Consider the following 56,810-nt stretch of genomic DNA (forward strand, 5'->3'; position numbering starts at 1 on the left):
CCCACCGTTTTCGCGAGCAGGCTCGCTCCCACAAAGGGATCAGTGTCGAGCATAAAATTTGTGTTCACTGAAGATCCAGTGTGGGAGCGAGCCTGCTCGCGATGGCGTCAGCACATTCACCATCGATGCAAGCTGACCCACCGATTTCGCGAGCAGGCTCGCTCCCACACTGGAGCTCCAGTGATCACACAATATTTTGCTCGACACTGATCCCTTTGTGGGTGCGAGCCTGCTCGCGAAATCGGTGGGTCAGCTTGCATCGATGGTGAATGTGCTGACGCCATCGCGAGCAGGCTCGCTCCCACACTGGAGCTCCAGTGATCACACAATATTTTGCTCGACACTGATCCCTTTGTGGGAGCGAGCCTGCTCGCGATGGCGTCATCACATTCACCATCGATGCAAACTGACCCACCGCTTTCGCGAGCAAGCTCGCTCCCACAGGGGGATCAGTGTCGTGCAATAACTTTTGTGATCACTGTAGATCCAGTGTGGGAGCGAGCCAGCTCGCGATGGCGTCATCACATTCAACAGCGATGCAAGCTGACCCACCGCTATCGCGAGCAAGCTCGCTCCCACAGGGGGATCAGTGTCGTGCAATAACTTTTGTGATCACTGTAGATCCAGTGTGGGAGCGAGCCAGCTCGCGATGGCGTCATCACATTCAACATCGATGCAAGCTGACCCACCGCTTTCGCGAGCAAGCTCGCTCCCACAGGGGGATCAGTGTCGAGCAAAAAATTTTGTGATCACTGAAGATCCAGTGTGGGAGCGAGCCTGCTCGCGATGGCGTCATCACATTCAACATCGATGCAAGCTGACCCACCGCTTTCGCGAGCAAGCTCGCTCCCACAGGGTTGGGGTGATGCTTAAGTCCGGGACTCGACGCCCAGTTCATCCCACACCGACTCGGCCAGGTGGAAGGTGGCGTTGGCCGCGGGGATGCCGCAATAGATAGCACTCTGCATGATCACTTCCTTGATCTCGCTGCGGCTCACACCATTATTGGCAGCAGCGCGCAAGTGCAGTTTGAGTTCTTCGCTGCGGTTCATGCCGATCAGCATGGCGATGGTGATCAGGCTGCGGGTGTGGCGCGGCAGGCCCGGGCGGGTCCATATGTCGCCCCAGGCATGACGGGTGATCATCTCCTGGAATTCGCTGTTGAACTCGGTCAAGGCATTCAGGCTGCGGTCGACGTGGGCATCGCCCAGAACCGCGCGGCGTACTTGCATGCCTTCGTCGTAACGTTGTTTCTCGTCCACAGAATACTCCCTCAAGAACGACTGGAATCCAGCAGGAAAGCCAGCACCCATTCGCTGAACGCAGCGCCGGCCTGGACGTTGGACAGATGCGCGGCATGGAATTCGGCGTATTCGGCGCCGTTGACCCGCTCCTGGATAAAGTGCCCGCCCGACGGTGGGGTCACGGCATCTTCGGTGCCGGCGACCACCAGCAGCGGCACGCGAATCGACGACAACTGCTCGCGGAAATCGGCATCGCGCACCGCCGCGCAGTTAGCCGCGTAGCCCTGGGGCGAAGTGGCAGCAAGCATGTCGGTGATTCTCCTGACCTTCTCTGGATGAGCCTGGGCAAAGTCCGGCGTGAACCAACGAGCAATCGAGGCATCCCGCAGCGCGACCATCGCCGCCTTGCCATCACGCAGTACGGTTTCGATCCGCGGGTCCCATACGGATGGGTCGCCGATCTTGGCGGCGGTGTTGCACACCACCAGTTTGTGCAGCCGCTCACCGGCATTGATCCCCAGCCATTGGCCGATCAATCCGCCCATGGACAACCCACAGAAATGCACCTTGTCGATGTTCAGCTGATCGAGCATCGCCAGCACGTCGCGGCCCAGTTGTTCGATGCTGTACGGCCCTTCAGTCACCAATGATTGACCGTGCCCGCGCGTGTCGAAACGCAGCACGCGAAAGTGTTCACTGAAGGCGGCGATCTGCTCGTCCCACATGTGCAGGTCGGTGCCCAGGGAGTTGGAGAGCACCAGCACCGGGGCATCTTGCGGCCCATCGAAGCAATAGTTCAGTTCGCCTTCGGCGAGTTTGACGAATCCCACAACAGTCTCCTTTCAGGCGTTCAAGGCAAGGTGTTCAGCCACCGCGCGCGCGACCCAGGTCTGGGCTTGGCCGAGGTAGTGGGCGGGGTCGAGCAAATGATCCAGCTCAGCGGCAGACAACTGCGCAGTGACTTGGGGCTCGTCCCCCAACACGTCCCGCAAATGACGTTGTTCAGCCACGGCGCGTTTGCAACATTGCTCCAACAGATGATGCGCGGTGTCGCGCCCGACCCGCTGGGCCAGGACGATGCTCACCGCCTCGGCCAGCACCAGCCCTTGGGTCAGTTCCAGATTGCGAGCCATGCGCGCCGCGTCCACTTCCAGACCTTCGGCCAGCAGCCGCGCCTGTTGCAGGGCGCCGGACACCAGGCAGCAGATCTCCGGCAAGGTTTCCCATTCGGCGTGCCACAGGCCCAGGCTGCGTTCGTGCTCCTGGGGCATGGCGCTGAACAGCGTCGACAACAGGCCAGGGACTCGGGTCGCCGCACCGATCAGCACCGCCGCGCCCACCGGGTTACGTTTGTGCGGCATGGTGGACGAACCGCCCTTGCCCGGCGCCGAGGGTTCGAACGCTTCACCGGCCTCGGTCTGCATCAACAAGCTGATGTCGCGGCCCAGTTTGCCCAGGCTGCCGGCGATCAACCCCAGTACCGAACCGAACTCAACCAGGCGATCGCGTTGGGTGTGCCACGGCTGCTCCGGCAAGCTCAGTTGCAGCTCGGCGGCCAGGGCTTCGGCGATGGGCAAGGCCTGCTCACCCAGTGCGGCAAGCGTTCCGGAGGCACCACCGAACTGCAACACCAGCAAGCGCGGCTTGAGCTCATTCAGGCGCTGGCGGCTACGGGTGATGGCTCCCAGCCAACCGGCGATTTTCATGCCCAGGGTCACCGGTGTTGCGTGTTGCAACCAAGTGCGCCCGGCCAATGGCGTGGCGGCGTAGCGTTCGGCTTGGCGGGCGAGAATCGTGGCCAGTTGCACCAGTTCGCCTTCAATCAAACCCAATGCCTGGCGCAGTTGCAGCACCAACCCACTGTCCATCACGTCCTGACTGGTAGCCCCCAGGTGCACGTAGCGCTCAGCCTCGGCGTCTTGCGCGGCAATGCGCTTGCCGAGGGCCTTGACCAGTGGAATCGCCGAATTACCCGCCGTGGCAATCGCCTCGCTCAACGCCGAAAAATCGTACAACTGCGCGTCACAGGCCTTCTCGATCGGAGCCACTGCACTGACAGGGATCAAGCCTACCTTCGCTTCCGCCCGGGCCAGCGCCGCCTCGACATCGAGCATGGCCTGCACCCGGCCCGCATCACAAAACACCTCGCGCATGTGGCGGGTGGTGAAGTAGGCATCAAAGAGCTGATTACCCGGTCGTTCGCTCATAAAAAGTCCTTGGGTGTGCAGGTCTGCCGGCCTGACGCGGTTGGGTCAAAAGCTGCAACGTAAATACGTGGGTTGTCGCACATCCTATTCATCACCCGCGCAGGCCAACCCTACGCCTTCGGGTGGAACAGGGTCATCAGTATTTTGTACAACCCACGCCCCACCGTTGTTGCGGGGCTGGGCCAAGAGCCTTCGCCACACGGGTTTCAATCAGTAGTCGAAGAACACCGTCTCGGCATCCGTCCCCTGCAAAACCACGTTCCACTGATACACGCCCGAAGCATCGGGCTTGCTCACGATAGTGGCGCGACGTTCCTCGGGCACGCAGGCCAGCAGCGGGTCGGTTTCGTTGGCCTGCTCGCCATCGAAGTAGATTCGCGTCAGCAAATGCTTGACCAGACCGCGGGCGAACACCAGCACGACAAGATGCGGCGCCTGGGTCGTGCCGCCAAGGCCCGGCACGGAGCCCGGCTTGATGGTGGTGAAACGAAAACGCCCTTCGGCATCCACCGGCACCCGGCCAAAGCCTTCGAAATTCGGGTCCAGGGGCTTGTCCTGGTCGTCTTCCGGGTGTGCGTATTTGCCGGCGGCGTTGGCCTGCCAGACTTCCAGCATCGCGTCATTGACGAACTCGCCGTTGCCGTCGATCACCTGCCCGGTGATCGCCACGCGCTGGCCTAGGGTTTGGGCGACGGTCAGGTCTTCGCGGTTCAGCCAGGTCAGGCCGATGTGGTAGTAAGGACCAACGGTGTGGGAGGTGGTGGCAGTGAGCGTCATCTTATTTCTCCATCGGCGTGGCATCGCGGCCGCGTAATACGATGTCCCAGCGATAACCGAGGGCGTAGTGAGGAATGGTTTTTTCCAGGTCGAAACGGGCGATCAGACGTTCCTTGGCACTGGTGTCCGGCACGCAGTTGTAGATCGGATCGTAGGCCAGCAGCGGGTCGCCGGGGAAATACATCTGCGTCACCAGGCGCGTCAGGATGCTCGGGCCGAACAGTGAGAAATGGATGTGCGCCGGGCGCCAGGCATTGTGATGGTTGCCCCACGGGTAGGCGCCGGGCTTGATAGTCTGGAACTGGTACCAGCCATCGGCGTCGGTGACGGTGCGACCAGTGCCGGTGAAGTTCGGGTCCAGCGGTGCGTCGTGCAGGTCGCGGTCATGGTTGTAACGACCGGCGGCGTTGGCCTGCCAGATCTCCACCAGGATGCCAGGCACGGGTTGGCCATGCTCATCCAGCACGCGCCCGTGAATGATGATTCGCTCCCCCAGTGGCTCGCCGGCATGCTGGGCAGTCAGGTCGTTGTTCTTCTCCTGCAGGCGATCGGCACCTACGGTCGGACCGGTAATTTCCGACAGCGAATGAGGCAGGTACACCAACGGCTTTGAAGGCGAGCGCAGGTTGGTGGACTGGTACGGCGGGTGCAGGTACTCCGGTTGGGTGCCCGCTTGGGGGCGACGATAACCAGGCTTGTCAGTCATGAAGCATTCCTCGGTTTCTTATTAGTGGAACGACGTGTCAGACGCGTTCGATTGCCAACGCCAGACCCTGGCCGACGCCGACACACATGGTCGCCAGGCCTTTCTTGCCGCCGGTCTTTTCCAGATGATGCAGCGCCGTCAGCACCAGCCGTGCTCCGCTCATACCCAGCGGGTGGCCGAGGGCGATGGCGCCGCCATTGGGGTTCACCTGCGGCGCGTCGTCCGCCAGACCCAGATCGCGCAGCACCGCCAGGCCCTGGCTGGCGAAGGCTTCGTTGAGTTCGATCACATCAAAGTCTGCGACCGCCAGGCCCAGGCGCTCAGTGAGTTTGCGCACCGCGGGCACCGGGCCGATGCCCATCACCCGTGGAGCCACGCCGGCACTGGCCATGCCCAACACTTTACCCCGAGGCGTCAGCCCGTGTTTCTTCACCGCTTCGGCCGAAGCCAGGATCATAGCCGCCGCGCCATCATTCACGCCCGAGGCGTTGCCGGCCGTGACGGTTTTGTCTGGACCGTTGACCGGCTTGAGTTTGCTCAAGGTCTCCAGCGTGGTGTCGGCGCGAGGATGCTCGTCCTGCTCGACCACGGTTTCGCCTTTCTTGTGGGCTACGCGCACCGGGACGATTTCCTCGGCGAAATACCCTGCGGCCTGGGCTGCTGCCGTGCGCTGCTGGCTGCGCAAGGCGAAAGCATCCTGGTCAGCGCGGGACACCGCGTAATCATCGGCCACGTTATCGGCGGTCTGGGGCATCGCGTCCACACCGTACTGGGCTTTCATCAACGGGTTGATGAAGCGCCAGCCGATGGTGGTGTCTTCCAGTTTCATGTTGCGGGAGAACGCGGCATCGGCCTTGCCCATCACGAACGGTGCGCGGGACATCGACTCCACGCCGCCGGCGATGGCCAATTCCATTTCGCCGCTGGCGATGGCGCGGAACGCCGTGCCGACGGCGTCCATGCCCGAGGCGCAGAGGCGGTTGAGGGTTACGCCGGGAATGCTCTGCGGCAGGCCAGCCAGCAGCAGCGCCATGCGCGCCACGTTGCGGTTGTCTTCCCCGGCCTGGTTGGCGCAACCGAGAAACACTTCGTCCACGGCAGTCCAGTCCACCGATGGGTTGCGTTCCATCAGCGCCTTGATCGGCACGGCGGCCAGGTCATCGGCGCGCACCGCGGACAAACCGCCCCCGAAGCGACCGATGGGGGTTCGAATCGCATCACAGATATAAACGTCGCGCATCACGCTTCTCCCGGTGCCTGGCCGTGGGCCGCGGCAGTGCGAGCTTCCAGGTCGCGCAGTGCACGCAGCTCTGTTTCGGTCGGCTCGGCGGTGGTTTGCACCTGGTCGGCAAAACGAATCGCCCAACCGGTGGCGGCAACGACTTGCTCGCGGGTCACGCCGGGGTGCAGCGCAGTGACCACGAACTCATGGCTGCCGGCTTCCGGCTCCATGATGCACAAGTCGGTGATGATACCGACCGGACCTGCGCCCGGCAGGCCCAGGCGTTTACGCGAATCCCCGCCCTCACCGTGACCGACCGAGGTGATGAAATCCAGCTTGTCGACGAACGAGCGCGCCGACTGCTTGAGGATGATCAGCACGCTCTTGGCCGAACCGGCGATTTCCGGTGCACCACCGGCGCCCGGCAAGCGGACTTTCGGTTGATGGTAGTCGCCCACCACCGTGGTGTTGATGTTGCCGAACCGGTCGACCTGAGCTGCACCGAGAAAGCCGACGTCGATGCGTCCACCCTGCAACCAGTAGCGAAAAATCTCACCGGTGGGTACGACAGTGTCCGCGGTTTCAGCCAGCTCACCATCACCGATAGACAGTGGCAATACGCTGGGTTTGGCCCCGATCGGACCGGACTCGTAGATCAGCACGACATCCGGCGACGAGGTCAGCCGCGCCAGGTTGGCTGCCTTCGATGGCAGGCCGATGCCCACGAAGCACACAGCGTTGTTCTGCAATCGACGGGCTGCGGCGACGGTCATCATTTCATTGGTGGAGTACGTCATTATTTCACCTGCGAAGTGGCAGCCAGTCGGGCCTGGAATTCACTGAAATCTTTCGTAGCGTGGATGTATTCATTGATCCATGCGGTAAAGGTCTCACGGTCCCGGGCGATCGGATCCCACGCCTGATAGAAACGGTTGTCACGTTCGGTGTAGCCGTGCGCGTAGGAAGGATGAGCGCCGCCCGGTACATGGCACACCGCGCTCAGCGCCCAGGTCGGCAGCACGCAGGCGTTCATCGGTGCGTTGAGGTCATCGACGATTTCTTCCACGGTGACGATGCAGCGCTTGGCGGCCAGGGCGGCTTCTTTCTGCACGCCGAGAATGCCCCACAACAGGACGTTGCCCTTGCGGTCGGCTTTTTGAGCGTGGATCACTGTAATGTCCGGGCGCACGGATGGCACGGCGGCCAGCACTTCCCCGGTGAAGGGGCAGGTCACGGTTTTGATCAACGGATTGACCTTTGGCAGGTCGGAGCCGGCGTAGGCCCGCAGCACCGCGAATGGCAGGCCCGAGGCCCCGGCGACGTAGGCATTGGCCAGGTCGGCGTGGCTGTGCTCTTCGATCTCCAGCGGCTGCGGCCATTGTTTTTCCACGGCATCGCGCAGCCGGTGCAGGGAGCCCACCCCAGGATTGCCGCCCCAGGAGAAAATCAGCTTGCGAGCACAACCGGCGCCGATCAACTGGTCGTAGATCAGGTCGGGCGTCATCCGCACCAGGGTCAGGTCTTTCTTGCCCTGGCGAATGATTTCATGACCCGCCGCCGTCGGAATCAGGTGAGTGAAGCCTTCGAGCGCGACGGTATCGCCGTCATTGACGAATTGCTTCACTGCGTCGTGCAGCGAAAGGATTTCAGCCATGGGGCAGGCTCCCGTTTTTCAGTAGACCAAGATGAAGAAAAAGGCGCGAGGTTAAGCGCCGGAGTGACTGAAGATTAAGCTCGGGGTGACAGCCAAACAATCCGATAATCGACTGAGTGTTCGTTTATCGAACAGATTGTTGTTTGGCTATCGATTTCCCAGACACCCTGATCCTGTGGGAGCGAGCTCTGCTCGCGATTGAGGTGGGTCAGTCAACACTTATGCAAGTTGACCCACCGCTATCGCGAGCAGGCTCGCTCCCACCGGTCTGCCGCAAGGTTCAGATCATTGCCTCACGTCGCATCCGCATGACTGACCATGCCCTTGATCACCACCGCCGCAGTCGCCAGGGCCGCTGGAATGACCAGGGCGGTCAGGACCTGTTCGAAGTTCCAGCCCAGGCCCAACAATGTCGCGCCCATCCAGGCGCCGAGGATCGCGCCGAACCGGCCGATACCCAGCATCCACGAGACACCGGTGGCCCGGCCTTGGGTCGGATAGAACCGCGCCGCCAGCGACGGCATCGCCGATTGCGCGCCGTTGACGCACATGCCGGCCACCAGCACCAACGTGGCAAGCAAGGTAATGTTGCCCAGACTCTGCCCTACCGCGTAGGCGAATATCCCGGCCATCAAGTAGAAAATGCCGATGACCTTGTGCGGATTGAACCGATCCATCGCCCAACCCACCCCAACCGCGCTCAATACGCCGCCGAACTGGAACAACGCCCCGATAAACGCCGCCTGCTCCATGCTCGCGCCGCTGTCGCGCATCAGCGTCGGCAACCAACTGGTCAGCAGGTAAACAATTACCAGCCCCATGAAATAGGTCAGCCACAACAAGAGCGTCCCGGCGCTGTAGGTGCCGGAGAAAATCACCGCCAGCACGTTGCGGGCTTTAACGATTTTTTGTTCCGGCACACTGAAACTCGCCGCCTGGGCGACGGTGTGCGGATCGATCGGGGCCAGGGTCTTGCGCACCTTGTCCGTGCCGCGATTGCGCACCACCAGATAACGTGCCGACTCCGGCAACCAGAACACCAGCACCACCGCCAGGATCAACGGCAGGATCCCGCCGATCAGCAGCAGACTGTGCCAACCGAACGCCGGTATCAACTTGGCCGAGATAAACCCGCCACCGGCCATTCCCAGGTTGAAGCCGCAGAACATGCTGGTCACCAGCAACGACTTTTTACGCTCCGGGGTGTATTCCGACAGCAAGGTAGTGGCGTTCGGCATACCGGCGCCCAACCCCAGGCCGGTTAGAAAGCGCAGCACCAGCAATTGATCGATGTTGGTGCTGTAAGCCGATGCCAGGCTGAACGCGCCGAACAGCACGACCGCGCCTACCAGCACAACTTTTCGGCCGAAACGGTCTGCCAACGGACCGGAGCCGAGAGCTCCGAAGACCATGCCGATCAGCGCCGCACTCATGACCGGACCCAGGCTGGCCCGATCAATGCCCCAGTCCTGAGAGAGCGCCGGAGCGATGAAGCCCATGGCCGCGGTGTCGAGGCCGTCGAGAAAAACAATCAGAAAGCACAGAATCACTACCCGCCACTGATAGCGCGAGATAGGTTGAGCGTTGATGAAGGACTGCACGTCGAGGCAATTGCCTACGGAGGTCTGGGGTTGGTTCATCTTGTTTTTATTCCACGCAAGAAAACGCAGGCGAACAGAGGCCCGGCAAATAAACCGCAAGGCTGCAAAAAAGGTGTTGGTTAGCGGGCGATCCGGGACAGACAGGTCGGTCGATCGTCAAGGTGAAGGCCGAGGAAGGTATACATGGCAGGTGTGCCTCTCATTATTATTGGGCCGCCATCCATCGGTCGAGCCAGGCTCGATCACGTCGGATGACGCTGCCGCGACATTAATGATCCGAGGCAAATACCGTCAATTCGTCAGAGGCGACTCTGTGCGTTTATCGAACAGCTTAAGTGAACAGTTGCGCGCTCAAGTCGCGGCTGGCTCCCAACAGCCCCGGCAGGAAGCGCTGTTCCAGTTCATTGCGGCTGACCCGCCCGGCATGGGTACTGACATTCAGCGCCGCCACCACCTGGCCGGAGGCGTCGTAGACTGGCACGGCAATCGAGCGCAGCCCCTGCTCCAGTTCCTGATCGACGATGCACCATCCCTGCTGCCGCACCTCTTGCAAACACTCCAGCAAAGCCTGGGGAGTGTGCAGGGTCCGGCTGGTCTTGGCCTGCAGGTCGGCATGGTCGAGGTAATCACGCAGGGAAGCGTCGTCCAGTGCCGCCAGAAGAATCCTGCCCATCGAGGTGCAATAGGCCGGCAGACGTCCACCGACGGACAGGTCCACGGATATCAGCCGCTGGGTGGTGGCCGAACGGGCGATATAAAGAATGTCGTCGCCTTCAAGCGTCGCCATATTACAGGCCTCATGCAGCTGTTCGCTCATGCGATCCAGATACGGCTGCGCGGACACGGCCAGAGGCGTCGATGACAGATAGGCATGGCCCAGGGTCAATACTTTGGGCAGCAGCGAATAGGTTCGTCCGTCGGTGGTGGCGTAGCCGAGTTTGATCAAGGTATGCAAGCAACGTCTGACGGCGGCGCGGGGAATTTCCGTGCGGTGGCTGATCTGAGCGATGGTCAAGTGCCGCTTGCGCTCCTGGAACGCCTGGACCACGGCCAACCCTCGGGCCAGGGACGTCATGAAGTCCGGGTCACCGGTCAGGGCCTGGATGCGCTTGGCCGGCGAAGCAACGATGGGTGGCGCTACAGAAGCAAAGGCGTTGCGCAATTGGTCGTTCATATCTGGTCCTTCCCGGGGAATGGCGGCTATTACAAGCGGCTGCCCGCTGAGCAGACAAGGGCTGGCTGTCAGCACCGTTCGATTATCGAACCATCAACCGATAATCGCAATCAAGGCACCCTACCCCCTCTTGCTTCTGTGTGAAGGGTTGATAAATAAGTAAGACGACACGAGTATTGAACGTAGTTCGCGCCAGCAGAGTGGATAGCGACATTGTCTGGCATTGCCTGAAACCTAATTGCCACAAGTTGCACATACAAATATTGATTCACACAACAACAGATTCTTTTAACTTTTCCCGATAGTGTTCTTCGGGCAGCCCGCTATAATGCACCACAGTGACGGTGCGGCAATCGACCGCTCCCGTCCGCAGGCATTGCAGGTTTCTATCCTGCGTGGTGCCGGCAGCCGGTGCCCGAAGCACCCGGATGGCGCTTCCCCGTATCGGCGGTATACGAAACTCCTGATGCTACGTCAGCTGTCAGCTCTGGTGCCGTGGCCGTCTGCATGTCTACATGCAGTGCGTATCACCAGATCCAATTCAATCCATTAGGTAATACTGTGACGAAAGACGAACTGCGCGCGGAACTTGAGCGCCAGGAACAACGTTACAAGGAAGTTTACGGCGGGGAAATCACCACCTACGCCGCGCAACCTGAACCGGAACGCAAACCCTGGCGTAAACGCGCCACCGTTCAGGACCAGGCCTTTACCCAGGAACTTCAGAAAATGGAACAGGAACTCAAAGCGGAAGAGCGGTAATGCTCAGCGCTTGATGTTCTTGTGAAGCGGTATCCGGCCGACACCCTGGCCGGCCCCGTACCGGACGCCCGCCATGAGCGGGCCGCCATTTCCCCGACAACGGTCGAGGAATGGCCTTGGCTTACCTTCTTTTCGGATTTTTCGCACAACCGCTTAAGGCTCTTGCAACGACGAGCGGCCCCTTGCCTGGCGCGTTTTCCGTTCCCGAATCAATGGCTTGCGCAACCCGCTAAAAGCCAGGGTTCGAAGGGGTGCCTGCAAATTATTTCGTTGAAGAATGTTACCGATGAGCAGGCAATGCATCGATTACCGAGGTTTTCTGGCATAATCGCGCCCCCTTACGACCGGGTCAGAAAACCTTCATGATCGATTTATTTAGCGGACTGGATGCTTGGGTGCTTGTGAGCCTCTTGCTCGCCCTGGCCTTTGTCCTCGCCTTCGAGTTCATCAACGGCTTTCATGACACCGCAAACGCGGTGGCCACTGTTATCTACACCAAAGCCATGCCGCCTCATCTGGCGGTGTTCTTTTCCGGTGTGTTCAACTTCCTCGGCGTGCTGCTGGGCGGTGTGGGCGTGGCGTATGCCATCGTTCACCTACTGCCGGTAGAGCTGCTGATCAATGTGAACACCGGACACGGGCTGGCCATGGTGTTTTCGCTGCTCGCAGCGGCCATCACCTGGAACCTGGGCACCTGGTATTTCGGTATCCCAGCCTCCAGCTCCCACACGCTGATTGGTTCGATCCTCGGCGTGGGCCTGGCCAACGCGCTGATCAACGATATCCCGTTGGCCGACGGAGTGAACTGGCAAAAGGCAATCGATATCGGTGCCTCCCTGGTGTTCTCGCCCATGGCGGGCTTCCTGATTGCCGCACTGGTATTGATCAGTCTGAAGTGGTGGCGTCCGCTGTCGAAGATGCACAAGACGCCGGAACAGCGCCGCAAGATCGATGACAAGAAACACCCCCCGTTCTGGAATCGCCTGGTGCTGGTCATTTCAGCCATGGCCGTCAGCTTCGTCCACGGCTCCAACGATGGCCAGAAAGGTATCGGCCTGATCATGCTGGTGCTGATCGGTATCGTACCGGCGCAGTTCGTGCTTGACCTGAACAGCACCACCTACCAGATCGAGCGTACCCGCGACGCGACGTTGCACCTGAGCCAGTTCTACCAGCGCAACAGCGAATCGCTGGGTGAATACCTGGCGCTGGGCAAAAGCGTGAAGGGCGATCTGCCAGAGAAATTCCGCTGCAACCCGCAGCAGACCGAGCCCACCATTGCGGCGCTGCTCGATACCCTCAAAGGCGTGGCGGATTACCAATCGCTGCCGTCGGAAAGCCGCATCGAGGTTCGCCGCTACCTGCTCTGCCTGGATGACACGGCGAAGAAGGTTGGCAAGCTGCCAGGCCTGGCAGCTCGGGAAAAAGACGACCTGAACAAGCTGCGCAAGGACCTGACCGCCACCACCGAATACGCCCCGTTCTGGGTGATTCTGGCAGTCGCCCTGGCCCTGGGCCTGGGCACCATGGTCGGCTGGAAGCGTGTGGTGCTGACCATCGGTGAGAAGATCGGCAAGCAAGGCATGACCTACGCTCAAGGTATGTCGGCGCAAATCACCACGGCGTGCATGATCGGTGCGGCGAACATCTTCAGCCTGCCGGTTTCCACCACCCACGTACTGTCGTCCGGCGTGGCGGGCACCATGGTCGCCAACAAAAGCGGTCTGCAAGGTGGCACGGTACGGACCATCCTGCTGGCCTGGGTACTGACCCTGCCGGCGACAGTGGCCCTCTCGGCGGCGCTGTTCTGGCTGGCGTCCAAGGCCATCGGCAGCTGATATCAGCGGCTAATAAAAAAGGTGCGGTCCTGGCGGATCGCACCTTTTTTTATGCCCGGACACCTGACTACTGTGGGAGCGAGCTTGCTCGCGATGGCGCCGGGTCAGTCAACACATGTATCTACAGACATACCGCTATCGCGAGCAAGCTCGCTCCCACAATGGGCTTGTGTGGAACAGGGGAAATCCGCTCAAAAAAAAGGGCGACCGAAGTCGCCCAAAATGCCTTGCGTGCTCGTTGTAGCTGGAAAGACCTACGGCTTTTTGCGCTTGTGTGCATCTTTCCAGATGAATAATCCGAAGCCGGCGAAAAACACGAACATGAGGCCGACGGTCAACACTCCGGCAAACACCACATTATCGAAAAACATGACTGGCCTCCTGGTCTTGCCCCTGTTGCGATGGGTGCAAGTTAACCAATCAGGCCTGGATGAAAATTGACCGGGGTCAATAACGCTCGCGACGCGGCGAAAAGGAAGGGAAATAACTGATCTGTATCAATGGATAGAGGGGGGAGTCAGCGCTTTTTGGGTTTTTTCTTCGGTTTTTTCTGGGCTTTGCCCAATGGCATGGCTTGCTCGAAAGCCTGGCGGACTTCGTTAAGGCGTTTTTCGTTGAGGTCGTGAACGCGCTTGGCGCGCTCAGCACTGAGGTCGATCAGTTTGTCGTCTTGGCTCATGGCGTGTCGGCATCGTACGGTGAACTGCGGATGCTCTCATGATGAAGGCTGTCGAGCGGGTTGACCAGCCTGCATGCGTCGACAAAAGCCTGGATCAGACCTGGATATCGACCCACAAGCCCTGACGCTCTTCCCCTTCCACCAACGGCACCACTGGCACGGTGTTGTCGGCGTTCAGTTCAGTGCCCGGTACGGCCAGGTGCGCTTCGGGATCTTCGTCGGCTTCACGGCGGCGCTTGTTGCGTTCCTGCTGGCGCTGTTGCTCCTCGCGCAGCAACAGCGCAGCCTCCTCCGGGTCGCGATTCTTCAGGTCGATGGTGCTTTCGTTGGAGCTTTGCTGCACCGGGACCACGGGCGGTATGTCCGGTCGCTGGCGGACCGGATCCTGTTGAGCGGTGATGGGTACGGCGCTCAAAGGGAGCATGGGTGGCAACATAAAGGTCTCCTGTCTTCAGGTTGTCGGCTGAGCGAAGGACAGCTTGAACCGCTGGTCTGAAACTTGTGACCCGGTTGGCATTATCACAATAGGCCGGGCCGAGCTTGTTTGATCACTCAGCACACTTAAGTTCCGCACCGCCGGTAAGTAATCAATGCCCATGGCGACCCGATGTCTACGTAAATCCTTTGGTCTGAGGGATCATTCCGTTAAGATAACCGGCTTTTTCAAGGCGGGAGTCAGGCAGCATGGCGCAGCAGTATCAACCGGGGCAACGCTGGATCAGTGACAGCGAAGCCGAGCTGGGTTTAGGCACCGTTCTGGCACAGGACGGCCGCTTGTTGACCGTGCTCTATCCGGCCACTGGCGACACTCGCCAGTACGCGCTACGGAATGCGCCCCTCACCCGCGTGCGGTTTTCGCCGGGCGATGTGATCACTCACTTCGAAGGCTGGAAAATGACCGTGCGCGAAGTCGACGATGTCGATGGGCTGCTGGTCTACCACGGCCTCAATGGGCAGAACGAGGTTGTCACTCTGCCGGAAACCCAGCTGTCGAACTTTATCCAGTTCCGCCTGGCCAGTGACCGTCTGTTCGCCGGCCAGATTGACCCGCTGGCATGGTTTTCCCTGCGCTACCACACCCTGGAACACACCAGCCGCCAGTTGCAGTCGCCGCTCTGGGGCCTGGGTGGCGTACGTGCCCAGCCCATCGCCCACCAATTGCACATCGCCCGTGAAGTGGCCGACCGCATCGCGCCACGGGTATTGCTGGCAGACGAAGTGGGCCTGGGCAAGACCATCGAAGCCGGCCTGATCATCCACCGCCAACTGCTCTCCGGCCGCGCCAGCCGCGTGCTGATCCTGGTACCGGAAAACCTTCAGCACCAGTGGCTGGTGGAAATGCGTCGGCGTTTCAACCTGCAGGTCGCCTTGTTCGACGAAGAACGCTTCATCGAAAGCGATGCCAGCAACCCGTTCGAAGACACCCAACTGGCCCTGGTGGCGCTGGAGTGGCTGGTGGACGATGAGAAGGCCCAGGACGCGCTGTTTGCCGCCGGCTGGGACCTGATGGTGGTCGACGAAGCCCACCACCTGGTCTGGCACGAAGATCAGGTCAGCCCGCATTACGCCCTGGTCGAACAGCTTGCCGAAACGATTCCCGGCGTACTGCTGCTGACCGCGACCCCGGAACAGCTGGGCCAGGACAGCCACTTCGCCCGCCTGCGCCTGCTGGACCCGAACCGCTTCCATGACCTCAAGGCCTTCCGCGCCGAGAGCGAAAATTATCGCCCGGTGGCCGAAGCCGTGCAGGAGCTGCTGGACAAGGGCCGTCTCTCACCCGAGGCGCACAAGACCATTCACGGCTTCCTGGGTAACGAGGGCGAAGCGCTGCTGACCGCCGTCAATGATGGCGATGTTGAAGCCAGCGCCCGCCTGGTCCGCGAACTGCTGGACCGCCACGGCACCGGCCGCGTGCTGTTTCGCAATACGCGCGCCGCCGTACAGGGTTTCCCGGAGCGCAAGCTGCACGCCTACCCGCTGCCGTGCCCGGACGAATACCTCGAGCTGCCGTTGGGTGATCACGCCGAGCTGTACCCGGAAGTCAGCTTCCAGGCTCAGCCGGACGCCAACGAAGAACAGCGCTGGTGGCGTTTCGACCCACGGGTCGAGTGGCTGATCGACACCCTGAAGATGCTCAAGCGCACCAAAGTGCTGGTGATCTGCGCCCACGCCGAGACCGCCATGGATCTGGAAGACGCTCTGCGCGTACGTTCCGGCATCCCGGCCACGGTGTTCCACGAAGGCATGAACATCCTGGAGCGCGACCGCGCGGCGGCTTATTTCGCCGACGAAGAGTTCGGCGCCCAGGTGCTGATCTGCTCGGAAATCGGCAGCGAAGGCCGTAACTTCCAGTTCGCCCACCATTTGGTGCTGTTCGACCTGCCCTCGCACCCGGACCTGCTGGAACAGCGTATTGGCCGTCTGGACCGGATCGGCCAGAAACACACCATCGAGCTGCATGCGCCGTACCTGGAAACCAGCCCGCAAGCGCGGCTGTTCCAGTGGTATCACGAGGCCCTGAACGCGTTCCTCAATACCTGTCCGACCGGCAACGCCTTGCAGCATCAGTTCGGCCCGCGCCTGCTGCCATTGCTGGAAGAAGCCGATGACGGCCAGTGGCAAGCCTTGATAGACGAAGCCCGCACCGAACGCGAACGCTTGGAGGCCGAGCTGCACACCGGTCGCGACCGTCTGCTGGAGCTCAACTCCGGCGGCGCGGGTGAAGGCGATGCCTTGGTAGAGGCCATTCTCGAACAAGACGACCAGTTCGCCCTGCCGATCTACATGGAAACCCTGTTCGATGCGTTCGGCATCGACAGCGAGGACCATTCGGACAACGCGCTGATCCTCAAGCCGAGCGAAAAAATGCTCGACGCCAGCTTCCCGCTGGGCGACGACGAAGGCGTGACCATCACCTACGACCGCAACCAGGCGCTGTCTCGCGAAGACATGCAGTTCATTACCTGGGAGCACCCGATGGTGCAAGGCGGCATGGACCTGGTGCTGTCCGGCTCCATGGGCAATACCGCCGTAGCGCTGATCAAGAACAAGGCTCTCAAGCCCGGCACCGTGTTGCTGGAACTGCTCTATGTCAGTGAGGTGGTTGCCCCGCGCTCACTGCAACTGGGCCGTTACCTGCCGCCGGCCGCCCTGCGCTGCCTGCTGGACGCCAATGGCAACGACCTCGCCGCCCGAGTCTCGTTCGAGACTTTGAACGATCAGTTGGAAAGCGTGCCTCGGGCCAGCGCCAACAAGTTCATCCAGGCCCAGCGTGACCAGCTCTCGCCACGGATCAACGCCGGTGAAGAGAAGATCGCCCCGCGTCACGCCGAACGCGTGGCCGAAGCCCAGCGTCGCCTGGCAGCCGATACCGACGAAGAACTGGCGCGCCTGACTGCCCTGCAAGCGGTCAACCCGACGGTACGCGACAGCGAACTGGTGGCTCTGCGCCAACAGCGTGAGCAAGGTCTGGCGATGCTTGAGAAGGCGGCGCTGCGCCTGGAGGCCATACGGGTGTTGGTGGCGGGCTGAATTGCCGCCGTTACTCAACAAAAGGCCCGCAGCGATGCGGGCCTTTTTTTGTGCATTTGTCTGGTCCCACTTGCCGATCAGCGCAAGGATCGGCAAGCCCACCGGTTTGCAGCGGCTGAACACTTTGCAAGCGCACGACTCACGATGTGGGAGCGAGCCTGCTCGCGATGGCGGTGGCACATCAGCCATTGATGCAAACTGACTGACCCACCGCTCGCGACTACAGCCTCGTCACTGAGCTCGGCTGCCAAGTTGCTGCTGCAGGTTGCGGATCTGCGCTTGCAGCGTGTTGATATTGCGGGTGACCTGGCCGCGGAAGGCGTCGAACTCGGCGGTGTTGTTGCCCCCGTTGTCCTGCTGGCTCTTGAGCACGATCACGTCCTGCTCCAGACGCTCGATGGCAGAATTGGAAGTGGCGCGTTTCAGGGCGGTGATGTCGGCACCGATGCTCTTGAGCCGGGCATCGAGAGCACCATCCTCGCCCTGGTTTTTCAGGGCGGAAACTTCAGCCGCCAGCGCCTTGACCTGGTCCTGGAGTTCCTTGTTGGAAGCTTGCAACTGAGTGCTGGCGTTCTGCTGCTCAGTGGTCTGGGCAATGATCTGGGCCAGCTCCTTGTCCAGGTCGGCGGACGGACCGAACGCGACCATCTGTTGTTTGTACTGCTCCTGCAGCTTGCTTTCGAATTGCTTGCCCTGCTCCTGAAGCTTGCCTTCCAGCTGTTTGATCTGCAACTTCAAGGCTTCACTGTCGCTCATGACATTGGACTGACCGGCTACCACCTTGCCGGAAATGTCCTGCAAGCGTCCCGCCGCATCTTCACTGATACGGGCGAAACTTTCCTGGGTGGCCACCAGTTGCTGTTCCATCAAGGAAATCTGCTGGAAGCTCCACCACGCCAGGAAGGCAAGCGCACACAACAGCGCACCGACCAGTGCCCACAGTGGCCCGGTACTGGCCCCCTTGACCTTGGCCGCCGCAACGGGTGCCGGGCGCGCTTGCACGTGGGGCGGGCGTTCGCGCTCAGGCAGAAAGTCATCGTCATCGGGAATGTCGGCCCGCATCCGCAAGCTCGGTATATCATCGAAGTCGTCGTTGGAATCGTTACGCATGGGCATTGGGTTCAACCTTTGGGAAACCGGTGTTGGCTTGATGCAGCGAGTATAACCCCCTCGCCCGCCGCACCGATTGACCCCGAACCTGGCACTCGGTTCATGACGGGGCGATCAGCGGGCATCCTGGGCTTTCCACCAGGCGCAGAACTCATCAAGAGCGGTCCACAGGCTGACCTGTGGATCGTAATCCAGATAATGCCGGGCCCGGCTGATGTCCAGGGTGAAATTCTTGTTCATGACCTGCATGCCCAGGCGCGACAACGTCGGTTCGGGACGGCCCGGCCATAACGTGCAAAAACCTTCATTCAGGGCGGCGACGCTGTAGGCCAGCCGGTAGGAACGATAACGCCGGACCTGTGGGACTTCCATCTGTCGCATCACATAATTGACCACATCCCACAACGGCACCGGCGTGCCGTTGCTGATGTTGTAAGCCTTGCCAAGGGCCGATTCGCCGGCCAAAAGACTGCTGAGCAGCGCTTCGTTGAGATTCTGCACGCTGGTGAAATCCACCTTGTTCAACCCGTTGCCGACAATGGCCAAGCGGCCCTTGCGTTGCATTTTCAACAGCCGGGGAAAAATGCTCATGTCGCCGGCGCCGGTGACAAAGCGCGGGCGCAGAGCCAGTACTTCGAGACCGAACTCCTGGGCCCCGAAGACTTTCTGTTCAGCCAGGTATTTGGTGGCGGCGTAGGGATGTTTGAAGCGTTTGGGCACCTGTTCTTCGGTCAGGTCCAGATGGTCCCGGCCGTCGAAGTAAATAGACGGCGATGACAGATGAACCAGACGCCGGACCTTCTGCTTGAGGCAGGCCTCGACAATATTTTCCGTGACCTGGACGTTGCCCTGGTGAAAATCCTGATAGCGGCCCCAAAGCCCCACGGAACCGGCGCAATGCACGACGCTGTCAACATCAAGGCACAGGTCGCGAGCCAGCAACGGGTCACTCAGATCCCCCTGAATGAACTGCGCCCCGCGACGCACCAGGTGCTCAACGCTCTCGGCCCGGCGACCGTTGACCCGTACATCCAGGCCCTGCTCCAGAGCGAAACGCGCAAAGCGCCCGCCAATGAAGCCACTTGCGCCGGTAACCAGAATTTTCATGAAGACTCCTAAAATCAGATTCGAGCTTCAAGCTACAAGCTTCAAGCCAATCGCTTTCAACTTACCGCTTGGAGCTTGCTGCTTGCCGCCTTGATCAATCGTTCAGTCAACAAACCCAGTAACTGCCCACCATTGCGCCAATGATGCCAGTACAACGGCACATCAATCGGTTTATCTGCCAGCAATTCCACCAACTCGCCCCGCTCCAGTTGCTCACGCATTTGCAACTCAGGCACCAGTCCCCAGCCAAGCCCCGCTTCGGCGAGCCGAATGAAACCTTCGGACGACGGGCAGAGATGATGTTCGAAACCGCCTTCGACCCCCAGGGAAGCAAGGTAGCGATGCTGCAGGAAATCATCCGGGCCGAACACCAGCGCCGGCGTGCGCGCCAGTTGATCGGCGCGCACCCCATCGGGGAAATGCCTGGCGATGAACGCCGGACTGGCCAACGCCCGGTAGCGCATGGCCCCCAACAACACACTACGGGCACCAGCCACCGGACGTTCACTGGCGCAGACGCACGCCGCCACCTCACCGGCACGCATGCGTTTGAGGCCGACGGTCTGGTCTTCCACCACCAAGTCGAGCAACAGATGATGTTCGGCGCAGAAATCCCCAACGGCTACCGCCCACCAAGTGGCCAGGCTGTCGGCATTCAAGGCGATCCGCAGGCGCTCAGGCAGCCCCTCCTCATCCAGCGCTGGCACCAGGCTTTGCAGGTCGCGCTCCAACAGCCGCACCTGCTGCACATGGTTGAGCAAGCGGCGACCGATTTCGGTCGGTGCCGGCGGCGTGACGCGCACCAGCACCGGCTGGCCGACCCGCGCCTCCAGCAGTTTGATCCGCTGGGAAATCGCCGACTGCGACAAACCCAGCACTTGGGCGGCACGCTCGAATCCGGCCTGCTCGACAACCGCCGCCAGAGCGGAAAGCAATTTGTAATCGAACATCAGTTTTCCTAATGAGCAATCAGCAATATTGGTTTTTCTTATACCGCTTTGCACCAGAGAATGACACCCGCATTCATACCTACTCGGGGAGTAATTTATGTGGCAAAGCTACATGAACGGACTACTGGTGGCCCTCGGGCTGATCATGGCCATCGGCGCTCAGAACGCCTTCGTGCTGGCGCAAAGCCTGCGCCGCGAACATCACTTGCCGGTCGCCGCCCTGTGTGTAACTTGCGATGCGTTGCTGGTGGCCGCCGGGGTGTTCGGGCTGGCGACACTGCTGGCCCAAAGCCCGTTGCTGCTTTCAATAGCCCGCTGGGGCGGCGCCGGGTTCCTGCTCTGGTATGGCAGCCTGGCGTTGCGTCGGGCCTGTTCGAAACAAAGCCTGCAACAAGATGAAAAACAGGTCGTGCGCTCGTTACGGGCGGTGCTGCTCAGTGCGTTGGCGGTGACCCTGCTCAACCCCCACGTCTATCTCGACACCGTGTTGCTGATCGGTTCCCTCGGGGCCCAGCAAAGCGTGCCTGGCGCCTATGTCGTGGGAGCGGCCAGTGCCTCGTTGCTGTGGTTCTTCACACTGGCAATCGGTGCGGCATGGCTGGCACCGTGGCTGGCCCGGCCGAGTACCTGGCGGATACTGGACGTGCTGGTGGCAACGATGATGTTCAGCGTGGCCATACAGTTGATCGTCTCTGGCTGATTATTCCAAACCGCTCTGGAACCTCTATCCCACACAGTTGTTGCGTGGTTATGCCGTTCCCCCGGTGCTATGATCCGACTCCTGCGCCGCAATGAGTACAAACTCCCCGGCGCTAGTCTGGCCGCCCGTGATCGGCCTTGCGCTCACCGCAACTGACCTGATTAGGAGAATCACCATGGCTTTCGAATTGCCGCCGCTGCCTTATCCACACGATGCACTGCAGCCGCACATCTCCAAAGAGACTCTGGAATTCCACCACGACAAGCACCACAACACCTACGTCGTGAACCTGAACAACCTGGTACCTGGCACCGAGTTCGAAGGCAAGACCCTGGAAGAAATCGTCAAGACTTCCTCGGGCGGTATCTTCAACAACGCCGCTCAGGTCTGGAACCACACCTTCTACTGGAACTGCCTGGCGCCAAACGCCGGTGGTCAACCTACCGGCGCGCTGGCCGACGCCATCAACAGTGCGTTCGGCTCGTTCGACAAGTTCAAGGAAGAATTCACCAAGACTTCCGTCGGCACCTTCGGTTCCGGTTGGGGCTGGCTGGTGAAAAAGGCTGACGGTTCCCTGGCCCTGGCCAGCACCATCGGCGCCGGCAACCCGCTGACCAGCGGCGACACCCCGCTGCTGACCTGCGACGTTTGGGAACACGCCTACTACATCGACTACCGCAACCTTCGTCCGAAATACGTCGAAGCGTTCTGGAACCTGGTCAACTGGAAGTTCGTGGCCGAGCAGTTCGAAGGCAAGACCTTCACCGCTTGATCCGTAATGCCAGACAAAAGAACCCGGCGCTTTGCCGGGTTTTTTTTAGCTGGCACAAAGCCCTCGGATCTTGTCCGGCCCCCTACCTCGTGTCTGAAATCCAACAAAAATCAAACCCAGGCCTCAAGTTGGGGGCCCTTCCATCCGACACAATGGTCGTAGAGCAATAACTCTGGAAACACCGTATAACGGCCAGGTTTCAGGCGAAGACCCTTGTGTTTGATTGTCCCTTTGACTGACATCACAGGATTGCCAATACTCATGGCAACTTGACGCTACTCGCACGGAACAAGGAACCCCCTCTTTGAAGCTGGAACTCAAGAACAGCTTGTCTGTGAAGTTGCTCCGGGTCGTGCTCCTTTCGGCATTGATCGTCGGCGTGGTATTGAGCTGCGCCCAGATCGTTTTCGATGCCTACAAAACCGACCATGCCGTCGCCAGCGATGCCCAACGAATTCTTGATATGTTCCGCGACCCTTCGACCCAGGCCGTCTATAGCCTTGACCGGGAGATGGGCATGCAAGTGATCGAGGGGCTGTTTCAGGACCAAGCGGTGCGCATGGCTTCTATCGGTCACCCTCACGAGACTATGCTCGCCGAAAAAACCCGGCCTTTGCAGCACTCTGGAAGTCGCTGGCTGACCGACCTGATCCTTGGCAAGGAACGCACATTCACCACGCAACTGGTGGGTCGCGGGCCTTACAGTGAATATTACGGTGACCTGAGCATTACTCTCGACACCGCCACCTACGGCCAGAGTTTCATCGTCAACTCCGTAATCATTTTCATATCGGGCATGTTGCGAGCCCTGGCGATGGGCCTGGTGTTGTACCTGGTCTATCACTGGCTGCTGACCAAACCACTGTCGCGGATCATCGAACACCTGACCGAAATCAACCCCGACCGGCCGAGTGAACACAAGATCCCGCAGCTACGCGGCCACGAACAAAATGAGTTGGGGCTCTGGATCAACACCGCCAACCAATTGCTCGCCTCCATCGAGCGCAATACACACCTGCGCCACGAGGCGGAAAACAGCCTGCTGCGCATGGCCCAGTATGACTTCCTCACCGGCCTGCCCAATCGTCAACAGCTTCAACAGCAACTGGACAAGATCCTGGTGGATGCCGGGCGCTTGCAACGCCGGGTGGCCGTACTGTGTGTGGGGCTGGATGACTTCAAGGGCATCAACGAACAGTTCAGCTATCAAACCGGTGACCAGTTGCTGTTGGCCCTGGCAGATAGGCTGCGAGCCCACAGCGGACGCCTTGGCGCGCTGGCGCGACTGGGGGGCGACCAGTTCGCCCTGGTCCAGGCCGATATCGAACAACCTTACGAAGCCGCCGAGTTGGCCCAGAGCATCCTCGATGACCTGGAGGCGCCGTTCATCCTCGATGATCAGCAAATCCGCCTACGGGCGACCATTGGCATCACCCTCTTTCCCGAGGACGGGGACAGCACCGAGAAGCTATTGCAGAAAGCCGAGCAGACCATGACCCTGGCCAAGGCCCGCTCGCGCAATCGCTACCAGTTCTACATCGCCAGCGTCGACAGTGAAATGCGCCGCCGGCGCGAACTGGAAAAAGACCTGCGCGAGGCTCTGCTCCTCGAGCAGTTCAGCCTGGTGTACCAGCCGCAGGTCAGCTATCGCGACCTGCGAGTGGTGGGTACCGAGGCGCTGATTCGCTGGCATCACCCCGAACACGGCCTCGTGCCGCCGGACCTGTTCATTCCCTTGGCCGAACAGAACGGCACCATTATCGCCATCGGTGAATGGGTCCTGGATCAGGCTTGCAAACAGTTGCGCGAATGGCATGACCAGGGCTTCGTTGACCTGCGCATGGCGGTCAACCTGTCCACCGTACAATTGCACCATGCCGAACTGCCGCGGGTGGTGAACAACTTGCTGCAGATGTACCGCCTGCCGCCGCGCAGCCTGGAGCTGGAGGTCACGGAAACCGGCCTGATGGAAGACATCACGACAGCCGCCCAGCATTTGCTCAGCCTGCGCCGCTCCGGCGCGCTGATTGCCATCGATGACTTCGGGACCGGTTATTCGTCCCTGAGTTATCTCAAGAGCCTGCCGCTGGACAAGATCAAGATCGACAAGAGCTTCGTCCAGGACCTGCTCGATGACGAGGATGACGCGACCATCGTCCGGGCCATCATCCAGTTGGGCAAGAGCCTGGGGATGCAGGTAATCGCCGAGGGGGTGGAGACGGTCGAGCAGGAAGCCTACATCATCTCCGAGGGCTGCCATGAAGGTCAGGGGTACTACTACAGCAAACCGCTGCCGGCACGGGAGTTGGGCATCTATCTCAAGCAGGCGCAGCGCAGCAAAGTCTCCATCATCTGATTCTTTCTCCCTGGGTGGTCATGCTTCTGCAGGCGCTGGCGAAGCCTGCGCTCTTTGGTTTGTTCACTTGAGCTTCAAGTGTCTGGGGGAAGATCGCAGCCTCGCTTAGCTCGGCGGCGCCTACGGAAGGCTGCCCGCGCCGCATCACAAATAAGAAATATTTACAGCTACAACCCTTTACACATAATGCAAATCTTTCGCATTATGTCGCAGCTTTGCGCACCTCGCGCCTGTCCCATCCATCACCGAAGCAGGATGTTCGCCATGATTCGTATGCCTCTGGCTACCGCCAGTTTGCTGGCCATCGCTATTTCCCTCGCCGGTTGCGGCGAAGGCAAAGACAAGGCCGCCGCGCCGCAAGCGCCCACGCCTGCAGCCAGCACCGCCGCCCCAGCCGCAGCCGGCAAAATCGACGAAGCCGCTGCCAAGGCCGTTGTCGCGCACTACGCCGACATCGTCCATGCGGTCTACAGCGATGCCGAATCCACCGCGAAAACCCTGCAAACCGCGATCGATGCGTTCCTGGCCAAACCGAACGACGAGACCCTCAACGCCGCCAAGGCCGCCTGGGTCGCTGCGCGCGTCCCTTACCTGCAAAGCGAAGTGTTCCGCTTCGGCAACACCATCATCGACGACTGGGAAGGCCAATTGAACGCCTGGCCGCTGGATGAAGGCCTGATCGACTACGTCGACACCTCCTACGCGCACGCATTGGGTAACCCGGGCGCCACCGCCAATATCATCGCCAATACCGAGGTCCAGGTAGGCGAAGACAAGGTCGACGTGAAAGACATCACCCCGGAGAAACTCGCCAGCCTGAACGAGCTGGGCGGTTCCGAGGCCAACGTCGCCACCGGCTACCACGCCATCGAATTTTTGCTGTGGGGCCAAGACCTCAACGGCACCGGCCCTGGTGCCGGCAAGCGTCCGGCCTCCGATTACCTGGAAGGTGCCGGGGCTACTGGCGGTCACAACGACCGTCGTCGCGCCTACCTCAAGGCCGTGACCCAACTGCTGGTCAGCGATCTGGAAGAAATGGTCGGCAACTGGAAGCCAAACGTGGCTGACAACTACCGCGCCACCCTGGAAGCCGAGCCTGCCGAAACCGGCCTGCGCAAGATGCTGTTCGGCATGGGCAGCCTGTCCCTGGGTGAACTGGCGGGCGAACGCATGAAGGTGTCCCTGGAAGCCAACTCGCCAGAAGACGAGCAGGACTGCTTCAGCGACAACACCCACAACTCGCACTTCTACGACGCCAAAGGCGTACGCAACGTTTACCTGGGCGAATACACCCGCGTCGACGGCACCAAGATGACCGGCGCCAGCCTGTCGTCCCTGGTGGCCAAGGCTGACCCGGCCGCTGACAACGCCCTCAAGGCCGACCTGGCCGACACCGAAGCCAAGATCCAGGTCATGGTCGATCACGCCAACAAGGGTGAGCACTACGACCAACTGATCGCTGCGGGCAACACCGCTGGCAACCAGGTCGTGCGCGACGCCATTGCCGCACTGGTCAAGCAAACCGGCGCGATCGAACAGGCCGCGGGCAAACTGGGCATCAGCGACCTGAACCCGGACAGCGCTGATCACGAGTTCTGATCAAGGCTGGTTGACTGACGGGTTATGCCCGTCAGCCAAGCCATAAAACCCTGTGGGAGCGAGCCTGCTCGCGATAGCGATGTTTCAGCCAACAGCAATGTGACTGACATGACGCTATCGCGAGCAGGCTCGCTCCCACAGTGGTTTCAGCTGTTCCTAAATACGATGCACACCACAACGCCCGCTCCCACAGGATTTCATCGCTTGTGGTGATCACCGCAACCCCGCAAGCCGCCCCTCGATAAACCGCCTCTCCGGCAATTGCTGAGTCAATTCAAGCGCGCGTCGATATGCCGCCCTCGCCTCCTCCACGCGTCCCAACTGCCGGCAGAGTTCTGCCCGCGCCGAGTGGGCCAGGTGATAATCGAGCAACTCGCCCCGGTCCAGAATCGCGTCGATCCGCTGCAAGCCCGCTTGCGGTCCATCGCGTTTGGCCAGGGCCGCGGCGCGGTTGAGTTCGATCACCGGTGAAGGCACCGCACGCAGCAACACGTCATAGAGGCCGACGATCTGCGGCCAGTCGGTCTCCTGCGCCGTGGGGGCTTCGGCATGCACTGCCGCAATCGCAGCTTGCAGGCAATAAGGCCCGAACCTTCGGGTATTGAGCGCGGCTTCCACCAGGGCGCAGCCTTCGGCGATCATGTCGGCGTCCCACAAGGACCGGTCCTGCTCATCCAGCAGGATCAGTTCACCGCCGGGAGAAGTTCGTGCTCGCCGCCGCGACTCGTGCAGCAGCATCAACGCCAACAGCCCCATGACCTCGGCTTCAGGCAACAGCTCCATCAACAGGCGGGCCAGGCGGATGGCTTCGCGGGTCAAATCTTCACGCGTCACCTCAGCCCCCATCGAGGCCGAATAGCCTTCGTTGAATACCAGGTAGATCACTCGCAACACACTGTCCAGCCGCTCGGGCAGTTCCGAGCGGGACGGCACCTGATAGGGGATCTTCGCATCGCGAATTTTTGCCTTGGCCCGCACGATGCGCTGGGCGATGGCCGCCGGGGCGGCGAGAAAAGCCCGGGCGATCTCTTCGGTGGTCAGGTCGCACACTTCCCGCAACGTCAGCGGCACCTGGGCATCAGCGGCCAGGGCCGGGTGGCAACAGGTGAAGATCAGCCGCAGGCGATCGTCTTCCACGTCCTCATCACTCCAGTCGCTCTGCTCCAGTTCTTCGAGCTGGGCAATCAGCATCGGCCGGCTCGCCGCGAAGCGAGCGCGCCGGCGCAAACTGTCGATGGCCTTGAAGCGCCCGGCCGATACCAGCCAGGCCCGAGGATTGTCCGGCACACCGTCGCGCTGCCAGCGCTCGACCGCGATGAAGAAGGCCTCGTGCAAGGCCTCTTCAGCAAGGTCGAAATCCCCCAGCAGGCGAATCAGCGTCGCCAGGATGCGCCGCGAGTCTTGCCGATAAACCTGCTCGACCCGTGCACTGACTTCTTCGGCCGACATCAGTCGGGCATGCCCTGGGTCACCAGCGCTTCGAGCCGATCCAGGCTCTGGCCCCAGCCGTCATGAAAGCCCATGGCTTCGTGGGCCTGGCGGTCTTCTTCGTTCCAGTGCAGGGCGCGGGCGGTGTAAAGGGTTTTATCGCCCATCTCCTCAAGCAACACTTCGCCGGTCATGAAGGCTTTGCCGGAGGGGATCCAGCCGGGCACAAACGCATCGGTGAAGACCAGCCGCTGCGGGGCGACGATTTCCAGGAACACGCCCATGGTCGGATATTCACTGCCGTCCGGGGCACGCATCAGGGTGCGAAACTGACCACCGACCCACAGCTCCATTTCGCACTCCGGCGTAGTCATGCCGTGGGGTCCCCACCATTGGACAAGCAGCGCCGGCTCGGTCCAGGCGCGGAAAATCTTCTGGCGCGAGGCGTCGATCACTCGGCTGATGGATAACTCGAACGCGGCAGGTTTGAGGTTCATGAATGAAATCCTGTTTGTGATTGTTGTTCAGGGATTCAGTTGACGTACCGGTCGGACCTCGACGCAGCCGACCCGGGCCGCCGGAATGTTGCCGGCGACCTGGAGGGCTTCGTTCAGGTCCTTGGCGTCGATCAGGTAGAAGCCCGCCAGTTGCTCCTTGGTTTCGGCAAACGGACCGTCCGTGATCGACAACTTGCCGCCGCGCATGCGCACCGTGGTAGCGGTCTGCACCGACTCCAGGGCCTCGGCGGCAATCATACGACCGCTGCCCTGGATCGACTCGGCGTAGGCCATGCATTCAGCGTCCTGCGGGCTGTCGGGTGAGTTGTGCAGCGCATGCTCGTTGCTATAGACCAGGCATAAGTACTTCATGGAAAGCTCCGTGATCGAACTGATCAACTATGGACCGCAGAAAAGCGCTCAGCGAAAAAACCGACGATCAGGGCTGCAGGTCGAACATCACCGTACCGGCCATCGGATCAAACGGCGCGGACCAGTGTTCGTGGACAATCTTCCATTGCCCGGCCACCCGTTGATAGCAGGCGGTCGTGCGCATCCAGCAAGCCTGCTCCTCACCTTTGTCGTTGGTACCGCCGCAATAGGCCAGCCAGTGAGCGAAGGCGATCGTGTCGGCCGAGGTAATCTCGACTTGATGGAAGTCGAACTTGTGCGGTCCGGGGCACATCTCCATGCACGCCTGCCAATGGGCCCGGTAAGCGACCTTGCCCTTGAATTGCAGGGCCTGGATGGCATCGAACGAAACGATGTTGTCGTCATAGAGCGCCATGACTTTTTCAACATTTTTTTCCATGACAGCCTGGCGATAAGTCTCGATCAAGGCCTTGATTTCGGTTTCGGTGGTTTGGGTATTCATGGTGATTCTCCGCAGGTTTTTGTTGAAGACACCCTTTGTCGTTTAGAGAAACTGCGAATCGACAACCCAAACAAAAATAATTCAAAGAAAAAATTCGCTAGAATCCCAGGCCCATTCTGTCGGCAAACAACGGATGCTTTTGTGACCGCTCAGCTCGTACCCTACGAAGACCTCACCGAGCTGCAGCGCACGCAGGTCGAAGCCATCGAAATCCACCCCGAACAGATCAAGTTCGCCGGCGATATCCACGGCGCACTGCACACGCTGCTGTCCAGACCCGGCCCTGGCGTCAAAGGGTTTGCGTTGCTGGCTGGCGAGGTGCCAGTGGCGTTCCTGTTACTCAAGCGCCCGCCAGTACTGCCCGCCTGGGCCAACGAACACAGCGCCACCCTGCACGCTCTGCAAGTCGATTATCGGGCCCAGGGCAAGGGTTACGGCAAGGCCTGCCTGCTAGCGCTTCCTGCGGTGGCTCGGGCGGCATGGCCGCAAATCAGAGGACTGGAGCTTTCGGTCGACGCCGATAATGTCTCGGCCATCGGCCTGTACACCCGGCTGGGCTGGGTCGACAGTGGCGAAGCGTACAAGGGCCGCATCGGTTATGAGCGGCGGATGGGGCTGGTGTTTTGACCAGGACATAACCTGTCTGTGAGCGCGAGCCTGTTCGCGATTGTGGTGGGCCAGCTTGCATTGATGTTGGATATGGCACCGCTATCGCGAGCAGGCTCGCTCCCACCGGTTTGCATTGCCGAAAGAATGGCAATCAGCTCGGTTTGAGAGGAATCCAGATCTCCAGAGAGCCTTCGCCGGTCCTGGGGTTGAAGTCTTCGCTGTAGCGTTCGAACTCCGGGGCCTCGGCAGCTGTGTGGCCGGATCGCGGCAGCCACTCTTTCCAGATGTAGTGGAACGTCTGCGGCAGGGCTTTCAACGGACCTTTGTGTTCGAACACTGCGTAGTGCGCAGGCTGTATTTCGATCCAGCGCAACTGTTCAGGCAAATCATCGAGCCGGCTGACTTCCACGCCGGCAATGTATTCAAACCCACCCTTTCCGTCCGGATTGCAACACACGCCATAGGTGACCTCATCTTTCTGCCCTGGCACTTTACCGAGCCAGGGCAAAAACTTTTCCCAGAGCAGCGGGATATCCTCGGCGGTGTCCGGGGTAAAACAGCCACCAAAACCGGCGATTATCTGAAAACGTCCGTGTTCGAAGCGTGGTTCGGCTGCGTTATCGGGTTCGTGCTTTTCCATGCGTCAACACTCCAGAAACGTGAGGTCGGGTGTTGCAGTATAGAAGCCTGATGAAGATTGCCAGGCCCGTTTCGCTTATCCGAGTCCAGGCACAACGGCCGGCGCCACTTTCCCGATAAACTCGTTGTAGCCAGAAACAATCACGTACACCGCGAAATAGCAGAAGATGGCGGCCGATGCCCAATAGCAATAGCGCAACAGTTTATCCCCCAGCAGCCTGCCGCCCTGGGTTGCTGCCAGGCACAGGCCTGCACACCAGAGAAGTCCGGCACAGAGAAATCCACTCAGGAACAGCGCCGAGCTGAGGATCGTTCCGCCGCCCGAGCGAGCGATCAATGTGCCGCCCACCGCCGCGAACCAGAGAATGGCACTGGGCGACGACATCGCCAGGAAAATCCCGCGAAAAAACTCCTGCCCGGATGAATGACTCCGCACCTCGCCAGCCTCGGCCAACGCCGTATGGTGGTAGATCGCCGAATGAATCATCTTCGCTGCGAAATACAGCAGCACCACCGAGCCGCCGATCCACAGCACCCAGCGCACCGTTTCGTATTGCAGCAGCACCGTCATGCCGGCCAAGGCCAGGACCGCGTAGACCAGGTCCCCCACACATGTGCCCAGGCCCAGGGCGAAACCCTGGAAATAGCCACGTTGCATGGCCAGGGTAATCATCGCGATATTGGCCACGCCAATGTCCAGGCACAAAGAAAGGCTCAGCAGGAAACCGCTGGAAAATTCCATCATTCAGTCCATTCGTTTTTTGAACAGGGCGAGTCGTGCAGTGCGCAGGTGTTACTGAAAGTCCCCTGAGCGGATCGACAGTGTCGTCGAAAATAGTTGCGCGCCGCTACTGGACAATTGGCCATCAGCCCCTTTATCTTGCGCCGCAGGCCACCGCAGTGGCCAACGTCGCTCGGACGGTTCCGGGCGCTCACGTATCTCGAGGCAATAATGGCCAACCAAGGTTCGCCGCGCCGCTTTGCGCGCATCGATCGACTCCCCCCGTATGTATTCAATATCACTGCCGAGCTGAAGATGGCTGCGCGTCGGCGCGGCGAAGACATCATTGACTTGAGCATGGGTAACCCCGACGGCGCCACACCGCCACATATCGTGGAAAAGCTGGTCACAGTCGCCCAGCGTGAAGACACCCACGGTTACTCCACCTCCAAAGGCATACCGCGCCTGCGCCGCGCCATTTCGCGCTGGTACAAGGACCGCTACGAGGTGGACATCGACCCGGAAACCGAAGCCATCGTCACCATCGGTTCCAAAGAAGGCCTGGCGCATCTGATGCTGGCGACCCTGGACCAGGGCGACACCGTGCTGGTGCCCAATCCCAGCTATCCGATCCACATCTACGGCGCAGTGATCGCCGGCGCCCAGGTGCGTTCGGTGCCACTGGTGCCGGGGGTGGATTTCTTCGACGAGCTGGAGCGCGCCATTCGCGGCTCGATTCCCAAGCCGAAAATGATGATCCTGGGCTTTCCGTCCAACCCTACCGCGCAATGCGTGGAGCTGGATTTCTTCGAACGGGTCATCGCCTTGGCCAAACAGTACGACGTGCTGGTGATCCACGACCTGGCCTACGCCGATATCGTCTACGACGGCTGGAAAGCCCCGTCGATCATGCAGGTGCCGGGTGCAAAAGACATTGCCGTGGAATTCTTCACCCTGTCCAAAAGCTACAACATGGCCGGCTGGCGTATCGGCTTCATGGTGGGCAACCCGGAACTGGTCAACGCCCTGGCGCGGATCAAGAGCTACCACGACTACGGCACCTTCACACCGCTGCAAGTGGCGGCCATCGCCGCGCTTGAAGGCGATCAGCAGTGCGTGCGGGATATCGCCGAACAGTACCGCCAGCGCCGCAATGTGCTGGTCAAGGGCCTGCATGAACTGGGCTGGATGGTGGAAAACCCCAAGGCGTCGATGTACGTCTGGGCCAAGATCCCCGAGGCTTATGCACACTTGGGTTCGCTGGAGTTTGCCAAGAAACTGTTGGCCGAAGCCAAGGTCTGCGTCTCGCCGGGGGTGGGGTTCGGTGAATATGGCGATGATCACGTGCGCTTTGCACTGATCGAAAACCAGGACCGGATTCGCCAGGCCGTTCGCGGCATTCGCGGGATGTTCCGGGCGGATGGGTTGGTCAGCAAACCGAACGCCTGATACCAAAATCAATGTGGGAGTTTGCTCCCACTCTGGATCTTCAGATCACCAGAAGCCAATGTGGGAGCGAGCCTGCTCGCGATAGCGGCATGTCGTTGCTGACGGTCAGTGCGCTATCGCGAGCAGGCTCGCTCCCACAATGGGTGATGCGTCGTCGCTTAGATCACCAGCGACAGCAACAGGATGAAGATCAGCGCTACCACGGACAGGATGGTTTCCATCGCGGTCCAGGTCTTGAAGGTTTCGGCCACGGTCATGTTGAAGTACTGCTTGACCAGCCAGAAGCCGGCATCGTTGACGTGAGACAGGATCAGCGAACCGGCACCGGTCGCCAGCACCAGCAGCTCACGGTTCACACCCGGAATCATCCCGACCACCGGTACCACGATCCCGGCACCCGTAATGGTTGCCACGGTCGCCGAGCCTGTGGCGATGCGAATCACCGCCGCCACCAGCCAGGCCAACAGGATCGGTGAAATCTGCGCACTCACCGCCATGTGACCGATCACATCACCCACACCGCTGGTGACCAGCATCTGCTTGAAGCCACCGCCTGCACCGATGATCAGAATGATCGCCGCAGTCGGTGCCAGACTCGCGTCCAGCCACTTGAGTATCTGGCTCGAACCGATGCCCTGCTTGTAGCCGAAGGTGTACAGCGACAGCAGTAATGCCAACAGAAGTGCAGAAATCGGATGCCCGATCAGGTCCATGAACGTGCGGAAGAAATTGCCTTCAGGCAACACCACATCGGCAAAGGTCTTGAGCAGCATCAGGAACACCGGCGACAGCACGGTGATCAGCGTGATGTTGAAGCTCGGCAGATCGGCAGAATCGGTCTCACGTGCCAGTTGGTCCACCAGCTCCTGATTCGGATGGCCGGGGATATGCTTGGCAATGAATGTACCGAAAATCGGCCCGGCAATAATGGCCGTCGGCAGCGCCACGATCAGGCCATAGAGAATGGTTTTACCGATGTCGGCACCGAATACGCCAATCGCCAGCAGCGGGCCCGGGTGCGGTGGCACCAGGCCGTGGACCGCGGAAAGACCGGCCAGCAGCGGGATACCGATCTTGATGATCGAGACACCGGTGCGACGCGCCACGATGAACACCAGCGGGATCAGCAGCACGAAACCGATTTCGAAGAACAGCGGAATGCCCACCAGGAAGGCGGCGAACATCATGGCCCACTGCACTTTATCCTTGCCGAAGGCGCGGATCAGGGTTTGGGCGATCTGATCGGCCCCGCCCGATTCGGCCATCATTTTACCGAGCATCGTACCCAACGCCAGAATGATGCCGACAAAGCCCAGCACGCCACCGAAGCCGTCCTGGAACGCCTTGATGATGGTGCCGATCGGCATGCCCGAGGTCAGGCCCAGAAAAGCGGCCGCGATGGTCAGTGCAATGAACGGGTGGAGTTTGAACTTGGTGATAAGGACGATAAGTCCGATCACCGTAACCACTGCATCAAGCAGCAGAAACGTCTCGTGGGACATGCCGAACATGGGAGGTGTCTCCTGATTTGTTGTTGTTATTGAAGCGGTTATTTGTAAGCCGTCGGGACAGCGCTATCTTTCTGACGCAAAATTTTTGCAACTCAACTGGCCAGCTTCAAACCGTGATCCACCCACCAGACGTAAGCCTGATGAGCCAGTTCATCGACGCTGTGGCTGGATGCGTCCAGAGCCAGGGTCAGGGGCTCGCCAACAGGGGATTGAAGGGTGGCAAACTGGCTGTCGATCAGGGTCGACGGCATGAAATGCCCCGGACGATGGGACACGCGGTCGGCGGCCACTTCAGGGGTCAACTCAAGAAATACGAAGCCAAGGCCTGGCAAGGCACTGCGCAGACGCTCGCGATAACTGTGCTTGAGGGCCGAACAGGTCAGCACCGGACGCTCGCCCATCGCATCGACACGGCGCAACTCGTCGCACAGGCTGTCAAGCCAGCCGGCACGGTCGTCGTCGTTCAAGGGGATACCGGCGCTCATCTTCTGGATGTTGGCCGCAGGGTGGAAAGTGTCGCCTTCAATGGCGGTGGCGCCGCTCAACTGGCACAGGGCCTGGCTGACGCAAGTCTTGCCGCAACCGGCAACGCCCATGATGACCAGGGCGGTGATGGGATTATTCATGTAACACCTCAGCGCGCAGACAGCGCTACCTTTGCAAGTTGTGACACCAGAGCAAAAGCAGAAGTTGCCGACGCCTTCTTGTCATTTTTGTGGTTGCAGCATGTTCGTTCACAACGCTAACGGTCAGGGCTCAGGCAAACCCCGCTCACGCATTTGCAGCCGCGTCGAGACAGCGCTACCTTAGTGCCTTGATTTTTGTTTGGCAAGCCGCCCTGATGACCGTCACTAAAAACGATAAGAATACCCGCACCACCGGTCGCCCTACGCTCAACGAAGTCGCACGCCTGGCCGGTGTCAGTCCTATCACCGCCTCCCGTGCCCTGCGCGGCGTCAGCACCGTTGCCGAAAGCCTGGTGGAAAAAGTCCGCCAGGCCGCCCGCGACCTGAACTACGTGGTCAACCCCGCCGCCCGCGCCCTGGCTTCGGCCCAGAGCCATTCGGTGGTGGTGCTGGTGCCGTCGTTGTCCAACCTGTTGTTCATCGACACCCTGGAAGCCATTCATCGTGTGCTCAGGCCCAAGGGCTTCGAAGTGGTCATCGGCAACTATCACTATTCCCGGGACGAAGAAGAAGACCTGCTGCGCAACTACATGGCCTATCAGCCACGCGGTCTGTTGCTGACCGGCTTCGACCGTACCGAAAGCGCCCGGCGCATGATCGAGGCCAGCAACATTCCCTGCGTGTACATGATGGAACTGGACCCCGGTGCGGGCCTTAACTGCGTCGGCTTTTCGCAACTCAAGGCCGGCGAGACGGCGGCCGAGCACTTGATCTCCCGGGGTCGCAAGCGCCTGGCCTATGTCGGCGCGCAACTGGACCAGCGCACGTTGCTGCGTGGCGAAGGTTTTCGCCGTGCTTTGCAGAAAGCCGGCCTGTACGACCCGGATCTGGAACTGCTGACCCCACGGCCATCCTCGGTGGGCCTGGGCGGCGAACTGTTCCTGCAGTTACTCGCCAGCCATCCGGACGTCGATGCAATCTTCTTCGGCAACGACGACCTGGCCCACGGCGCGCTGTTCGAAGCCCTGCGCTGTGGCATCAAGATTCCCGAACAGGTTGCAGTCCTGGGCTTCAACGATTTGCCCGCCTCGGCCCACATGGTGCCGCGCCTGAGCAGCATCAGCACGCCACGGGAAGCCATCGGCCAGCGCGCCGCCGAACAGATACTCACGTTGATGGCCGGCAACCGCATCGCTCAGCCGGTGGTGGACATGGGATTTGAACTCAAGGTTCGCGAAAGTACCTGAGCCCGACGGTCACGTGCGGTCGATCCATGCCGTCCGACGGCAAGGATTGGCCGCCATGATCGCCGGCAGATGCTACACAGGCCTTTGGATCCAGGGCTCGCGACGGCGGCATGGGATTTGCTCCTGCACATGGCTCAGCCATAACCGCAGGTATCCATCATGTTGGTCAGTGCACAACAGCAAGCGATGATTTTGCTGCCCAAGCGTCCGGGCGAGGATCCCACCGCAGAAGCCGCCAGCGGCCTGCAAAGCGCCGCGCTGCAGGCATTGCGCGATAACGTCCAGGCTCAGGCCAGCCAGGGCAGCACGCAGGTGCAGGCTTCGATCGCGCGACAAGCCACACAGCAGGTCAATGCCGCCACCGCCATCAGCGACAAGGTTGATGAAGCGTTTGCCAAGACCCGGGTTCAGTTGCAGACCGTTGCTTCATCAGCCTCCGATGAGGCCAAGGCACAGGGCAGCTCTGCTCTGGACGCATTCAAGGACTACATGAGCAAGACGCCTGAAGAGCGTCTGCGCGACAGCATTCTTGAAGAGATGGGCATCACCCAGGAAGAGTTCGAGGCGATGCCGCCCGAGAAGCAATTGGCGGTCAGTCAGGAGATTGCCCAGCGCATGCAGGACAAGACGGCGATGGCGCAGGTCGAGAAGGACCAGGAAAGTCGCACTTCCGGCAAAGACCCGGCTACGGACATGTTCCTCGCCTCGCTTTGATAGGCTGCTGGGGTCAGCGGGCCGATGGCCGGGATGCATCCCTGGCCCATCGCCCGCTGGCGTCGATTCAATGACCGAACAGATTCACCTTCTTGGCCTTTTTGTCGGCGCGCTTTTCATCGGCGGTCTTCGCCGGTTTTTTCTTTGCCGCTTTTTTTGAATCCATGCCTTTGGCCATGATACGTACTCCACTCATACGGGATGTGAAGTCAGGTATACACCTATCGCCGCAGACATGTTCTTTTATAATCACCCTCCCCTTCACCGCCCCTGACTTTGCCATGTCCCAGATCCACTACACGCGGCTCGATGAACCCTTGTGGCCGCTGATGAACAAGTTTTATCGCGCCCACCAATCTTCAATGAAAGCGGTGCGTGAAGCGCAGTTGTGGGTGGCGCGGCAGGATGAAATCATCGCGGCCCTGTGCTTGCGAGCGGTATCGGGTGGGCATTGGCTGACGGGGTTGTTTGTCGACCCGACGTATCGCATGCAGGGGATCGCGGCGCGCTTGATCGACGAAGCGGTGAAAGGCGTGGAAGGACCGGTCTGGTTGTTCTGCCACCCGGATTTGCGCGGTTTCTATGAGCGGCAGGGGTTCAGCTTCGACCCCGTGCTGCCTTATGCGATGGCCGAGCGCCTGAGTCGTTATGCACGCAGCAAGCCGATGATTGCGATGGGGATGGAACCTAAAACACAATCCTGAAGCGCATCACAATCCAATGTGGGAGCGAGCCTACTCGCGATAGCGGCGTGTCAGTCAACAGCTTCATAGCTGACTCACCGCTATCGCGAGCAGGCTCGCTCCCACAGAGGGTTTGCGTAGGCTAGTCGTCCACCGCAGGGTCCAGGTCCGGAAACATGACCTCGGTAAAGCCGAACTTACTGAAATCGGTGATGCGCGAGGGGTACAGCCGCCCGATCAGGTGGTCGCACTCATGCTGCACCACCCGCGCATGAAAGCCCGAGGCCGTGCGCACAATGGCTTCGCCTTTGGGGTCAAAGCCTTCGTAGCGAATGTGTTGATAGCGATCGACCGCACCGCGCAGGCCCGGCACCGACAAGCAGCCCTCGAACCCCTCCTCCATCAGTGGGCCCAACGGCGTAATCAGCGGGTTGATCAGGATCGTCTGGGGCACCGCCTCGGCGTCCGGGTAACGCTCGCTGTGCTCGAAGCCAAAGATCACCAGTTGCAGGTCGACACCGATCTGCGGCGCGGCCAGGCCGACGCCGCCCACACTTTCCATGGTCTGGAACATGTCGTCGATCAACTGCCACAACTCTGGGCTGTCGAACATTTCCGGCGGCACCGGCGGGGCAATACGCAGTAGGCGCTCGTCGCCCATTTTCAGGATTTCACGAATCATGGTCAGGTTTCGTCAGTGTGGGGGTGAGGAATGGAATGGTCACGGCCCAGGCCCGACACATGCTGTTTTTCGTGCTCGCCCGGGCTCTTTTCACCACGGTCCTTGCCCTCGGCGGACATGTGCTCGATCACCGCGTTCATCTCCGCACCGAGCAACAGCACCGCCGAAGAAATGTAGAAGTACAGCAACAGCACGATGATCGCGCCGATACTGCCATACATGGCGTTGTAGTTGGCGAAGGTCTTGACGTAAAACGCAAAGCCCAGGGACGCGATGATCCACACCACCACCGCCAGCACCGACCCCGGTGTAATAAAGCGAAACTCCTGTTTGACGTCAGGCATCACGTAATAGATCAACGCCACGGCCACCATCAGCAAAAACACGATCACCGGCCAGCGCACGATGGTCCAGAGTGTGACGATGAACTCCTCCAGCCCGACCTGGGCCGCGATCCAGCCCATCACCTGCGGCCCGAGCACCATCAGCGCCGCGGCGGCCAACAACATGCCGGCGATGCCGATGGTGTAGAAAATCGACAGCGGAAAGCGCTTCCAGATCGGACGGCCCTCTACCACATCGTAGGCGGCGTTCATCGCGCTCATCATCAATCGGACACCGGCCGAGGCAGTCCACAACGCAATGACGATACCCACTGACAACAACCCCCCCTTGGATTGCTGAAGCTGGTCGATCACCGGGTTGACCTGCTCCAGGGCCTGGGGCGGCAACACCAGTTCCGATTGCAGGCGCAGCCAGGAGAAGAAGTCCGGCAAATGCAGGAAACCGATCAGTGCGATCAGGAACAGAATGAAGGGGAACAGCGAAAACAGCATCTGGTAGGCCAATGCCGAGGCGTAGGTCGACATCTCGTCGTCGAGAAACTCAGTCACGGTACGCATCATCACACGATGCAAGGGTAAGCCTTTCAAGGCCGGGAACATCATGTGCGTCTCCTTTCGCCGCAAAAAAGGAAGGTCGCCTGGCGACTCTCGGGGTTGCTATCCAAGACAAAAGTAACCTGTTTGGCGACTTTGGAACAATTTCCCCGGTGCAAGTTCGAGCAGACATGACAACGGCCACCCGCGGATGGCCGTTCCAATCGGTTATTCAGCAGGCCGGTTATGCCTCGTCAACGCCTTTCTTGACTGCGTCCTTGGCCTTGCCCACGTTTTGCTGAACCTCACCTTTTTTCTCCTGGACCACGCCCTCAGCGCGCATGCGGTCATTGTCGGTGGCCTTGCCGACGCCTTGCTTGATGTTGCCGACGGCTTCGTTGGCAACGCCCTTCACTTTATCGCTCGTGCTACCCATGATGTCTCTCCTGTGAACAACTGTACGAAAAGTCATTACATAAGGGTTGACCGAGGCCGTTTGCGGGGAGTTTCATTTTTTCAGCAGCGCATTTCATCGTCAGATGCAGGTTGCGCTTTATGTTTGCCGATCCACCCCCGAGAATGCCCCACGTATTCAGGCTGCGACCTGAAGCTCCAATCTCGTAGGAACGTTATGAAACTCGATAAAAAGCAGGCCATCGCCCGCAGAAACCAGGAACTGGGCGGCGCCGTACTGGGCGTCAATAACTGCCACTTCAGCGAATTGAACCGCAACCGCAACATCTTCTGGTTCGATATCCCGGTGGCACGCCTGGCCATCGGTCAGTACGAATGGATTCACCTGCTGCTGCACACGCCGGCCACCGATGAGCTGCTGCACCTGAAGGTGCCGACCGTGTTCCTGCGCGAAAAAATGGAAGGCCTGGAAGTGCGCAACCAGGGCAAGCGCAAGGCGGCCCTGAGCCTGGAGCTGAGCGCCGACAAGGATTCGTACCTGCAGGACATGCGCCCGGGTGGCACTAACCTGGATTTTGCGCAGTTTCGGTTGTAACGCTCTACACAGGTGGGTGGCGCAGAGGCGCTATTGTGGCGAGGGAGCTTGCTCCCGCTGGACGCGTAGCGGCCCCTTGCAGTGGATCAGTTGGATCGGAGGGGCTGCTGCGCAGCCCAGCGGGAGCAAGCTCCCTCGCCACAACAGCTGCCACGCCCCAGAATTGCCGCGTAATAAAAAGCCCCGCACTGGCGGGGCTTTTTATTGGCAGCGGTTTTACTTCTTCAGACCCAACTTCTTCAGTTCTTCATCACGCAACTCGCGTCGCAGGATCTTGCCCACGTTGGTGGTCGGCAGCGCGTCGCGGAATTCCACCGCCTTGGGCACTTTGTAGCCCGTGACGTTGGCGCGCATGTGTTCCATCACCTGCTCTTTGGTCAGCGTGACACCCGGGCGGGGCACAATGAAAATCTTGATTGCCTCGCCGGATTTTTCGTCCGGTACACCGATGGCCGCGCACTGCAGGACGCCCGGCAGGGTCGCCAGCACGTCTTCCAGCTCGTTGGGGTATACGTTGAAACCGGAGATCAGGATCATGTCTTTCTTGCGATCGACGATGCGCATGTAGCCGTCCGGCTGGATCAGCGCGATATCGCCGGTCTTGAGCCAGCCTTCGCTGTCGAGGATCTCGTCGGTGGCGTCCTGGCGCTGCCAGTAGCCCTTCATGACCTGTGGACCTTTCACACACAGTTCACCGATTTCGCCCAATGGCAGTTCTTCGCCGGCGTCATTGATAATCTTGCACAGCGTCGACGGCACCGGAATGCCGATGGTGCCAATCTGGATTTTCTGGATCGGATTGACCGTGGCGACCGGACTGGTTTCGGTCATGCCGTAACCTTCGCAGATCGGGCAGCCGGTAACCTCTTTCCAGCGCTCGGCCGCCGCCAGTTGCAGGGCCATGCCACCGGACAACGTCACCTTCATTGCCGAGAAATCCAGGTTGCGGAAGGCTTCGTTGTTGCACAGGGCCACGAACAACGTGTTGAGGCCGACAAAACCGCTGAACTTCCACTTCGACAGTTCCTTGACCATCGCCGGGAGGTCGCGCGGGTTGCTGATCAGGATATTGTGGTTGCCGATCAGCATCATCGCCATGCAATGGAAGGTGAAAGCGTAGATGTGATACAGCGGCAGAGGCGTGATCAGGACCTCGCAACCTTCGTTGAGGTTGGACCCCATCAGCGCCTTGCACTGCAACATGTTCGCCACCAGGTTGCGATGGGTCAGCATCGCGCCCTTGGCCACGCCAGTGGTGCCGCCGGTGTACTGCAACACGGCCACGTCGTCACTGGTGGGGTTGGCTTCGGTCACTGGCTGGCCGTGGCCCTTGCTCAGCACATCGTTGAACTTGATGGCCTTGGGCAAGTGATAAGCGGGGACCATCTTCTTGACGTACTTGATCACGCTGTTGATCAGCAGACGCTTGAGTGGCGGCAGCAGATCGGCAACTTCGGTGACGATCACATGCTTGACGCCCGTCTTGGGCACCACAGCCTCGGCCAGGTGCGCCATGTTCGCCAGGCACACCAGCGCCTTGGCGCCGGAGTCGTTGAACTGGTGTTCCATTTCCCGCGCGGTGTACAGCGGGTTGGTGTTGACCACGATCAGGCCGGCGCGAATCGCACCGAACACGGCAACCGGGTACTGGAGAACGTTGGGCAGTTGCACGGCGATTCGATCGCCAGGCTGCAAGTCGGTATGCTGTTGCAGATACGCAGCAAAGGCACCGGACAATTCATACAGTTCCCCGTAGGTAATTGTCTTGCCCAGGTTGCTGAATGCCGGCTTGTCGGCGAAGCGTTGGCAGGACTGCTTCAACACCGCCTGAATATTCGGATACTCGTCTGGATTGATGTCGGCAGCAATCCCAGCTGGGTACTTATCCTTCCAAAAGTCTTCGATCATGGAAGCCCACTCCTCAGCAACGCGAATTCTCACCGCATTTGATGCGATTATTATTGGTGTGTGTTTATTGGTGAATCTGGCCTAATTCAACGCCGAGAAGTCACAAAAGCGCGCCGAGAGTAGCAGCTTTGCCAAGGGTCGCCTAGAGCCAAAAGTGGCCCCTACAGTCATAAATATGACTCAAGAATATTCAGTGGTCATTTTTAGAGTAAAAATACTAGGCACTGGTTAATCACTGCGAATACATAAAAACCGTGGGAGCGAGCCTGCTCGCGATGGCGGCGCCTCAGTCGACATCTCTGTCACTGATACACCGCCATCGCGAGCAGGCTCGCTCCCACAGGGTTTATTCCAAAGGATGGCTGGCCTCAGGCGATATCCCGCAACTCCCGCCGCAATATCTTGCCCACTGGCGTCATCGGCAACGACTCTCGCAGCACGATGTGCTTGGGTATCTTGTAGCCGGTGAAGTTCTCCTTGCAGTAAGCCTTGAGCTCTTCAAGGCTGACGCCCGTCTCGCGTGGCACCACGAACAGTTTCACCGCCTCCCCCGAACGTTCGTCCGGCACACCGATCACCGCGCAGTTGGCAACTTTCGGATGGGCCATCACCACGTCTTCGATTTCGTTGGGGTATACGTTGAAACCCGAGACGATGATCATGTCTTTCTTGCGATCGACGATGCGCACGAAACCGTCCGGGTCGATCACCGCGATGTCACCGGATTTGAACCAGCCTTCGCTGTCCAGCACCTCGGCGGTGGCTTCGGGTTTGTTCCAGTAGCCTTTCATGATTTGCGGGCCCTTGATGCACAACTCACCGCGCTCACCCAATGGCTGTTCGGCGCCGTCGTCGCTGACCACTTTCATGAGCGTGCCCGGCACCGGCAGCCCCACCGTGCCCAGCCGGGACTTGGTGCCGTAGGGGTTGGTGCAGGCCACCGGCGAGGTTTCGGTCAGGCCATAGCCTTCGGTGATCCGGCAGCCGGTGAGCTGTTCCCAACGCTCGGCGGTGGCCTTGACCAGCGCAGTGCCACCGGAGTTGGTGAGCTTGAGGCTGGAGAAATCCAGGGTCTTGAAATCCGGATGGTCCATCAGCGCCACGAACAGCGTGTTGAGCCCCAGCAGCGCCGAAAAACGCCAATTCTTCAGCTCCTTGATAAAGCCACCGATGTCCCGCGGGTTGGTGATCAGCACGTTGTGGTTGCCGGTGACCATCATGCACATGCAATTCGCCGTGAAGGCATAGATGTGGTACAGCGGCAGCGGCGCGATCATCACCTCCTGGCCTTCGCGCAGCAACGGCTGGCCGTCGTCGCCGAACTGGCCCAGGCATGCCCGGGCCTGCTGCATGTTCGCTACCAGGTTGCCATGGGTCAGCATCGCTCCCTTGGCAAGGCCGGTGGTGCCGCCGGTGTATTGCAGCACCGCGATGTCCTCGAGGCTGACTTTCAGCGGTTTGATGCCATGGCCCCGCCCCAGGCGCAACGTGCTCTTGAAGGAAACGGCCTGGGGCAGCGAATAGTCAGGGACCATCTTCTTGACCTTGCTCACCAGCGTATTGACCAGCCAGCCCTTGGCAGTGGGCATCAGGTCGCCCATCTTCGCCTCGATGAGATACTGCAGATCGGTGTCAGGCAGCACCTCCTGGACTTTCTGTCCGAACAGGTTCATGTACACCAGTGCCCGGGCGCCGGAGTCCTTGAACTGGTGGCGCATTTCCCGCGGGGTATACAACGGGTTGGTGTTGACCACGATCAGCCCGGCGCGCAAGGCACCGAACACGGCGATGGGGTATTGCAGGACATTGGGCATCTGCACCGCGATACGATCGCCAGGCGCCAGGTCGGTATGGGCTTGCAGGTAGCCGGCGAAGGCAGCGCTGTAGCGCTCGAGTTCGGCATAGGTCAGGGTAACCCCCATGTTGCTGAACGCCGGACGGTCGGCGAATTTCTTGCAGGAACGCTCGAACACCTCGATCACCGATTTGTAGGCCCCCACGTCAATGTCCAGGGGCACGCCGGCCGGGCGTTTGTCATTCCAGAAATCAGGCTGCATTGTTTTTATCCTCTTTACCTGAACGTGTCCGGGCCGCTTCTGTGGCTCTTGCACAGGCGGTGCTCTTGGGACACTAGCAGCTATGGCCAATCAGGCAAATATGGCAACCTGCTTCATAGATTGTGTGAATCTACCTGCCACGACGTAACGTAACGTGACTTGATCAGGCGAGACGCAACGGATGCGCTATACAATGCAGCGACGCTGTGTTTGCCCTTGTGTATGCCCGTGAGTAAAGGAATGACCATGATCCACCAAACGTTCATGCTCACCGCCACCGACCACACCCGCCTGTTCGTCAATCAGTGGCTGCCTGAAACCGCCCCTGAAGCGGTGATCATGCTGGCCCACGGCATGGCCGAACACAGCGGCCGCTACGCGCGTCTGGCCCGGGCGCTGTGCGATGCAGGCTACGGTGTCTACGCGCCGGACCTGCGCGGCCATGGCAAAACCGGCGAAGCAGCGATGCTCGGCCATTTTGCCGACGAGGATGGCTGGGCCAAGGTGGTCGGCGACCTGGCCAGCCTCAATCAACACATCGGCCAGCAACACCCCGATGTTCCCATTGTGTTGCTGGGTCACAGCATGGGCAGCTACATCGCCCAGGGTTACCTGTTACATCACAGCGCCAGTCTGCACGGGGCGATTCTCAGCGGTTCGAATTTCCAGCCCGTGGCGCTCTATCGTGCCGCGCGCCTGATCGCCTGTTTCGAGCGCATGCGCCAGGGCCCAAAGGGCCGCAGCGCCCTGATCGAGTGGCTGTCCTTCGGCAGTTTCAATAAGAAATTCAAACCCACGCGTACCCCCTTCGATTGGCTCAGCCGCGACCCGGCCGAGGTCGACAAGTACCGCCTCGACCCGCTGTGCGGCTTTCGTTGCACCAATCAGTTGTGGGTCGACCTGCTCGGCGGGTTGCAGCAGATCAGCAAAGCGTCCAATCTCGCCCAGATCGATCCGGGCCTGCCCCTGCTGGTGATCGGCGGTGAATGTGATCCGGTGAGTGAAGGCAAACGTCTCAAGGATCTGGCCGACGCCCTGCGCGGCGCCGGCAGCCAGCACTTGCAATTGACGATTTACCCGCAAGCCCGGCACGAACTGTTCAATGAAACCAACCGCGATGAAGTGACGGCCGACGTGCTGGCCTGGATTGCCCAGGCCCTGAGTCACAAGCGACCGCCACGCAGCGAATAGGTTTGCAGCGTTTTCCTTTACTCGTCACAGGATTTGATAGATGACCCAGGTTACCAACATCCCCTACGAAGCCCTCGAAGTCGGTCAGACCGCCAGCTACAGCAAGACCGTCGAAGAGCGCGACATTCAGCTGTTCGCCGCCATGTCGGGCGATCACAACCCGGTGCACCTGGATGCCGAATTCGCTGCGGCGAGCATGTTCAAGGAGCGCATCGCCCATGGCATGTTCAGCGGTGCGCTGATCAGCGCGGCGGTGGCCTGCGAGCTGCCTGGGCCGGGCACCATCTATATCGGCCAGCAGATGAGCTTCCAGAAGCCGGTGAAGATTGGCGACACCCTGACCGTGCGCTTGGAGATCCTTGAGAAACTGCCGAAATTTCGCGTACGCATTGCCACTCGCGTGTTCAATCAGCGCGACGAGCTGGTGGTGGACGGCGAAGCGGAAATCCTCGCGCCACGCAAGCAGCAGACCGTGACCTTGCCGACGCTGCCGGCGATCACCGTCGGCTGATTACCACTATCTAAAGTGAATGACCTGTGGCGAGGGGATTTATCCCCGCTGGGCTGCGAAGCAGCCCCCTGCACTCGGGCAGACACACCTCAGAGGTCTTGAGATATTGGGGCCGCTTCGCGCCCCAGCGGGGCGGTGCGACGTTTCGATAAATCCCCTCGCCACAAAGTTATTGCAAGTCTTCACGCACCTGCACGCTCGCCGTCATCCCCGCGCTCAGGTTTACCCCTTCAGGCACCTTGTCCAGCTTGATCCGCACCGGAATCCGCTGGGCCAGGCGCACCCAATTGAAGGTCGGCTCGACCTCCGCCAGCAACTGCGCGTCGGGATTGGTATTGCGGTCGGTAATGCCGCGGCTGATGCTTTCGACGTGGCCTTGCAGGGCATGACCGGCGCTCATCAACCAGACCTTGACCGGATCGCCCACGCGGATCCTGGGCAGTTTGGTTTCTTCGAAATAGGCCTGCACATAAAACGTTGAATCGTCGATCAGCGCCATGACCGGTTGCCCGGCATTCACGTAGTTGCCCTCGGCCAGGCGCAGGTTGGTGATATGGCCACCCCGTGGGGCCAGGACCTGGCTGCGGGCCAGGTTGAGTTCGGCGACCTTGGCCTCGGCCTGGGCCTCGCGCAGTTCGCCCCGGGCGATGCCGGCGTTGATCTGGGCGTTTTCCCGCAACTCGGCGCTGATAGCCTGGGGCCCCAGAGCGGCGCGTCGACTGGCTTCGTGTTCACGCAAACTCAGTTGCTGCTGCCGGGTCTGGACCACCGCCCGAGCTTTCTCCAGCGCGGCCTCGAAACGTTCGCGGTCGATGCTCAGCAATACATCGCCGGCCTTGACCTGCTGGTTATCCACCGCCTTGAGCTCGCGCACCCAACCTGACACGTCGGGGGCGATCACCACCACATCGGCGCGAATCCGCGCATCCCGGGTCCAGGGCGTGAGCATGTAGTACTGCCACAGATGAAACCCGGCGAAGATCGCCACGGCCACCACGCTCAGCGTGACGGCAACACGTACGGAAGTACGCATGTTCAACTCCTTATAGCGGTCCGAGGACCACGGTAATAACAGTCAGGACACAGACATACAGGGCGCAGTCGAACAAGGCTTCATGCCAGATCCAGCGCCCGGCCGGCACGAGGCTGAGCAACAGGCGAAGCCCACCGGTCACCAGCAAGGCCAGCACCACATAAATCAAGAACGGGCTGAGCAATACCCCGCCTATCGACCACTCACGCAAGCCCATGGCTCTGCTCCCGTTGTTCAGGTTCGTGCTGACGGCACCAGGCGCGCCAGCTGTTCTGCAATTGCACCACCGCACCCTGGGCCAGTTTCAGCGCATCGCCGGGCGGTTGCGTCGACAACACCTTCAGGAACTCGTCGCTCGCCGGGGCCAGTGCTTCGGCCTGATCAACTGCCGGACCGCGCTCAAGCACCTGCTCCAGCGCATCGAAGTAACGGCGCTGGGCCCGGTTGTCGGGCATTTGGGCGACGGCCAGACTCAAACGCAGGTGCAGCAACTCGTCACCCATGTCCAGGCCAAGCAATCCGTCATCCCAACGGCTACGCGCCGGCACCGGCAGTTCGGGATAATGCCGCGCCAGTTGCAACAGCCGATCAGCCATGCGTCCGCCGAACCAGCTCTCGGCGCCCCGCAGGCTACGGCGCGTCAGGCGAACCAGATCATCCAGCGTGGCGGCCAGCAGGCGCCGGCTATGCCAGGCCGGATCGCGCAGAATCAGCAGGTTGAATGCCAACACCGCCGCACCCACACCGATCATCATCGCTTGAGCATTGTTGAAGAACGCCGCCACGTCATATTTCATGGCATTGAGCGGCGATATCAGCACCACGAAATGCAGACAGAACGAGGTGGCCGTGGCGAAAATCTGCGGCTTGGCCATACCCAGCGCTCCCAGGAACAGCGGCACGCCCATGGCCATGCACAACATCGCAAAACTGCTCCACTGCGGCAGCAAAATCTCACCGATGACAAACGCCGTCGGCACCGCCAACAGAATTCCCCGAAGAAAACTCATGCCGATCTGCGCGCCGTTTTCGCGACTGGCGAACAGACTGCACACCACGCAGGTGAGCACCAGCGCGCCTGAGGCGGCGGGCCAGGCAGTCGCCAGCCAGAAACAGGCGACCGCCAGAAACGCCAGGGCGCTACGCGCACCAAAGACCATGGCCAGGGGCAGGTCACGATGGGGCGCCAGGGTGCGCGGCGGATCCACCGCCTCCCTGCCCTCTTGCACCGCCTTCAAGGCTGCGCAGGCAGCCAGGGCGGTATCGAGCAACAAGGCGAAGCGGGCCAGGCAATAACTTTGCGCCGGGCTGATCAGTGGATCGTGGGATGCATCCAGCACCCGTGGTCGCAAGGCTTGCAGGGTCGCGCTGTCGGCGTCGAGGGCTTGTTGCACCTCGCTCATCCACGGCTTAAGGGCCTCGGCTTCCTCAGGATCGAGTTGTTTCCATTGCCGCCGAACCGAGCGGGAGATGCGCAGCAGCATCAACAGTTTCTGGCTCAGAGCGCTGATGGCCCGAGCCCGTTGCCGACCCAGGCTGCCTTCGAACCAGGCGTGTTCACGCTGGGCGTCCACGGCGACGATCTTGCCGAGGATTTCCAGCAGCCCTTTACGGGCCTGGGCATCGCCCGTCAGGGTGGCACGGGCCGCCTGCATGCCGCTCTGCCAGGCGACACGGGCCTGATCGGCCAATTGCCGCTCGACCCGCAACGGCCAGAGCAACGCGCTGGCCGCCGTGGCGCAGACAATGCCCAGACTGATCTCCGTACAGCGCGCCACGGCCTGATCGAACACCCCCAGCGGATGGGAGATAGCCGGCAAGGCAATGATTGCCACTGTGTACCCGGCCAGCACGAACGAATAGGACCAGGCGCTGCGCAGCAGTGTGGAGCAAGCCGTGCACAAGCCCAGCCACACGGCCAGCGCCAGTAGGAACAACCAGGGTGCCTGAGCAAACAGCCCCATGAACACCACCGACATGACGGTGCCCACCAGTGTGCCGACCAATCGCGCCAAGCCTTTCTGCACCACCATCCCGGACAGCGGTTGCGCCACGATGATCGCGGTCATCAACGCCCATGAAGGCTGCTCCAAGCCCCAGCGCAAGGCCAGCCAAAGCGCCAAGCCGCCACCAAGCACGGTCTTGATGGCGAATTGCACAGCGAGGCGGTCGGGAGCGAACAGGGCCTGGAAAGTAATGGGCACGCGAAAAACTCTTATGGGGACGCAGTAACGATAGATGCAATAAAGGGTGATGGAGGGTGCAATTATTAGCTGGCTATCTATTTGAGTCCAGAGCCACCGTTACATGATCGGCATAAAAAAACGCCAGACAGGCTGGCGTTTTTTTGTACAGCGCGCTTGTTTAGCTGGCGCGCGCCTGGTTACGCAGGGCTTTTACCTGGTCATGGTTGCGCTGCACGCCATGGTACTGACGCTCAACCAGATCGCGAATACCAACCAGGTTGTGCTTGCTGATTTTCTCCATGGCTTCTTTGTAAGCCTTAAGGGCATGGTCTTCACCGCGCTCGGCTTCGTTGAGCACTGCTTCTTCGTCCTTGCCAGTGAACATGGATTTCACGTCCACCCAACGGCGATGCATATCACCGGCAACGCTGGTGGAAGTTTCCGGATCGCCACCCAGGGCCCGTACGGCGGCTTGCAGCTCAGCCGCGGCGGCAGCGCAGTCTGCGGCGCGCTGGACGAACAAATCCTTGAGTTGTGGATGCTTGATGTCTTCAGCGCAAGTCTTGAAACCTTCCTGACCATCTTTGCTGGTCTCGATCAGGTCGTTCAGGACGGAGATGGATTCTTTGTTGATGTCGGTCATTTTTCAATTCCTTTGCTTGGTGAATAAAAAACCTACAAGGAATATTGCATCGGTCGTGCCAGCCGCAATCACAAATAAAAACATTAAAAATCAATAAGTTAATCAATCGCTCGATAACTGTATCCGTGTTCTTTGCATGATCTGTCATTTGGCCTGCATGCAGAATGCCTGTATTTTCCAGGCTGACTGAATCAAGACCCCTACCATGAACCCGGAAAAGCTCGAACTGCTGGTGACACGCCAGATGCCCTTCGGCAAATACAAAGGCCGAATCCTGGCCGACCTGCCCGGGCAATACCTGAACTGGTTCGCTCGCGAGGGTTTTCCTCACGGGGAACTGGGCGGTTTGCTGGCGCTGATGCAGGAGATCGACCACAACGGTCTGTCGGATCTGCTTGACCCCCTGCGTGCCAAACACGGCAAACCCAAGCCCCAACATTGATTGAGCCTCGCCATGCCCGAGAACACCCTGCGCGCCCACGATGAAGCTTTCTGGGAAACTTTTGTGGGTCGCTACGATGTCGACCCCAATGGGCCGCTCAATCTGGAAAACGGCTACTTCGGCCGCATGTCCCGGACCGTGGTCGAGGAGTACCAACGCAATATTGAGTTCGTCAATCGCGGTAACTCGGTGTACGTGCGCCAGCATTTCGACCGGGACCATGGCGAAGCGATTCGCCAGCAAGTGGCGCAACTGATCCACGCGTCCCCCGCTAGCGTAGCGCTGGCCAACAGTGCCGGAGACGCCCTGCAAACGCTGATTCGCAACTACAACGGTCTCAAGCCTGGCGATCAGGTGCTGATCTGTGATCTGGAATACGCGTCGGTCAAAAGCGCAATGCGCTGGCTGGCCCGGCAGCGTGGCGTAGAGGTGATTGAACTCGTCCACCCGCACCCCGCCAGTTTCGAAAGCCTGGTGGGCACTTATCGCCAAGCGTTCATTCGTTACCCGCGCCTCAAGCTGATGGCGCTGACCTACGTCAACCACCTCACTGGGCTGGTGATGCCGGTCCAGGCCATTGCCGAAACCGCCCGTGAGTTTGGCGTCGATATCATTCTCGACGGTGCCCACGCCCTGGGCCAGATCGATTTCGATCTGAAGAAGCTCGGTATCGAATTCGCCGGGTTCAACCTGCAGAAGTGGATCGGCGGGCCGCTGGCCCTGGGCTTTTTATACATCGCACCGCAACGGCTGGCCGACATCGACCCGGACATGGACGAAGATCATTACCCTGCCACTGACGTGCGCTCGCGAACGCCCCACAGCACGCCCAATATCCCGGCTTTGCTCACCCTGCCCTTGGTCCTGGAGGAGCACCGCTCATTGGGTGGCGCATCGGCCAAGGGCGTGCGGCTCAGTTATCTGCGCGACCTGTGGGTGAACGCCGTGCGTGATGTACCGGGGATCGAAATCATGACGCCGGACGATCCGCGCCTGTACTGTGGCATTACGTCGATGCGCTTCACCGCCCAGCCCGATCAACAGGCGATGGCCGATCGACTGCTCAATGACTACGGGATCTTCACCGTGGTGCGCAACACCAGTGTCGGGCCGTGTATTCGCATTACCCCAGGGTTGATCACCTTGGCGAAGGATATCGAGCGGTTGACTGCGGCGCTGATTAACCTGAGCCGAATGTAGTTGTGGCGAGGGGATTTATCCCCGCAGGGCGGCGCAGCAGCCCAGTAAGGAGGACTTAACCTATCTGACGCACCGAGATGTCAGGTTTCGGGGCCGCTGCGCGCCCCAGCGGGGATAATTCCCTCGCCACAAATCCAGCGTTCATCCAGCGCGGTACGATAAAACCCAGGCAAAAAAAACGGCGCGCCGACCAAGCGCACCGTAAAACCGTAGAACACCCAACGAAGGTTCGGTAAGACAATCAGTCCAGCAGCGCCAGCGCCTCGGCGGTGCACTCCTGGATGCGGGCCCAGTCGCCGTTCTTGATCCACTCGGGATCAAGCATCCAGCTGCCGCCCACGCACATCACGTTTTTCAACGCCATGTAGCTCTTGATATTGGCCGGGCTTACGCCGCCGGTCGGGCAGAATTTCACTTCGCCGAACGGGCCGCCCAGGGCCTTGATGGCCGCGACACCGCCGCTGACTTCCGCCGGGAACAGTTTGAAGCGGCGATAACCCAGGCCGTAGCCTTCCATGATGCCGGAGGCGTTGCTGATGCCCGGCAGCAACGGGATCGGGCTGTCGACGCTGGCTTCCAGCAGATCACGGGTGATGCCTGGGGTGACGATGAACTGCGAACCGGCAGCCTCGGCAGCGGCCAGCATATGGCGGTCCAGCACCGTACCGGCCCCGGTCACCAGTTCCGGACGTTGCTCGCGCAGCACCTGGATGGCCTTGAGGCCGTATTGGGAACGCAAGGTCACTTCCAGCGCCGTCAGGCCGCCGGCGGCCAGGGCATCGGCCAGCGGCAGGATGTCCTGCTCACGGGCGATGGTGATCACCGGCAGGATCCGCGCCTTGGCGCAGAGGCTGTCGATCAGGGTAACTTTGTCCGCCATGGAAACGGTCGGGGATGGGTTTGTCATAGCGGCTGATCCTTGGTTCATGGGCACCAGTAAATCTCTAACGTAGGTTGCAAAAACGCGCGGATCGGCATTTCGGCGACATTGTCACCGGCCACCGCAGCGTTCAGGGTGGTCAATTTCGACTGACCGGAAATCGACAGCACTTTGTGTTTCGCCGAGGCCAGCAAAGCGCGACTCATGGTCAGGCGCTGGTGCGGCACGGTGGGCGCCAGCATCGGCCAGCAGCGGCGAGCGCCATTGGCATCCAAGGCTTGAGCCAGGTTCGGACTGTCGGGGAACAGCGAGGCGGTGTGCCCGTCATCGCCCATGCCCAATATCAGTACGTCGATGGGCGGCAGCTCGGCCAGCAAACGATCGGCCTGCTCGGCTGCGGCTTCCAGGTCGGCGCTGGCGCTGTAGAGGCTCAGGAACTGGGCCTTGGCCGCCGCACCTTGGAGCAGGTAACGCTTGAGCAGACCGGCGTTGCTGTCAGCGTGCTCAACCGGCACCCAACGCTCGTCGGCCAGGCTCACCACCACGTTCGACCAGTCCAGCGCCTGTTTGGCCAGGCTCTGGAAAAACGCCACGGGGCTGCGACCGCCGGAGACCACCAGGGTCGCCGTGCCGCGCGCCTCGATGGCCTCGCGTAATTGCTCGGCCACCTTCAACGCCAAGCCCTCGGCCAGCAGCACCGGGGTTTTGAATTCGTGGGCGCTGACACCCTGCGGCAGTTTCACTTCAGATATCGCCATACCATGACCTCCCATCCCGCGTGATCAGTGCAATGGAGCTCATTGGCCCCCAGGACCCGGCCGCATACGGCTTGGGCGCATCGCCGGATTTCTTCCATCCGGCAATCAACTGGTCACACCACGTCCACGCGGCTTCAATTTCATCTTTACGGACAAACAGGTTCTGATTGCCGTTCATGACTTCCAGCAACAACCGCTCGTAGGCATCGGGAATCCGCGCGCTGCGATAGGTGTCGGAAAAGTTGAGTTGCAACGGACCGCTGCGCAATTGCATGCCCTTGTCCAGGCCTTGCTCCTTGGTCATCACTCGCAAGGAAATCCCTTCGTCCGGCTGCAGGCGGATGATCAGTTTGTTGCTGATCTGCAAGCGCTGCTCGGGGGCGAAGATGTAGTGGGACGGTTCCTTGAAGTGAATGACGATCTGCGACAGTTTCTGCGGCATACGCTTGCCGGTGCGCAGGTAAAACGGAACCCCGGCCCAGCGCCAGTTGCGAATGTCGGCGCGCAAGGCCACGAAGGTTTCGGTATCGCTCTGGGTGTTGGAGTTGGGCTCTTCCAGGTAACCCGGCACCGACTTGCCCTCGCTGTGGCCGGCGATGTACTGGCCGCGCACCACCTGGGTGGTCAGGCCTTCCGGGCTGATGGGCGCCAGGGCCTTGAGCACTTTGACCTTCTCGTCACGGATGCTGTCGGCGGACAGGTCGGCCGGCGGGTCCATGGCAATCAGGCAGAGCAACTGCAACAGGTGATTCTGGATCATGTCGCGCAGTTGGCCGGCCTTGTCGAAATAGCCCCAGCGGCCTTCGATGCCGACCTTCTCGGCGACGGTGATTTCCACATGGGAAATGTAATTCTGGTTCCACTGGGTTTCGAACAGGCTGTTGGCGAACCGCAGGGCGATCAGGTTCTGGACCGTCTCTTTACCCAGGTAGTGGTCGATGCGATAGGTGCGGTTTTCCGGGAAGAACTGCGCCACGGCGTCGTTGACCTTGCGCGACGATTCCAGGTCCGAGCCGATGGGTTTTTCCAGCACGACGCGGGTGTTTTCGCACAAACCGACCTTCGCCAGGTTCTCGCAGATCGCTCCATACACCGCCGCTGGGGTGGCAAAATAGGCAATGACCTGCTGGGCTGAACCGGCCTGCTCGGCCAGGGCGACATAGTCCTCGGCCTTGAGGAAATCCACGTGCAGATACGTCAGTCGCCCGAGGAAGCGTTCAACCACGGTCTCGTTCAGATCCTTGTCGCCCACGTAGCGGCGCAACTCCGCGGCGATGAACGCCAGGTGTTGCTGTTCGCTACCCGGCTCCCGGGCCAGGGCAATGATCCGCGTGTCCTCGTGCAACAGGTCCGCGCCATCGAGCTGATAAAGGGCAGGAAACAGCTTGCGCAAGGCCAGGTCGCCCAACGCGCCGAACAAGGCGAAGGTGCACGGTTCAACCGTAATCGAATGCATGATGTTTGTTCTTTTATCAAGTTAAGCTACAAATACCTTTTTTCAAGGCATCACTCAAGGAAAAATGTAGTAATAACCACAACATTTTTCGAAAATACCGATTCCGAGTGGTGGTACACCGGAGCCATCAGTAGGATAGGCCACCGCAAAGGGTCGTATCAAAGACCCGTCTTTCTAGGAATCTTGTATGGACCGCGTGCGAAATTTACTGGAACAGATCCAGAGTCGCCTTGAAGACCTGAACAAGGCAGAACGCAAAGTGGCCGAAGTGATCCTGCTCAACCCACAGCAGGCCACCCGCTTCAGCATCGCCGCCCTCGCCCAGGCCGCTTCGGTCAGCGAACCGACCGTCAACCGCTTCTGCCGCTCATTCGGCGTCAGCGGCTACCCGGAACTCAAGCTGCAACTGGCCCAAAGCCTGGCCAGCGGCGCCGCTTACGTCAGTCGCGCAGTGGAGGCCGATGACAACCCGGAAGCCTACACCCGGAAAATCTTTGGCAGTGCCATTGCCTCATTGGACAGCGCCTGCCAGGCCCTTGATCCCAATTTGATCAGTCGTGCCGTGGACCTGCTGATCCAGGCCCGGCAGATTCACTTCTTCGGCCTCGGCGCCTCGGCACCGGTGGCGCTGGATGCCCAGCACAAGTTCTTCCGCTTCAACCTGGCGGTGACCGCCCACGCCGATGTGCTGATGCAGCGGATGATCGCGTCAGTGGCCCACACGGGCGAGCTGTTCGTGATCATTTCCTACACCGGCCGTACCCGCGAGCTGGTGGAAGTCGCACGCATCGCCCGGGAGAACGGCGCGTCGGTACTGGGGCTGACCGCCGAAGGCTCGCCCCTGGCCAAGGCCAGCACCCTGAGCCTGAACATCCCGCTGCCCGAAGACACCGACATCTACATGCCGATGACCTCGCGGATCATCCAGCTCACTGTGCTGGACGTGCTCGCCACCGGCATGACCTTGCGCCGCGGTGTGGACTTCCAGCCGCATCTTCGCAAGATCAAGGAAAGCCTCAATGCCAGCCGGTATCCGGTGGGGGATGAGTTCAACTGATTCGACCTTGGGTATCTTGTCGCCTGATAAACCGCTATCGCGAGCAAGCTCGCTCCCACACTGGATCTTTGGCGTTCACAAGCCCCCTGTGGGAGCGAGCTTGCTCGCGATGGGGCCAGCAGCAACACTCCAGATCCCGAACTAAGCCCCCACCCGCGCCTGCAAACTCAAATGCGCCCGCTCCCCCGGTGCCAGGCACAGGCTGTCAGTGCCACCGCTGGCCGCTTCGACGCAGACGAACTCCGACACCTCATCCCAGCTCACCCCCAGCAAAGGCCGGGCACCGGGATGCCACACCACGGTATCGGCACTGGCGCCGGTGTCGATGCACAGCTCACGCTGCCAGGCGTGGTCTTTAAGCTGCAGTTCACCCTCGTGCTGGAACACCCGCTGACAACCGCCCTCGACCCGCAAATCGCCTTCCTGCTGGCAGGCTGCACGGTTCAACTGGTCGTAGCCCAGCGCGCCTTCAAGCCCAGACAGCGCTATCTCACCCACGTCACCAATACGCCAATAGGCGTGCAGAGCCTGGCTCAATTGGCACGGCAGGCTGTCTTGATGCTCGGTGCTCAAGCGTAATTCCATGCGTTCGCCCAGATCGGCGTACAGATCGACCTGCCAGTCGCACAACTGGAGCTGCCAGTGCAGGTGCACACCGTCTTCATCGCTGCGGCTGTCGAGCAGTTTCCAGTCGATCAACCGTGCCCAGCCATGGGACGGCCAGGCGTTTTCGCTGGGATGACGGCCATACCACGGCCAGCACACCGGCACCCCGCCGCGGATCGCACCGACTTGTGGCCACTTGGCCGCACACCACAACCAGGGTTTCTGCCCCCGCGGCTGAAAGTGCAACAGCTGCGCGCCCTGGCGACTGAACACCGCCTGGCACAGAGGATGATCGATCACCAACACATCACGTTGCTGATAGCGCTCCCACGCAAACACCGGGCGCTCGCGCAAGGATCTGAAAAAGCGTTGTAGCGGATGCTCATGCATGAGCTGCGGTCCTGGAAATCATTGAGTTACTCATCTGTTTGCAACGCATTTTTTGTGGCGAGGGAGCTTGCTCCCGCTCGGCTGCGAAGCAGTCGTAAACAAGGCAAATGCGGCCTGGCTGAGGCACCGCAGTGAATGGCTTTGGGGTCGCTTCGCAACCCAGCGGGAGCAAGCTCCCTCGCCACAAGCCCAGCGTCAACCAAGCACACTCCGCAAAAAAAAGCGGACAGCCTTGGCCATCCGCAAATATGCGCACATAGAGAGGAGCTTATCGCAACAGCGTTAGAACACCGACTGAATTTTCAGACCGGCGACCAGCGCGTCGTCGACTTCATTCACACCACCCGGATGAGTGATGTATTGCAGGTTAGGGCGTACGGTCAGCCAGTTGGTCACGTGGAAACCGTAGTTGATTTCGTAGTTGTATTCGGTGCCACGCAACGGCGAGAACAACGGATCGTCGTAGTCGCTGACACCATTGGCCGCGTTGACCAGCTCGGCGTTTTTCTTCACATCTTCGTTGACATGGATGCGGGAAAAACCAATCCCGACGTCATCTTTAGGACGCGCATTGAACGGCCCCTTGTACACGAACATCAGCGACTGGTAGTTGTCGACGACGTTGGTTTCCTTGTCATGGAAGGTGGCGTTGGCCGCAATGTTCAGACCGCGCGATGCATCACCGTTGTGGGTGGTGAGCTGTTGCTGCACCACGAACCAGTAGCCATCCTTGCTGCTGTGGCTGCGGTAGGCGTTACCGGTTGTCGCGGCATCCTGGCCATTGTCGTCTTCGCGCACGTCGTCAGCCTTGGCCGTACTTTTGTAGTAACCGACACGGTATTCGCCTGGCAGGCCATTGAGCTTGGGCGACCAGACCAACTCGACCGGAATGAGCGTGCCCTTGGTGCCACTGCCGCTGAGCTTGTAGCGGTTTCC

Annotated in this window: 56 protein-coding genes (1 of these 56 only partly in view); 18 read left to right on the forward strand and 38 right to left on the reverse strand. The window is 60.3% G+C overall.

Features of this window, described 5'->3' with window-relative positions; all coding sequences use genetic code 11:
* Positions 1–869 precede the first annotated feature (869 nt).
* The 10 genes from pcaC to pcaR all read right to left on the reverse strand — a co-directional run bounded on the left by pcaC (position 870) and on the right by pcaR (position 10,585).
* Entirely contained in the window at positions 870–1,262 is a 393-nt protein-coding gene (gene pcaC, locus MKS85_RS22925; RefSeq protein ID WP_139050959.1) for a 4-carboxymuconolactone decarboxylase, read from the reverse strand.
* A gap of 11 nt (positions 1,263–1,273) precedes the next feature.
* Complete coding sequence (gene pcaD, locus MKS85_RS22930) at positions 1,274–2,074, reverse strand: 3-oxoadipate enol-lactonase (RefSeq protein ID WP_188252331.1); 801 nt, start codon at positions 2,072–2,074, stop codon at positions 1,274–1,276.
* A 12-nt stretch (positions 2,075–2,086) separates the two neighbouring features.
* On the reverse strand, positions 2,087–3,451 hold the full coding sequence (locus tag MKS85_RS22935; protein ID WP_188252330.1) for a 3-carboxy-cis,cis-muconate cycloisomerase: 1,365 nt from the start codon (positions 3,449–3,451) through the stop codon (positions 2,087–2,089).
* Between the two features lie 210 nt (positions 3,452–3,661).
* Positions 3,662–4,228, reverse strand: a complete 567-nt coding sequence (pcaG, locus tag MKS85_RS22940) for a protocatechuate 3,4-dioxygenase subunit alpha (RefSeq protein WP_047228311.1) — start codon at positions 4,226–4,228, stop codon at positions 3,662–3,664.
* Position 4,229: 1 nt separating this feature from the next.
* Complete coding sequence (pcaH, locus tag MKS85_RS22945) at positions 4,230–4,934, reverse strand: protocatechuate 3,4-dioxygenase subunit beta (RefSeq protein WP_188252329.1); 705 nt, start codon at positions 4,932–4,934, stop codon at positions 4,230–4,232.
* Positions 4,935–4,971: 37 nt separating this feature from the next.
* Positions 4,972–6,177 (reverse strand): 3-oxoadipyl-CoA thiolase, encoded by a 1,206-nt coding sequence (gene pcaF, locus MKS85_RS22950; protein ID WP_188252328.1) that lies wholly within the window; start codon positions 6,175–6,177, stop codon positions 4,972–4,974.
* Positions 6,174–6,956 carry a CoA-transferase subunit beta gene (locus MKS85_RS22955; RefSeq protein ID WP_171061413.1) on the reverse strand — a complete coding sequence of 261 codons (783 nt, stop codon included), beginning with the start codon at positions 6,954–6,956 and terminating at the stop codon, positions 6,174–6,176. Before MKS85_RS22955 ends, pcaF begins: the two co-directional genes overlap by 4 nt.
* Complete coding sequence (locus tag MKS85_RS22960) at positions 6,953–7,810, reverse strand: CoA transferase subunit A (RefSeq protein ID WP_047228315.1); 858 nt, start codon at positions 7,808–7,810, stop codon at positions 6,953–6,955. Before MKS85_RS22960 ends, MKS85_RS22955 begins: the two co-directional genes overlap by 4 nt.
* 293 nt (positions 7,811–8,103) lie before the next feature.
* Positions 8,104–9,450 (reverse strand): MFS transporter, encoded by a 1,347-nt coding sequence (locus MKS85_RS22965; RefSeq protein WP_047228316.1) that lies wholly within the window; start codon positions 9,448–9,450, stop codon positions 8,104–8,106.
* A gap of 292 nt (positions 9,451–9,742) precedes the next feature.
* Positions 9,743–10,585 carry a pca regulon transcriptional regulator PcaR gene (pcaR, locus tag MKS85_RS22970; RefSeq protein WP_092397150.1) on the reverse strand — a complete coding sequence of 281 codons (843 nt, stop codon included), beginning with the start codon at positions 10,583–10,585 and terminating at the stop codon, positions 9,743–9,745.
* Between the two features lie 561 nt (positions 10,586–11,146).
* Here pcaR and MKS85_RS22975 point away from each other — a divergent pair.
* The gene (locus MKS85_RS22975) at positions 11,147–11,347 is read left to right on the forward strand and encodes a hypothetical protein (RefSeq protein WP_047228318.1); all 201 of its coding nucleotides are present in this window, start codon (positions 11,147–11,149) and stop codon (positions 11,345–11,347) included.
* Between the two features lie 362 nt (positions 11,348–11,709).
* Complete coding sequence (locus MKS85_RS22980; protein WP_047228319.1) at positions 11,710–13,185, forward strand: inorganic phosphate transporter; 1,476 nt, start codon at positions 11,710–11,712, stop codon at positions 13,183–13,185.
* A gap of 254 nt (positions 13,186–13,439) precedes the next feature.
* Here MKS85_RS22980 and ccoM read toward each other — a convergent pair whose 3' ends face one another.
* The 3 genes from ccoM to MKS85_RS22995 form a co-directional block, all read right to left on the reverse strand.
* Positions 13,440–13,556, reverse strand: a complete 117-nt coding sequence (ccoM, locus tag MKS85_RS22985) for a cytochrome c oxidase subunit CcoM (RefSeq protein WP_025212288.1) — start codon at positions 13,554–13,556, stop codon at positions 13,440–13,442.
* 146 nt (positions 13,557–13,702) lie between these two features.
* Positions 13,703–13,864 carry a hypothetical protein gene (locus tag MKS85_RS22990; RefSeq protein ID WP_171061412.1) on the reverse strand — a complete coding sequence of 54 codons (162 nt, stop codon included), beginning with the start codon at positions 13,862–13,864 and terminating at the stop codon, positions 13,703–13,705.
* Between the two features lie 94 nt (positions 13,865–13,958).
* Positions 13,959–14,300 carry a hypothetical protein gene (locus MKS85_RS22995; RefSeq protein ID WP_047228320.1) on the reverse strand — a complete coding sequence of 114 codons (342 nt, stop codon included), beginning with the start codon at positions 14,298–14,300 and terminating at the stop codon, positions 13,959–13,961.
* Between the two features lie 248 nt (positions 14,301–14,548).
* Between MKS85_RS22995 and rapA the strand changes: the two genes are divergently transcribed.
* Complete coding sequence (rapA, locus tag MKS85_RS23000) at positions 14,549–17,395, forward strand: RNA polymerase-associated protein RapA (RefSeq protein ID WP_047228321.1); 2,847 nt, start codon at positions 14,549–14,551, stop codon at positions 17,393–17,395.
* A gap of 231 nt (positions 17,396–17,626) precedes the next feature.
* On the opposite strand, the gene MKS85_RS23005 is transcribed toward rapA, so the two are convergent.
* The 3 genes from MKS85_RS23005 to MKS85_RS23015 form a co-directional block, all read right to left on the reverse strand.
* Complete coding sequence (locus MKS85_RS23005; protein ID WP_076386024.1) at positions 17,627–18,511, reverse strand: ATPase; 885 nt, start codon at positions 18,509–18,511, stop codon at positions 17,627–17,629.
* Between the two features lie 108 nt (positions 18,512–18,619).
* Positions 18,620–19,612, reverse strand: coding sequence for an NAD(P)-dependent oxidoreductase (locus MKS85_RS23010; RefSeq protein ID WP_139050964.1), 993 nt, complete (start codon positions 19,610–19,612; stop codon positions 18,620–18,622).
* A 56-nt stretch (positions 19,613–19,668) separates the two neighbouring features.
* Entirely contained in the window at positions 19,669–20,562 is an 894-nt protein-coding gene (locus MKS85_RS23015; RefSeq protein WP_047228324.1) for a LysR family transcriptional regulator ArgP, read from the reverse strand.
* Between the two features lie 97 nt (positions 20,563–20,659).
* Here MKS85_RS23015 and MKS85_RS23020 point away from each other — a divergent pair, with 97 nt between their 5' ends.
* From MKS85_RS23020 to MKS85_RS23035, 4 genes are all read left to right on the forward strand, one after another.
* Positions 20,660–21,262, forward strand: a complete 603-nt coding sequence (locus tag MKS85_RS23020; RefSeq protein ID WP_047228325.1) for a LysE/ArgO family amino acid transporter — start codon at positions 20,660–20,662, stop codon at positions 21,260–21,262.
* A 175-nt stretch (positions 21,263–21,437) separates the two neighbouring features.
* Complete coding sequence (locus tag MKS85_RS23025; RefSeq protein WP_047228326.1) at positions 21,438–22,034, forward strand: superoxide dismutase; 597 nt, start codon at positions 21,438–21,440, stop codon at positions 22,032–22,034.
* Between the two features lie 304 nt (positions 22,035–22,338).
* A complete protein-coding gene (locus MKS85_RS23030; RefSeq protein ID WP_188252327.1) occupies positions 22,339–24,390 on the forward strand; it encodes a bifunctional diguanylate cyclase/phosphodiesterase in 2,052 nt (683 codons plus the stop codon).
* Between the two features lie 264 nt (positions 24,391–24,654).
* Positions 24,655–25,989: an imelysin family protein gene (locus tag MKS85_RS23035; RefSeq protein WP_047228328.1), complete on the forward strand. Its 1,335-nt coding sequence runs from the start codon at positions 24,655–24,657 to the stop codon at positions 25,987–25,989.
* Between the two features lie 213 nt (positions 25,990–26,202).
* Here the strand turns inward: MKS85_RS23035 and MKS85_RS23040 are convergent, their stop codons facing one another.
* From MKS85_RS23040 to MKS85_RS23055, 4 genes are all read right to left on the reverse strand, one after another.
* A complete protein-coding gene (locus MKS85_RS23040; RefSeq protein ID WP_188252326.1) occupies positions 26,203–27,438 on the reverse strand; it encodes an RNA polymerase sigma factor in 1,236 nt (411 codons plus the stop codon).
* Positions 27,438–27,914, reverse strand: coding sequence for an SRPBCC family protein (locus MKS85_RS23045; RefSeq protein WP_047228330.1), 477 nt, complete (start codon positions 27,912–27,914; stop codon positions 27,438–27,440). The genes MKS85_RS23040 and MKS85_RS23045 overlap by 1 nt, the downstream gene beginning before the upstream one ends.
* Positions 27,915–27,941: 27 nt before the next feature.
* Complete coding sequence (locus MKS85_RS23050; RefSeq protein WP_092397118.1) at positions 27,942–28,286, reverse strand: YciI family protein; 345 nt, start codon at positions 28,284–28,286, stop codon at positions 27,942–27,944.
* Positions 28,287–28,353: 67 nt separating this feature from the next.
* Positions 28,354–28,788, reverse strand: coding sequence for a nuclear transport factor 2 family protein (locus MKS85_RS23055; protein ID WP_188252325.1), 435 nt, complete (start codon positions 28,786–28,788; stop codon positions 28,354–28,356).
* Positions 28,789–28,929: 141 nt separating this feature from the next.
* On the opposite strand from MKS85_RS23055, the gene MKS85_RS23060 reads away from it, so the two are divergent.
* Positions 28,930–29,415: a GNAT family N-acetyltransferase gene (locus MKS85_RS23060; protein WP_139050966.1), complete on the forward strand. Its 486-nt coding sequence runs from the start codon at positions 28,930–28,932 to the stop codon at positions 29,413–29,415.
* Between the two features lie 133 nt (positions 29,416–29,548).
* Here MKS85_RS23060 and MKS85_RS23065 read toward each other — a convergent pair whose 3' ends face one another.
* Both MKS85_RS23065 and MKS85_RS23070 read right to left on the reverse strand, forming a co-directional pair.
* Positions 29,549–30,037, reverse strand: a complete 489-nt coding sequence (locus tag MKS85_RS23065; RefSeq protein WP_047228334.1) for a GyrI-like domain-containing protein — start codon at positions 30,035–30,037, stop codon at positions 29,549–29,551.
* A 75-nt stretch (positions 30,038–30,112) separates the two neighbouring features.
* Positions 30,113–30,778 (reverse strand): LysE family translocator, encoded by a 666-nt coding sequence (locus MKS85_RS23070; protein WP_188252324.1) that lies wholly within the window; start codon positions 30,776–30,778, stop codon positions 30,113–30,115.
* A 210-nt stretch (positions 30,779–30,988) separates the two neighbouring features.
* On the opposite strand from MKS85_RS23070, the gene alaC reads away from it, so the two are divergent.
* Positions 30,989–32,206 carry an alanine transaminase gene (gene alaC, locus MKS85_RS23075; RefSeq protein ID WP_076386034.1) on the forward strand — a complete coding sequence of 406 codons (1,218 nt, stop codon included), beginning with the start codon at positions 30,989–30,991 and terminating at the stop codon, positions 32,204–32,206.
* A 158-nt stretch (positions 32,207–32,364) separates the two neighbouring features.
* Here alaC and MKS85_RS23080 read toward each other — a convergent pair whose 3' ends face one another.
* Together MKS85_RS23080 and MKS85_RS23085 are read right to left on the reverse strand one after the other, a co-directional pair.
* Complete coding sequence (locus MKS85_RS23080) at positions 32,365–33,717, reverse strand: GntP family permease (RefSeq protein WP_047228337.1); 1,353 nt, start codon at positions 33,715–33,717, stop codon at positions 32,365–32,367.
* A 92-nt stretch (positions 33,718–33,809) separates the two neighbouring features.
* A complete protein-coding gene (locus tag MKS85_RS23085; RefSeq protein WP_076386036.1) occupies positions 33,810–34,343 on the reverse strand; it encodes a gluconokinase in 534 nt (177 codons plus the stop codon).
* 215 nt (positions 34,344–34,558) lie between these two features.
* Between MKS85_RS23085 and MKS85_RS23090 the strand changes: the two genes are divergently transcribed.
* From MKS85_RS23090 to MKS85_RS23100, 3 genes are all read left to right on the forward strand, one after another.
* A complete protein-coding gene (locus MKS85_RS23090) occupies positions 34,559–35,590 on the forward strand; it encodes a LacI family DNA-binding transcriptional regulator (protein ID WP_139050967.1) in 1,032 nt (343 codons plus the stop codon).
* A gap of 159 nt (positions 35,591–35,749) precedes the next feature.
* Positions 35,750–36,304 (forward strand): hypothetical protein, encoded by a 555-nt coding sequence (locus MKS85_RS23095; protein ID WP_188252323.1) that lies wholly within the window; start codon positions 35,750–35,752, stop codon positions 36,302–36,304.
* A gap of 281 nt (positions 36,305–36,585) precedes the next feature.
* Positions 36,586–37,008, forward strand: a complete 423-nt coding sequence (locus MKS85_RS23100; RefSeq protein ID WP_107321630.1) for a GNAT family N-acetyltransferase — start codon at positions 36,586–36,588, stop codon at positions 37,006–37,008.
* A gap of 121 nt (positions 37,009–37,129) precedes the next feature.
* Here the strand turns inward: MKS85_RS23100 and def are convergent, their stop codons facing one another.
* The 3 genes from def to MKS85_RS23115 all read right to left on the reverse strand — a co-directional run bounded on the left by def (position 37,130) and on the right by MKS85_RS23115 (position 38,983).
* A complete protein-coding gene (gene def / locus MKS85_RS23105; RefSeq protein ID WP_139050970.1) occupies positions 37,130–37,669 on the reverse strand; it encodes a peptide deformylase in 540 nt (179 codons plus the stop codon).
* Positions 37,670–37,671: 2 nt separating this feature from the next.
* Entirely contained in the window at positions 37,672–38,616 is a 945-nt protein-coding gene (locus MKS85_RS23110) for a YihY/virulence factor BrkB family protein (protein WP_047228343.1), read from the reverse strand.
* A 175-nt stretch (positions 38,617–38,791) separates the two neighbouring features.
* Positions 38,792–38,983, reverse strand: coding sequence for a CsbD family protein (locus MKS85_RS23115; protein ID WP_047228344.1), 192 nt, complete (start codon positions 38,981–38,983; stop codon positions 38,792–38,794).
* Positions 38,984–39,178: 195 nt separating this feature from the next.
* On the opposite strand from MKS85_RS23115, the gene MKS85_RS23120 reads away from it, so the two are divergent.
* Positions 39,179–39,556 (forward strand): hypothetical protein, encoded by a 378-nt coding sequence (locus MKS85_RS23120; protein ID WP_030139341.1) that lies wholly within the window; start codon positions 39,179–39,181, stop codon positions 39,554–39,556.
* A gap of 216 nt (positions 39,557–39,772) precedes the next feature.
* Here the strand turns inward: MKS85_RS23120 and fadD1 are convergent, their stop codons facing one another.
* Both fadD1 and fadD2 read right to left on the reverse strand, forming a co-directional pair.
* On the reverse strand, positions 39,773–41,464 hold the full coding sequence (gene fadD1 / locus MKS85_RS23125; RefSeq protein ID WP_076386040.1) for a long-chain-fatty-acid--CoA ligase FadD1: 1,692 nt from the start codon (positions 41,462–41,464) through the stop codon (positions 39,773–39,775).
* A gap of 368 nt (positions 41,465–41,832) precedes the next feature.
* The gene (fadD2, locus tag MKS85_RS23130; protein WP_047228346.1) at positions 41,833–43,521 is read right to left on the reverse strand and encodes a long-chain-fatty-acid--CoA ligase FadD2; all 1,689 of its coding nucleotides are present in this window, start codon (positions 43,519–43,521) and stop codon (positions 41,833–41,835) included.
* 246 nt (positions 43,522–43,767) lie between these two features.
* Here fadD2 and MKS85_RS23135 point away from each other — a divergent pair, with 246 nt between their 5' ends.
* Together MKS85_RS23135 and MKS85_RS23140 are read left to right on the forward strand one after the other, a co-directional pair.
* On the forward strand, positions 43,768–44,712 hold the full coding sequence (locus tag MKS85_RS23135) for an alpha/beta hydrolase (RefSeq protein WP_188252322.1): 945 nt from the start codon (positions 43,768–43,770) through the stop codon (positions 44,710–44,712).
* A 40-nt stretch (positions 44,713–44,752) separates the two neighbouring features.
* Positions 44,753–45,223 (forward strand): MaoC family dehydratase, encoded by a 471-nt coding sequence (locus MKS85_RS23140; RefSeq protein WP_003184579.1) that lies wholly within the window; start codon positions 44,753–44,755, stop codon positions 45,221–45,223.
* Positions 45,224–45,392: 169 nt separating this feature from the next.
* On the opposite strand, the gene MKS85_RS23145 is transcribed toward MKS85_RS23140, so the two are convergent.
* From MKS85_RS23145 to MKS85_RS23160, 4 genes are all read right to left on the reverse strand, one after another.
* A complete protein-coding gene (locus MKS85_RS23145; RefSeq protein ID WP_047228348.1) occupies positions 45,393–46,256 on the reverse strand; it encodes an HlyD family secretion protein in 864 nt (287 codons plus the stop codon).
* A gap of 10 nt (positions 46,257–46,266) precedes the next feature.
* Complete coding sequence (locus tag MKS85_RS23150) at positions 46,267–46,473, reverse strand: DUF1656 domain-containing protein (protein WP_047228349.1); 207 nt, start codon at positions 46,471–46,473, stop codon at positions 46,267–46,269.
* Positions 46,460–48,460, reverse strand: a complete 2,001-nt coding sequence (locus tag MKS85_RS23155) for an FUSC family protein (RefSeq protein ID WP_188252321.1) — start codon at positions 48,458–48,460, stop codon at positions 46,460–46,462. Before MKS85_RS23155 ends, MKS85_RS23150 begins: the two co-directional genes overlap by 14 nt.
* Positions 48,461–48,620: 160 nt before the next feature.
* Positions 48,621–49,085: a PA2169 family four-helix-bundle protein gene (locus MKS85_RS23160; RefSeq protein WP_047228351.1), complete on the reverse strand. Its 465-nt coding sequence runs from the start codon at positions 49,083–49,085 to the stop codon at positions 48,621–48,623.
* Between the two features lie 205 nt (positions 49,086–49,290).
* Between MKS85_RS23160 and MKS85_RS23165 the strand changes: the two genes are divergently transcribed.
* Both MKS85_RS23165 and MKS85_RS23170 read left to right on the forward strand, forming a co-directional pair.
* On the forward strand, positions 49,291–49,527 hold the full coding sequence (locus MKS85_RS23165) for a DUF3820 family protein (RefSeq protein WP_047228352.1): 237 nt from the start codon (positions 49,291–49,293) through the stop codon (positions 49,525–49,527).
* A 12-nt stretch (positions 49,528–49,539) separates the two neighbouring features.
* Positions 49,540–50,727, forward strand: coding sequence for an aminotransferase class V-fold PLP-dependent enzyme (locus tag MKS85_RS23170; RefSeq protein WP_188252320.1), 1,188 nt, complete (start codon positions 49,540–49,542; stop codon positions 50,725–50,727).
* A 241-nt stretch (positions 50,728–50,968) separates the two neighbouring features.
* On the opposite strand, the gene MKS85_RS23175 is transcribed toward MKS85_RS23170, so the two are convergent.
* From MKS85_RS23175 to zwf, 3 genes are read right to left on the reverse strand one after another with little or no spacing between them, the layout of a single operon-like run.
* The gene (locus tag MKS85_RS23175; protein ID WP_047228354.1) at positions 50,969–51,634 is read right to left on the reverse strand and encodes a bifunctional 4-hydroxy-2-oxoglutarate aldolase/2-dehydro-3-deoxy-phosphogluconate aldolase; all 666 of its coding nucleotides are present in this window, start codon (positions 51,632–51,634) and stop codon (positions 50,969–50,971) included.
* 17 nt (positions 51,635–51,651) lie between these two features.
* The gene (gene pgl / locus MKS85_RS23180) at positions 51,652–52,365 is read right to left on the reverse strand and encodes a 6-phosphogluconolactonase (protein ID WP_076386050.1); all 714 of its coding nucleotides are present in this window, start codon (positions 52,363–52,365) and stop codon (positions 51,652–51,654) included.
* Complete coding sequence (zwf, locus tag MKS85_RS23185) at positions 52,352–53,821, reverse strand: glucose-6-phosphate dehydrogenase (protein ID WP_047228356.1); 1,470 nt, start codon at positions 53,819–53,821, stop codon at positions 52,352–52,354. The genes pgl and zwf overlap by 14 nt, the downstream gene beginning before the upstream one ends.
* A 196-nt stretch (positions 53,822–54,017) precedes the next feature.
* Here zwf and MKS85_RS23190 point away from each other — a divergent pair, with 196 nt between their 5' ends.
* Positions 54,018–54,878 (forward strand): MurR/RpiR family transcriptional regulator, encoded by an 861-nt coding sequence (locus MKS85_RS23190; protein WP_171061416.1) that lies wholly within the window; start codon positions 54,018–54,020, stop codon positions 54,876–54,878.
* Between the two features lie 141 nt (positions 54,879–55,019).
* Here the strand turns inward: MKS85_RS23190 and MKS85_RS23195 are convergent, their stop codons facing one another.
* On the reverse strand, positions 55,020–55,874 hold the full coding sequence (locus tag MKS85_RS23195; protein WP_047228357.1) for a D-hexose-6-phosphate mutarotase: 855 nt from the start codon (positions 55,872–55,874) through the stop codon (positions 55,020–55,022).
* A 282-nt stretch (positions 55,875–56,156) separates the two neighbouring features.
* On the reverse strand, positions 56,157–56,810 hold the 3' end of the coding sequence (locus MKS85_RS23200; RefSeq protein WP_047228358.1) for a carbohydrate porin. Its footprint extends 693 nt past the window's final position; only the last 654 of its 1,347 coding nucleotides appear in the window; its start codon lies beyond the right edge, outside the window; the stop codon is at positions 56,157–56,159.

This window comes from Pseudomonas sp. JL2 (assembly GCF_031570495.1).
GTDB classification, from domain to species: domain Bacteria; phylum Pseudomonadota; class Gammaproteobacteria; order Pseudomonadales; family Pseudomonadaceae; genus Aquipseudomonas; species Aquipseudomonas rhizophila.

Coding starts and splice junctions, on each gene's coding strand:
- MKS85_RS22935 (WP_188252330.1), bottom strand. CDS start 3,451: ATGAGCGAACGACCGGGTAATCAGCTCTTTGATGCCTACTTCACCACC.
- pcaG (WP_047228311.1), bottom strand. CDS start 4,228: ATGACGCTCACTGCCACCACCTCCCACACCGTTGGTCCTTACTACCAC.
- pcaH (WP_188252329.1), bottom strand. CDS start 4,934: ATGACTGACAAGCCTGGTTATCGTCGCCCCCAAGCGGGCACCCAACCG.
- MKS85_RS22960 (WP_047228315.1), bottom strand. CDS start 7,810: ATGGCTGAAATCCTTTCGCTGCACGACGCAGTGAAGCAATTCGTCAAT.
- MKS85_RS22965 (WP_047228316.1), bottom strand. CDS start 9,450: ATGAACCAACCCCAGACCTCCGTAGGCAATTGCCTCGACGTGCAGTCC.
- pcaR (WP_092397150.1), bottom strand. CDS start 10,585: ATGAACGACCAATTGCGCAACGCCTTTGCTTCTGTAGCGCCACCCATC.
- MKS85_RS22980 (WP_047228319.1), top strand. CDS start 11,710: ATGATCGATTTATTTAGCGGACTGGATGCTTGGGTGCTTGTGAGCCTC.
- ccoM (WP_025212288.1), bottom strand. CDS start 13,556: ATGTTTTTCGATAATGTGGTGTTTGCCGGAGTGTTGACCGTCGGCCTC.
- MKS85_RS22990 (WP_171061412.1), bottom strand. CDS start 13,864: ATGAGCCAAGACGACAAACTGATCGACCTCAGTGCTGAGCGCGCCAAG.
- MKS85_RS22995 (WP_047228320.1), bottom strand. CDS start 14,300: ATGTTGCCACCCATGCTCCCTTTGAGCGCCGTACCCATCACCGCTCAA.
- rapA (WP_047228321.1), top strand. CDS start 14,549: ATGGCGCAGCAGTATCAACCGGGGCAACGCTGGATCAGTGACAGCGAA.
- MKS85_RS23005 (WP_076386024.1), bottom strand. CDS start 18,511: ATGCCCATGCGTAACGATTCCAACGACGACTTCGATGATATACCGAGC.
- MKS85_RS23010 (WP_139050964.1), bottom strand. CDS start 19,612: ATGAAAATTCTGGTTACCGGCGCAAGTGGCTTCATTGGCGGGCGCTTT.
- MKS85_RS23015 (WP_047228324.1), bottom strand. CDS start 20,562: ATGTTCGATTACAAATTGCTTTCCGCTCTGGCGGCGGTTGTCGAGCAG.
- MKS85_RS23020 (WP_047228325.1), top strand. CDS start 20,660: ATGTGGCAAAGCTACATGAACGGACTACTGGTGGCCCTCGGGCTGATC.
- MKS85_RS23025 (WP_047228326.1), top strand. CDS start 21,438: ATGGCTTTCGAATTGCCGCCGCTGCCTTATCCACACGATGCACTGCAG.
- MKS85_RS23035 (WP_047228328.1), top strand. CDS start 24,655: ATGATTCGTATGCCTCTGGCTACCGCCAGTTTGCTGGCCATCGCTATT.
- MKS85_RS23040 (WP_188252326.1), bottom strand. CDS start 27,438: ATGTCGGCCGAAGAAGTCAGTGCACGGGTCGAGCAGGTTTATCGGCAA.
- MKS85_RS23045 (WP_047228330.1), bottom strand. CDS start 27,914: ATGAACCTCAAACCTGCCGCGTTCGAGTTATCCATCAGCCGAGTGATC.
- MKS85_RS23050 (WP_092397118.1), bottom strand. CDS start 28,286: ATGAAGTACTTATGCCTGGTCTATAGCAACGAGCATGCGCTGCACAAC.
- MKS85_RS23055 (WP_188252325.1), bottom strand. CDS start 28,788: ATGAATACCCAAACCACCGAAACCGAAATCAAGGCCTTGATCGAGACT.
- MKS85_RS23065 (WP_047228334.1), bottom strand. CDS start 30,037: ATGGAAAAGCACGAACCCGATAACGCAGCCGAACCACGCTTCGAACAC.
- MKS85_RS23070 (WP_188252324.1), bottom strand. CDS start 30,778: ATGGAATTTTCCAGCGGTTTCCTGCTGAGCCTTTCTTTGTGCCTGGAC.
- alaC (WP_076386034.1), top strand. CDS start 30,989: ATGGCCAACCAAGGTTCGCCGCGCCGCTTTGCGCGCATCGATCGACTC.
- MKS85_RS23080 (WP_047228337.1), bottom strand. CDS start 33,717: ATGTTCGGCATGTCCCACGAGACGTTTCTGCTGCTTGATGCAGTGGTT.
- MKS85_RS23085 (WP_076386036.1), bottom strand. CDS start 34,343: ATGAATAATCCCATCACCGCCCTGGTCATCATGGGCGTTGCCGGTTGC.
- MKS85_RS23090 (WP_139050967.1), top strand. CDS start 34,559: ATGACCGTCACTAAAAACGATAAGAATACCCGCACCACCGGTCGCCCT.
- MKS85_RS23095 (WP_188252323.1), top strand. CDS start 35,750: ATGTTGGTCAGTGCACAACAGCAAGCGATGATTTTGCTGCCCAAGCGT.
- MKS85_RS23100 (WP_107321630.1), top strand. CDS start 36,586: ATGTCCCAGATCCACTACACGCGGCTCGATGAACCCTTGTGGCCGCTG.
- def (WP_139050970.1), bottom strand. CDS start 37,669: ATGATTCGTGAAATCCTGAAAATGGGCGACGAGCGCCTACTGCGTATT.
- MKS85_RS23110 (WP_047228343.1), bottom strand. CDS start 38,616: ATGATGTTCCCGGCCTTGAAAGGCTTACCCTTGCATCGTGTGATGATG.
- MKS85_RS23115 (WP_047228344.1), bottom strand. CDS start 38,983: ATGGGTAGCACGAGCGATAAAGTGAAGGGCGTTGCCAACGAAGCCGTC.
- MKS85_RS23120 (WP_030139341.1), top strand. CDS start 39,179: ATGAAACTCGATAAAAAGCAGGCCATCGCCCGCAGAAACCAGGAACTG.
- fadD1 (WP_076386040.1), bottom strand. CDS start 41,464: ATGATCGAAGACTTTTGGAAGGATAAGTACCCAGCTGGGATTGCTGCC.
- fadD2 (WP_047228346.1), bottom strand. CDS start 43,521: ATGCAGCCTGATTTCTGGAATGACAAACGCCCGGCCGGCGTGCCCCTG.
- MKS85_RS23135 (WP_188252322.1), top strand. CDS start 43,768: ATGATCCACCAAACGTTCATGCTCACCGCCACCGACCACACCCGCCTG.
- MKS85_RS23140 (WP_003184579.1), top strand. CDS start 44,753: ATGACCCAGGTTACCAACATCCCCTACGAAGCCCTCGAAGTCGGTCAG.
- MKS85_RS23145 (WP_047228348.1), bottom strand. CDS start 46,256: ATGCGTACTTCCGTACGTGTTGCCGTCACGCTGAGCGTGGTGGCCGTG.
- MKS85_RS23150 (WP_047228349.1), bottom strand. CDS start 46,473: ATGGGCTTGCGTGAGTGGTCGATAGGCGGGGTATTGCTCAGCCCGTTC.
- MKS85_RS23160 (WP_047228351.1), bottom strand. CDS start 49,085: ATGACCGACATCAACAAAGAATCCATCTCCGTCCTGAACGACCTGATC.
- MKS85_RS23165 (WP_047228352.1), top strand. CDS start 49,291: ATGAACCCGGAAAAGCTCGAACTGCTGGTGACACGCCAGATGCCCTTC.
- MKS85_RS23170 (WP_188252320.1), top strand. CDS start 49,540: ATGCCCGAGAACACCCTGCGCGCCCACGATGAAGCTTTCTGGGAAACT.
- MKS85_RS23175 (WP_047228354.1), bottom strand. CDS start 51,634: ATGACAAACCCATCCCCGACCGTTTCCATGGCGGACAAAGTTACCCTG.
- pgl (WP_076386050.1), bottom strand. CDS start 52,365: ATGGCGATATCTGAAGTGAAACTGCCGCAGGGTGTCAGCGCCCACGAA.
- zwf (WP_047228356.1), bottom strand. CDS start 53,821: ATGCATTCGATTACGGTTGAACCGTGCACCTTCGCCTTGTTCGGCGCG.
- MKS85_RS23195 (WP_047228357.1), bottom strand. CDS start 55,874: ATGCATGAGCATCCGCTACAACGCTTTTTCAGATCCTTGCGCGAGCGC.